This is a genomic window from Mesorhizobium sp. M1A.T.Ca.IN.004.03.1.1, assembly GCF_003997555.1.
In the GTDB taxonomy this organism is placed as follows: Bacteria; Pseudomonadota; Alphaproteobacteria; order Rhizobiales; family Rhizobiaceae; genus Mesorhizobium.
The window spans coordinates 108,897-164,856 of sequence record NZ_RZTV01000002.1 but is presented as its reverse complement, the minus strand read 5'-3'; the positions used below and the strand labels follow the sequence as shown (position 1 = coordinate 164,856).

52 protein-coding genes and 2 pseudogenes (2 of these 54 only partly in view) are annotated in these 55,960 nt (G+C 65.1%); 24 read left to right on the top strand and 30 right to left on the bottom strand.

Going from position 1 to position 55,960, the window contains the following annotated elements:
* On the bottom strand, window positions 1-832 hold the 5' portion of the coding sequence (locus tag EOD29_RS06745) for a LysR substrate-binding domain-containing protein (RefSeq protein ID WP_127246238.1). 83 nt of this gene lie to the left of the window's left edge; the window shows 832 of its 915 coding nt (coding positions 1-832); it begins with the start codon at window positions 830-832; the stop codon falls past the left edge of the window.
* Window positions 833-940: 108 nt separating this feature from the next.
* Here EOD29_RS06745 and EOD29_RS06740 point away from each other — a divergent pair, with 108 nt between their 5' ends.
* Window positions 941-1,831 (top strand): fatty acid desaturase family protein, encoded by an 891-nt coding sequence (locus EOD29_RS06740; RefSeq protein ID WP_067321245.1) that lies wholly within the window; start codon window positions 941-943, stop codon window positions 1,829-1,831.
* Window positions 1,832-1,844: 13 nt separating this feature from the next.
* On the opposite strand, the gene EOD29_RS06735 is transcribed toward EOD29_RS06740, so the two are convergent.
* The 3 genes from EOD29_RS06735 to EOD29_RS06725 form a co-directional block, all read right to left on the bottom strand.
* Window positions 1,845-3,857 (bottom strand): EAL domain-containing protein, encoded by a 2,013-nt coding sequence (locus EOD29_RS06735; RefSeq protein ID WP_245475265.1) that lies wholly within the window; start codon window positions 3,855-3,857, stop codon window positions 1,845-1,847.
* A gap of 194 nt (window positions 3,858-4,051) precedes the next feature.
* On the bottom strand, window positions 4,052-4,690 hold the full coding sequence (locus EOD29_RS06730) for an HD family hydrolase (protein WP_095781517.1): 639 nt from the start codon (window positions 4,688-4,690) through the stop codon (window positions 4,052-4,054).
* Entirely contained in the window at window positions 4,690-5,553 is an 864-nt protein-coding gene (locus EOD29_RS06725; RefSeq protein WP_127246237.1) for a folate-binding protein YgfZ, read from the bottom strand. Before EOD29_RS06725 ends, EOD29_RS06730 begins: the two co-directional genes overlap by 1 nt.
* Before the next feature lie 85 nt (window positions 5,554-5,638).
* Between EOD29_RS06725 and EOD29_RS06720 the strand changes: the two genes are divergently transcribed.
* On the top strand, window positions 5,639-6,970 hold the full coding sequence (locus EOD29_RS06720; RefSeq protein ID WP_127246236.1) for a dihydroorotase: 1,332 nt from the start codon (window positions 5,639-5,641) through the stop codon (window positions 6,968-6,970).
* Between the two features lie 169 nt (window positions 6,971-7,139).
* Here the strand turns inward: EOD29_RS06720 and EOD29_RS06715 are convergent, their stop codons facing one another.
* From EOD29_RS06715 to EOD29_RS06700, 4 genes are all read right to left on the bottom strand, one after another.
* Window positions 7,140-7,934, bottom strand: a complete 795-nt coding sequence (locus tag EOD29_RS06715; protein ID WP_127246235.1) for a hypothetical protein — start codon at window positions 7,932-7,934, stop codon at window positions 7,140-7,142.
* A 150-nt stretch (window positions 7,935-8,084) separates the two neighbouring features.
* Window positions 8,085-8,342 (bottom strand): hypothetical protein, encoded by a 258-nt coding sequence (locus EOD29_RS06710; RefSeq protein ID WP_066997401.1) that lies wholly within the window; start codon window positions 8,340-8,342, stop codon window positions 8,085-8,087.
* Between the two features lie 338 nt (window positions 8,343-8,680).
* Window positions 8,681-9,058, bottom strand: coding sequence for a TIGR02301 family protein (locus EOD29_RS06705; RefSeq protein WP_127246608.1), 378 nt, complete (start codon window positions 9,056-9,058; stop codon window positions 8,681-8,683).
* Window positions 9,059-9,127: 69 nt separating this feature from the next.
* Window positions 9,128-9,556: an NUDIX hydrolase gene (locus EOD29_RS06700; RefSeq protein WP_127215599.1), complete on the bottom strand. Its 429-nt coding sequence runs from the start codon at window positions 9,554-9,556 to the stop codon at window positions 9,128-9,130.
* A 113-nt stretch (window positions 9,557-9,669) separates the two neighbouring features.
* On the opposite strand from EOD29_RS06700, the gene EOD29_RS06695 reads away from it, so the two are divergent.
* Window positions 9,670-10,431 (top strand): SOS response-associated peptidase, encoded by a 762-nt coding sequence (locus EOD29_RS06695; RefSeq protein WP_127246234.1) that lies wholly within the window; start codon window positions 9,670-9,672, stop codon window positions 10,429-10,431.
* A gap of 100 nt (window positions 10,432-10,531) precedes the next feature.
* Here EOD29_RS06695 and EOD29_RS06690 read toward each other — a convergent pair whose 3' ends face one another.
* Window positions 10,532-10,687, bottom strand: a complete 156-nt coding sequence (locus EOD29_RS06690) for a hypothetical protein (RefSeq protein WP_082953737.1) — start codon at window positions 10,685-10,687, stop codon at window positions 10,532-10,534.
* 387 nt (window positions 10,688-11,074) lie between these two features.
* Here EOD29_RS06690 and cysS point away from each other — a divergent pair, with 387 nt between their 5' ends.
* The 9 genes from cysS to EOD29_RS06645 all read left to right on the top strand — a co-directional run bounded on the left by cysS (window position 11,075) and on the right by EOD29_RS06645 (window position 18,931).
* Entirely contained in the window at window positions 11,075-12,526 is a 1,452-nt protein-coding gene (cysS, locus tag EOD29_RS06685) for a cysteine--tRNA ligase (protein WP_127246233.1), read from the top strand.
* Window positions 12,527-12,809: 283 nt separating this feature from the next.
* Window positions 12,810-13,214 carry a DUF559 domain-containing protein gene (locus tag EOD29_RS06680; RefSeq protein ID WP_127246232.1) on the top strand — a complete coding sequence of 135 codons (405 nt, stop codon included), beginning with the start codon at window positions 12,810-12,812 and terminating at the stop codon, window positions 13,212-13,214.
* Complete coding sequence (locus tag EOD29_RS06675) at window positions 13,211-13,597, top strand: VOC family protein (RefSeq protein ID WP_095800105.1); 387 nt, start codon at window positions 13,211-13,213, stop codon at window positions 13,595-13,597. Before EOD29_RS06680 ends, EOD29_RS06675 begins: the two co-directional genes overlap by 4 nt.
* Before the next feature lie 18 nt (window positions 13,598-13,615).
* Entirely contained in the window at window positions 13,616-14,107 is a 492-nt protein-coding gene (locus EOD29_RS06670; protein WP_095823668.1) for a GFA family protein, read from the top strand.
* Window positions 14,104-14,580, top strand: a complete 477-nt coding sequence (locus EOD29_RS06665; protein WP_127246231.1) for a GFA family protein — start codon at window positions 14,104-14,106, stop codon at window positions 14,578-14,580. The genes EOD29_RS06670 and EOD29_RS06665 overlap by 4 nt, the downstream gene beginning before the upstream one ends.
* A complete protein-coding gene (pip, locus tag EOD29_RS06660; RefSeq protein WP_067321175.1) occupies window positions 14,577-15,542 on the top strand; it encodes a prolyl aminopeptidase in 966 nt (321 codons plus the stop codon). Before EOD29_RS06665 ends, pip begins: the two co-directional genes overlap by 4 nt.
* 64 nt (window positions 15,543-15,606) lie before the next feature.
* Window positions 15,607-17,223: a citramalate synthase gene (gene cimA / locus EOD29_RS06655; RefSeq protein ID WP_127246230.1), complete on the top strand. Its 1,617-nt coding sequence runs from the start codon at window positions 15,607-15,609 to the stop codon at window positions 17,221-17,223.
* Window positions 17,224-17,305: 82 nt separating this feature from the next.
* Window positions 17,306-18,235 (top strand): EamA family transporter RarD, encoded by a 930-nt coding sequence (rarD, locus tag EOD29_RS06650; protein WP_127246229.1) that lies wholly within the window; start codon window positions 17,306-17,308, stop codon window positions 18,233-18,235.
* A 9-nt stretch (window positions 18,236-18,244) separates the two neighbouring features.
* Complete coding sequence (locus EOD29_RS06645) at window positions 18,245-18,931, top strand: glutathione S-transferase family protein (protein ID WP_127246228.1); 687 nt, start codon at window positions 18,245-18,247, stop codon at window positions 18,929-18,931.
* A gap of 4 nt (window positions 18,932-18,935) precedes the next feature.
* On the opposite strand, the gene EOD29_RS06640 is transcribed toward EOD29_RS06645, so the two are convergent.
* Together EOD29_RS06640 and EOD29_RS06635 are read right to left on the bottom strand one after the other, a co-directional pair.
* Window positions 18,936-19,244, bottom strand: a complete 309-nt coding sequence (locus tag EOD29_RS06640; protein WP_245466721.1) for a CorA family divalent cation transporter — start codon at window positions 19,242-19,244, stop codon at window positions 18,936-18,938.
* Window positions 19,245-19,285: 41 nt separating this feature from the next.
* A complete protein-coding gene (locus tag EOD29_RS06635; RefSeq protein WP_127246227.1) occupies window positions 19,286-20,638 on the bottom strand; it encodes a hypothetical protein in 1,353 nt (450 codons plus the stop codon).
* 457 nt (window positions 20,639-21,095) lie between these two features.
* Here EOD29_RS06635 and EOD29_RS06630 point away from each other — a divergent pair, with 457 nt between their 5' ends.
* The 3 genes from EOD29_RS06630 to EOD29_RS06620 are packed head-to-tail and all read left to right on the top strand — an operon-like array spanning window position 21,096 to window position 28,920.
* Complete coding sequence (locus EOD29_RS06630) at window positions 21,096-22,574, top strand: efflux RND transporter periplasmic adaptor subunit (RefSeq protein WP_245475263.1); 1,479 nt, start codon at window positions 21,096-21,098, stop codon at window positions 22,572-22,574.
* 29 nt (window positions 22,575-22,603) lie between these two features.
* Entirely contained in the window at window positions 22,604-25,705 is a 3,102-nt protein-coding gene (locus tag EOD29_RS06625; protein ID WP_127246606.1) for a multidrug efflux RND transporter permease subunit, read from the top strand.
* Window positions 25,702-28,920, top strand: a complete 3,219-nt coding sequence (locus EOD29_RS06620; protein WP_127246226.1) for an efflux RND transporter permease subunit — start codon at window positions 25,702-25,704, stop codon at window positions 28,918-28,920. Before EOD29_RS06625 ends, EOD29_RS06620 begins: the two co-directional genes overlap by 4 nt.
* A gap of 302 nt (window positions 28,921-29,222) precedes the next feature.
* Here the strand turns inward: EOD29_RS06620 and EOD29_RS06615 are convergent, their stop codons facing one another.
* Window positions 29,223-29,513, bottom strand: a complete 291-nt coding sequence (locus tag EOD29_RS06615) for a muconolactone Delta-isomerase family protein (protein ID WP_127246225.1) — start codon at window positions 29,511-29,513, stop codon at window positions 29,223-29,225.
* Between the two features lie 116 nt (window positions 29,514-29,629).
* On the opposite strand from EOD29_RS06615, the gene EOD29_RS06610 reads away from it, so the two are divergent.
* Window positions 29,630-30,520 (top strand): LysR substrate-binding domain-containing protein, encoded by an 891-nt coding sequence (locus EOD29_RS06610; protein WP_127246224.1) that lies wholly within the window; start codon window positions 29,630-29,632, stop codon window positions 30,518-30,520.
* Window positions 30,521-30,590: 70 nt separating this feature from the next.
* On the opposite strand, the gene EOD29_RS06605 is transcribed toward EOD29_RS06610, so the two are convergent.
* Window positions 30,591-31,202 carry a TIGR00730 family Rossman fold protein gene (locus tag EOD29_RS06605; RefSeq protein WP_066997348.1) on the bottom strand — a complete coding sequence of 204 codons (612 nt, stop codon included), beginning with the start codon at window positions 31,200-31,202 and terminating at the stop codon, window positions 30,591-30,593.
* Window positions 31,203-31,318: 116 nt separating this feature from the next.
* On the opposite strand from EOD29_RS06605, the gene EOD29_RS06600 reads away from it, so the two are divergent.
* The 4 genes from EOD29_RS06600 to EOD29_RS06585 all read left to right on the top strand — a co-directional run bounded on the left by EOD29_RS06600 (window position 31,319) and on the right by EOD29_RS06585 (window position 35,758).
* Complete coding sequence (locus tag EOD29_RS06600) at window positions 31,319-32,914, top strand: LysM peptidoglycan-binding domain-containing protein (protein ID WP_127215987.1); 1,596 nt, start codon at window positions 31,319-31,321, stop codon at window positions 32,912-32,914.
* A 130-nt stretch (window positions 32,915-33,044) separates the two neighbouring features.
* Complete coding sequence (locus tag EOD29_RS06595) at window positions 33,045-33,392, top strand: metalloregulator ArsR/SmtB family transcription factor (protein WP_067321203.1); 348 nt, start codon at window positions 33,045-33,047, stop codon at window positions 33,390-33,392.
* Between the two features lie 7 nt (window positions 33,393-33,399).
* The gene (locus tag EOD29_RS06590; RefSeq protein ID WP_127246223.1) at window positions 33,400-35,283 is read left to right on the top strand and encodes an ABC transporter ATP-binding protein/permease; all 1,884 of its coding nucleotides are present in this window, start codon (window positions 33,400-33,402) and stop codon (window positions 35,281-35,283) included.
* 133 nt (window positions 35,284-35,416) lie between these two features.
* A complete protein-coding gene (locus EOD29_RS06585; protein WP_127246222.1) occupies window positions 35,417-35,758 on the top strand; it encodes an antibiotic biosynthesis monooxygenase in 342 nt (113 codons plus the stop codon).
* On the opposite strand, the pseudogene EOD29_RS06580 reads toward EOD29_RS06585, so the two are convergent.
* Window positions 35,737-35,964: pseudogene (locus EOD29_RS06580) on the bottom strand (SMP-30/gluconolactonase/LRE family protein); the annotation flags it as partial. The gene EOD29_RS06585 and the pseudogene EOD29_RS06580 overlap by 22 nt on opposite strands.
* Here EOD29_RS06580 and EOD29_RS06575 point away from each other — a divergent pair.
* Window positions 35,861-36,784, top strand: coding sequence for a phosphatidylserine decarboxylase (locus tag EOD29_RS06575; protein ID WP_348630411.1), 924 nt, complete (start codon window positions 35,861-35,863; stop codon window positions 36,782-36,784). The pseudogene EOD29_RS06580 and the gene EOD29_RS06575 sit on opposite strands and share 104 nt — an antisense overlap.
* Window positions 36,785-36,859: 75 nt before the next feature.
* Window positions 36,860-37,603: a phosphatidylcholine/phosphatidylserine synthase gene (locus EOD29_RS06570; RefSeq protein WP_245457363.1), complete on the top strand. Its 744-nt coding sequence runs from the start codon at window positions 36,860-36,862 to the stop codon at window positions 37,601-37,603.
* A 244-nt stretch (window positions 37,604-37,847) separates the two neighbouring features.
* On the opposite strand, the gene EOD29_RS06565 is transcribed toward EOD29_RS06570, so the two are convergent.
* Both EOD29_RS06565 and EOD29_RS06560 read right to left on the bottom strand, forming a co-directional pair.
* Entirely contained in the window at window positions 37,848-40,070 is a 2,223-nt protein-coding gene (locus EOD29_RS06565) for an AMP-binding protein (RefSeq protein WP_127246221.1), read from the bottom strand.
* A gap of 304 nt (window positions 40,071-40,374) precedes the next feature.
* Window positions 40,375-40,782 carry a 4-oxalocrotonate tautomerase family protein gene (locus tag EOD29_RS06560; protein ID WP_067321223.1) on the bottom strand — a complete coding sequence of 136 codons (408 nt, stop codon included), beginning with the start codon at window positions 40,780-40,782 and terminating at the stop codon, window positions 40,375-40,377.
* Window positions 40,783-40,894: 112 nt separating this feature from the next.
* Between EOD29_RS06560 and EOD29_RS06555 the strand changes: the two genes are divergently transcribed.
* Entirely contained in the window at window positions 40,895-41,749 is an 855-nt protein-coding gene (locus EOD29_RS06555) for a LysR substrate-binding domain-containing protein (protein ID WP_127246220.1), read from the top strand.
* Between the two features lie 147 nt (window positions 41,750-41,896).
* Here EOD29_RS06555 and EOD29_RS06550 read toward each other — a convergent pair whose 3' ends face one another.
* The 4 genes from EOD29_RS06550 to EOD29_RS06535 form a co-directional block, all read right to left on the bottom strand.
* A complete protein-coding gene (locus EOD29_RS06550) occupies window positions 41,897-42,796 on the bottom strand; it encodes a DMT family transporter (protein WP_082954141.1) in 900 nt (299 codons plus the stop codon).
* A 55-nt stretch (window positions 42,797-42,851) separates the two neighbouring features.
* Complete coding sequence (locus EOD29_RS06545) at window positions 42,852-43,748, bottom strand: DMT family transporter (RefSeq protein WP_127246219.1); 897 nt, start codon at window positions 43,746-43,748, stop codon at window positions 42,852-42,854.
* A 141-nt stretch (window positions 43,749-43,889) separates the two neighbouring features.
* The gene (locus tag EOD29_RS06540) at window positions 43,890-45,392 is read right to left on the bottom strand and encodes a peptidase S10 (RefSeq protein WP_127246218.1); all 1,503 of its coding nucleotides are present in this window, start codon (window positions 45,390-45,392) and stop codon (window positions 43,890-43,892) included.
* Between the two features lie 119 nt (window positions 45,393-45,511).
* A complete protein-coding gene (locus tag EOD29_RS06535; RefSeq protein ID WP_127246217.1) occupies window positions 45,512-45,988 on the bottom strand; it encodes a VOC family protein in 477 nt (158 codons plus the stop codon).
* Window positions 45,989-46,190: 202 nt separating this feature from the next.
* Between EOD29_RS06535 and EOD29_RS37060 the strand changes: the two are divergent.
* A pseudogene (locus tag EOD29_RS37060) lies at window positions 46,191-46,326 on the top strand (OsmC family peroxiredoxin); the annotation flags it as partial.
* An 88-nt stretch (window positions 46,327-46,414) separates the two neighbouring features.
* On the opposite strand, the gene EOD29_RS06525 reads toward EOD29_RS37060, so the two are convergent.
* From EOD29_RS06525 to EOD29_RS06475, 10 genes are all read right to left on the bottom strand, one after another.
* The gene (locus EOD29_RS06525; RefSeq protein ID WP_067001363.1) at window positions 46,415-46,639 is read right to left on the bottom strand and encodes a hypothetical protein; all 225 of its coding nucleotides are present in this window, start codon (window positions 46,637-46,639) and stop codon (window positions 46,415-46,417) included.
* 130 nt (window positions 46,640-46,769) lie between these two features.
* Window positions 46,770-47,411 (bottom strand): hypothetical protein, encoded by a 642-nt coding sequence (locus EOD29_RS06520; RefSeq protein WP_067330239.1) that lies wholly within the window; start codon window positions 47,409-47,411, stop codon window positions 46,770-46,772.
* 76 nt (window positions 47,412-47,487) lie between these two features.
* A complete protein-coding gene (locus tag EOD29_RS06515) occupies window positions 47,488-48,231 on the bottom strand; it encodes an SDR family NAD(P)-dependent oxidoreductase (protein ID WP_067001369.1) in 744 nt (247 codons plus the stop codon).
* A 27-nt stretch (window positions 48,232-48,258) separates the two neighbouring features.
* Window positions 48,259-49,740, bottom strand: a complete 1,482-nt coding sequence (gene purF / locus EOD29_RS06510; RefSeq protein ID WP_127246216.1) for an amidophosphoribosyltransferase — start codon at window positions 49,738-49,740, stop codon at window positions 48,259-48,261.
* Between the two features lie 129 nt (window positions 49,741-49,869).
* Window positions 49,870-50,550 (bottom strand): CvpA family protein, encoded by a 681-nt coding sequence (locus EOD29_RS06505; RefSeq protein ID WP_095800084.1) that lies wholly within the window; start codon window positions 50,548-50,550, stop codon window positions 49,870-49,872.
* Window positions 50,551-50,577: 27 nt separating this feature from the next.
* Window positions 50,578-51,996: a DNA repair protein RadA gene (gene radA / locus EOD29_RS06500; RefSeq protein WP_095823654.1), complete on the bottom strand. Its 1,419-nt coding sequence runs from the start codon at window positions 51,994-51,996 to the stop codon at window positions 50,578-50,580.
* 230 nt (window positions 51,997-52,226) lie between these two features.
* The gene (locus EOD29_RS06490) at window positions 52,227-53,717 is read right to left on the bottom strand and encodes a replicative DNA helicase (protein WP_127246215.1); all 1,491 of its coding nucleotides are present in this window, start codon (window positions 53,715-53,717) and stop codon (window positions 52,227-52,229) included.
* 269 nt (window positions 53,718-53,986) lie between these two features.
* On the bottom strand, window positions 53,987-54,952 hold the full coding sequence (locus EOD29_RS06485) for a small ribosomal subunit Rsm22 family protein (protein ID WP_127246214.1): 966 nt from the start codon (window positions 54,950-54,952) through the stop codon (window positions 53,987-53,989).
* A gap of 1 nt (window position 54,953) precedes the next feature.
* A complete protein-coding gene (locus EOD29_RS06480) occupies window positions 54,954-55,277 on the bottom strand; it encodes a YnfA family protein (protein ID WP_127246213.1) in 324 nt (107 codons plus the stop codon).
* A gap of 71 nt (window positions 55,278-55,348) precedes the next feature.
* Window positions 55,349-55,960, bottom strand: the 3' end of a protein-coding gene (locus EOD29_RS06475) for a cyclopropane-fatty-acyl-phospholipid synthase family protein (RefSeq protein WP_067330259.1). 672 nt of this gene lie beyond the right edge of the window; the window shows 612 of its 1,284 coding nt (coding positions 673-1,284); its start codon lies beyond the right edge, outside the window — the gene reads right to left on this strand; its stop codon occupies window positions 55,349-55,351.

The window sequence follows — 55,960 nt, the reverse complement described above, 5'->3', positions numbered from 1 at the left end:
TTGCGCTGCGTTCAGGGATCGTCAGGCAATAAGGCTGGCGCAATTCCAGCGCTCGGGCAACCGGCCGGAGCAGCCTGCCGTCTTCCAGCGCCCGGGCGCAGTAGATGCCTTGCGCCAGCGCCACGCCCAATCCCGACATGGCGAGATCGAGTGCGGCCCGCGACGAGTTGGCCGAAAGCCCGCGCTGGGCCGACCGGCCCGGCGCGATGCCCCCCGCCTCGAGCCAGTTGCGCCAGGACGGAAAGGCAGCACCGGTCGGGCCCCAGTCGGTGTGGATCAACGGCAGGCCGGCGAGAGTTTCCGGCTTGGCTGCGCCGGCAAGGCTGGGCGCGCAGACGGGATAGACCGCATCCCGGGCGATCTCCTCGGTCGGATGCTCGCGATAGTGCCGGCCGTAGGATAGCCGGATGTCGACCATCTCATGGTCGAACGGCACAGGGTCGTCCTCGCCTCTCAGCGAAATATCCGCGGCGCCGTGGCTGGCGACAAAGCCGGCGAGGCGTTCGGAAAGCCAGCCCATCGCCATCGAAGGCGGCACCGAGATGACGAGCCTCGGCCGGAACGCATCGCCGCCTACATCCCGCGCGACGCTGCCGATTTCCTGGAAGGCCATGGTAAGCCTCGGCAACATCTCGACGCCGGCTTCGGTGAGCAGGACGCGCCGGTTGACGCGGTGGAACAACTTGCGGCCCATCTGTTCTTCCACGGTGCGGATGAGCTGGCTGACCGCCGCCGCCGAAATCGACAGCTCTTCCGCCGCTGCGGCAAAGCTGCCGCTGCGCGCCGCCGCCTCGAAGGCTTGAAGTCCGCGCAGGGAGGGAAGTGCGACCATGGCGACCCCGAAAAGATAAGCTAAGCTTATCTATTTTGCAGAATTCCTCGTTTTTCGAAAGCTTTCTTTCTGCAGTACGGTAGCCTCATGAGCGCCATCGACCACACCATCGACCACCGCGACGTCATCGCCTCGCTGACCAATGAGGAGCGCAGCCGGCTGACCGGCAAGTCCGATCTGCCGGGCATCATCCAATTCGCCGTCCATCTCGGCGCCATCGTCGCTCTCGGCGCGCTGATCGCGGCCAAGGTGCCGTACTGGCCGGTTCTGATGCTGCCGCAGGGCATCCTGATCGTGTTCCTGTTCACGCTGCTGCATGAGACCGTGCATAGGACGGCCTTCGAAACGCAGTGGCTGAACGATGCCGTCGCGCGGCTCTGCAGCCTGGCGATCGCGCTGCCGGCCGACTGGTTCCGCTATTTCCATTTCGCCCATCATCGCTTCACTCAGGACCCGCAGAACGATCCGGAGCTGGCTTTCCCGAAGCCCGAGACCTTGCGACAGTACATCGTCCATGTGTCTGGCCTGCCGGTGTGGTGGGGTCATTTCAAGACGCTCTACAGAAATGCCAGCGGCCGCTGCCGGGACAGCTATGTGCCGTCGAAAGGCTTGCCGAAAGTCCAGGCCGAAGCGCGGGCGATGATCGCCTTCTACCTCGTCGTGCTGACGCTTGCGATCTCGCTCAAGGCGACAGTGCTCCTCTACATCTGGCTCGTACCGGCGCTGCTCGGGCAGCCCTTTCTCAGGCTTTATCTGTTGGCCGAGCATGGCCGCTGCCCCTTCGTCGCCAATATGCTGGAAAACACCAGGACGACGCTGACCAACTGGCTCGTGCGCAAGCTCGCCTGGAACATGCCCTACCATGCCGAGCACCACGCCTATCCGGGTGTGCCGTTCCATCAATTGCCGGCTTTTCATCGGCTGATCGCGCGGCATCTCAAAGTGGTAGAACCCGGCTATGTGAGCTTCCACGAGAAATATTTCGAGACGCTGCGCTGACCGGTGCCTGGCATCAACCGGATCGGCGAAGCTTTTCCTGCGAGCGCAGCAGGCGGCTCATCTCCGAGGCCCTGGCCGGCGCGCCGATCAGAAAACCTTGCGCCTCGCCGCAGCCGGCCTTGCGCAGCATGTCGAGCTGCGCTTCGGCCTCGACGCCTTCGGCGGTGACGGTGATGCCGAGCTCGGCGCCGAGCCCGATAACCGTGCGCACGATCGCCGCCGTGTCGCGCTTGTCGAGATCGTGGATGAAGGAGCGGTCGATCTTGATCTTGTCGACCGGGAAGCGCCGCAGATAACCGAGCGAAGAATAGCCGGTGCCGAAATCGTCGAGCGCGATGCGCACGCCGAGCCCGCGCAATTGCCCGAGCGTCCTCAGCACGCTGTCGCTCTCGTCCATCATCACCGTTTCGGTGATTTCGAGTTCCAGCCGGCTTGCTGGCAGGCCGGAAAAGGCGAGCGCCGCAATCACGCTGCGGGCGAAGCCGCCGCTCTTGATCTGGGCCGCCGAGACGTTGACCGCCATGCGCACGTCCTGCGGCCAGCCTGCCGCCACGCCGCAGGCCTTGCGCAGCGCCCAGTCGCCGAGCTGCACGATCAGCCCGGTTTCTTCGGCCGCGGCGATGAAGTCTTGCGGCGGCACCAGCCCGCGCGACGGCGAGCGCCAGCGCATCAGCGCTTCGGCGCCGACGATCTCACCGGAGGCGATGTCGAGAATCGGCTGGAAATCCAGTTCGAACTCGCGCCTCGGGAGTGCAGCTTCGAGGTCGGCCTCGAGCGCCAGGCGCTCCCGCACCATGGCATCCATGCCCGGCTCGAAGAAACGGTAGATGTTGCGCCCCTCGCTCTTGCCCCGGTAGAGCGCCATGTCGGCATTGGTGAGCAGCGTATCCGCATCCTGCCCGTCGCTGGGATAAAGCGCGATGCCGAGGCTCACCCCGACATGCATTTCGCGGCCCTTGTCGCGATAAGGCTTGCCGATCACCTCGATAATGCGCTTGGCCAGCTTTTCGGCGTCGACCGCGTTTCTGATATTGGATTGAATGATGGCGAATTCGTCGCCGCCGAAACGCGCCACCACGTCCTTGTCGCTGCGCAGGCAGCGCTGCAGGCGCTCGGCCACCCTTTTCAGCAGCCAGTCGCCTGCCGGATGCCCGAACGTATCGTTGACGGCCTTGAAGCGGTCGAGGTCGAGCGAGAAGATCGCCACCGGCGCGGCCTTGGCCTCGCTCAATGCCTGGTCCAGGCGCTCGCGGAACATCGAGCGGTTGGGCAGGTTGGTCAGCGTGTCGTGATGCGCAAGATGCGTCATGCGCTCTTCGGCGCGGCGACGCTCGGTAACATCGTCGAAGGTCACGACCCAGCCGCCGCCGCTCATCGGCTGCCGAACCACCAGAAAAGTCCTGCCGTCGGCAAGATAGCGGTAAGCCGACTGCATTTTCCCTGCTCGCAGGCAGGCTTCGGTCCTGGTGACTTCGCTGTCGACGTCGATCTTGGTGTAGATGCCGAGTTCCAGCAGTCGTTTGAGCGCGTCGCGGTGTGTCGTTCCAAAAGGGAAATCTGTCGCGGCGACTTTGTAGAGCTCGAGAAAGCGCTGATTGCGCACGATCATCTTGCCGTCGGCGTCATACATCAGCAGGCCTTGCGACATGTTGGCCAAAGCGGCGTCGAAGCGGCGATGCTGCTCCTTCAGTTCCTCTTCGGAGCGCCGCTGCACGGTCACGTCCTCGTAGATCGACACCCAGCCGCCGGAGGCCAGCGGCCGATGCGAGATGACGATGATGCGCCCGTCCGCCAGCGTCTCCTCATAAGTCGAGGGCTTGGCGCCGTCGATATAGGGTTTGCGGACGGCGTAGAGCTGCTCGGCGGTTTGCGAGGCGATGCCGATTTCGACGCTGTGCTGCAAGATGTCGAAGAAGCGAATGCCGGGCTTCGTGACTTTGGCGTCGAGGCGGAAGAGGTCGATGTAGTTTCGGTTGCAGATGATCATGCGCTCGTCGGCGTCGAACATGCACAGGCCATGCGACATGTTCTCGACGGCGGCCGAAAAGCGCTCGTTTTGTGCGCGAAGTTCCTCCGCTATTCGTCGAACCGGGCCAATACCGGTTGCCTTCCGCCTGACTGCGGCCGAACCAGCCTTGACATGAGCAACGGGCATGAACGCGCCTGCCGACCGTGACTGAACAGTTTACTGTCGTGGCCGCCGGTTAATTTAGCGTTCTTTTATTTGACGGAATTGGCAGCGAGAAAAGGCTGGCGTTTAGCTTCCAGCGCCGCGAATCGTTTCAGAAATGCCGCCTGCGCCCAGGTCACCGAGCGTGGAGTGAAGTCGAAATGGTCGGCGGAAAAGCTGCGCGGCCGGCCGAAATACTCCGTCGCCTCCGCGGTCGAGAAGCCGGCAAGCAGCGTCGCTTCGTAATAGGCGGCGATCTGGTCGGCGCGCTTGATGTCCTTGCGCAAGGTGGAACCGAGCTCGGCCGGCAGCGAGAAACGTTGATGGATGGCGCGCTGCAGCCTGAGCTCGCAGTCCTTGTAGGAGCCGCCCATCACCGATTTGAAGGGGGAGATCATGTCGCCGATGACATATTCGGGCGCGTCGTGCAGCAGCGCCGCGAGCCGCGCCTCGGCGGAGGCGGCCGGCACCAGCTCACCATAGAGTGCCTCGACCAGCAGCGAATGCTGAGCCACCGAAAAGGCGTGCTCGCCGCTGGTCTGGCCGTTCCAGCGGGCGACGCGGGCGAGGCCATGCGCGATGTCGGCGATCTCGATGTCGAGCGGCGAGGGGTCGAGCAGGTCGAGCCGCCGGCCGGACAGCATGCGCTGCCAGGCGCGCGGCGGCGCTCCCGCCCTGTCGGCCGCCATCAGGCCTCCTCCGCGCTGACGGTGTCTTGCGGGAAGGAGAATTTCGCCCAGCCCGGGATGGCGAGCGTCACCGGGACGTCGCCGGCCATGATCGGGTCGCGGGCATCGAGCGCTGCCTTGACGCGGTCGATGCGGGCGATGGCGAGGCCGCGTCCGCCGCTTACCGAACCCAGCGTGCCGACCGGCCGGCCGGCGACGGTGAGCTCGGTACCGGTCGCAGGCAGGGAACCCTCGGCTGTGGCGACCAGCACGCGGCGTCGCGCGGTGCCGCGATGCTGCATGCGCGAGACGACTTCCTGGCCGACATAGCAGCCTTTCTTGAAGCCGACGCCGCCGGTCTCGTCGAGCAGAACGTCATGTGGGAAAGCGTCACCGAGCTGGTAGTCGCTGCCGCTTTCGGCGATGCCGTTGGCGATACGCAGGGCCTGCCATGCGCCGGCATCGCCGCTGTCCTGAACTGCGCCCTCATATGTGCGCCTGACCTCCACCTCGCGGAAGCGCGTGTCGGCGAGCGAAGTTGAATTGGCAAGTGAGGCGGTTGAATCATCGCCCCATGCAACCGTGACAAGCGCCTGATCCTGCTTGGCAATCTCGGCCTTTGCCCTCAGCCGGTAAAGCATCAGCCGGCGCACGAAGTCATCGGCTATGTCGGTCCGGCATTCCAGCCGGAAGCCGTTCTCGCCGGCGCGAGAGATGAGAAAATCGAACAGGATCTTGCCTTGCGGCGAAAGCAGCGCGCCGGGCTTTGCCTCGCCGGCGCCAAGCGCATCGAGATCGGTGGTGAGGATGTTTTGCAAAAAATGTTCGGCATCCTGGCCTGACACGGAAATGAGCGCGCGGTCTTTCAGCAGGGCAAAGGGCATGGGCGTGAAGTCGGCCTGATCTTGCAAAAATGATGGTCATTACGTAAGCCGGCCACACTCCCCCCGCAAGAGATTGGACCAGTCCATGGCAACCACCTTCGACCTCATCCTGACAGGCGGCACGGTAGTCAACCATGACGGGGAAGGCCGGCGCGATGTCGGCGTGAAGGCCGGGCGTATTGCCGCGATAGGCGATCTCGGCCAAGCGTCGGCCGGCGAAACGATCGATTGCACGGGCCTGCACATCCTGCCCGGCGTCGTCGACAGCCAGGTGCATTTCCGCGAGCCGGGACTGGAGCACAAGGAAGATCTGGAAACCGGGTCTCGCGCCGCGGTTTTGGGCGGCGTCACCGCGGTCTTCGAGATGCCCAACACCAATCCGCTGACCACCAGCGAGGCGGCCCTTGCCGACAAGGTGCGGCGCGCCACCGGCCGCATGCATTGCGACTTCGCTTTCTGGGTTGGCGGCACGCGCGACAATGCCGGCGATGTCGGCGAGCTCGAGCGGCTGCCAGGAGCTGCCGGCATAAAAGTCTTCATGGGCTCGTCCACCGGCGACCTGCTGGTCGAGGACGACGAAGGCGTCGCCTCCATCCTGCGCAATACCCGCCGCCGCGCCGCTTTCCACTCCGAGGACGAGTTCCGTCTGCGCGAGCGGCTCGGTCTGCGCGTCGAGGGCGATCCCTCGTCGCATCCTGTCTGGCGCGACGAGATCGCGGCGCTTCGCTGCACCGAACGCCTGGTGCGCATCGCGAGACAGACGCGCGCGCGCATCCATGTGCTGCACATCTCGACGGCCGAGGAGATCGTTTTCCTCGAGCGGCATAAGGACGTCGCTACATGCGAGGCGACGCCGCATCACCTGACGCTCTCAGCTGACGACTATGCGCGGCTCGGCACGCTGATCCAGATGAACCCGCCGGTGCGCGCGGCGCGCCACCGCGACGGCGTCTGGCACGGCATCGCGCAAGGGATCGTCGATGTGCTGGGGTCCGACCACGCGCCCCACACGCTGGCCGAGAAGGCCAAGCCTTATCCTGCCTCGCCTTCGGGCATGACGGGCGTGCAGACGCTGGTGCCGATCATGCTCGACCATGTCAACGCCGGCCGGCTCACTTTGCAGCGTTTCGTCGATCTCTCCAGTCACGGTCCGCAGCGCATCTTCGGCATGGCGGGAAAGGGCCGCATCGCCGCCGGCTACGACGCCGATTTCACCGTCGTAGACCTGAAGCGCCGCGAGACCATCACCAACGCGCAGGCTGGCTCCAAGGCGGGCTGGACGCCCTATGACGGCAAAGAGGTCACCGGCTGGCCGGTCGGCACCATCGTGCGCGGCAACCGGGTAATGTGGGACGGCGAGATCGTCACGCCCGGCCAGGGCAGGGCGGTGGAGTTTTCCGAGGCGCTGGCGGCTTAGGCCACGTTGGATTTCTTAAGCGCGCCCTGCATTATGAGTGCCTGCAGCTGCGGGAACTTGCCCTCGTCGATTTTCTTGTCGAAATGCCGACGGTGGGAGCCAATGCGATTCCGGCTCTGCGAGAGGAGGCAGGCCGCAGACCAAAATTGGCAAGGGATGAGCTTCTGGCTCAATCCCCGGCGACGAAGAACAGCCACTGGCCGGCGGGCGTGATGCCGACGCGATAGAAGATATAGGCGCCGAACTGCTTCATGTCGTCATAGTCGCTTGCGGTGACGAGCTTGAACAGCTCGACGCGCTGCCTGGGATCCAGCTTGTCGAGCGGCAGCGCGAAGAAATACGGCCAGACATAGAGCTCCTGCGGCGTGCCGGTGTCGACATGGACATAGCCGGCGCTGAGCACCTCTTCCAAAATGGCGAGAATCTCCTGGCCGTCGCCGTCGCCGGAGAGTCCCTTGAGGAAAGCGACCGGGTCGCCCTCGATGTCGCCGAGCGAAAGCTGCGTCATGGATTCGCCCGAGCCGATCAGCGGCCGAAGTTTCTCGATATCGCCGCTCTTGCAGGCCTCAATGATCAGGCCGTGCATGCGTTTGACCGGTTCGGGAAGCTTGTCGAGGTCGTAGACGACGGGCGGCGGCGGCGAATCCGGGTCGGAGCGCGGGCTGGTGATGCCGCCGCTGCCGGTTGGCGCTTCCGGCGCGCTCTTGTCCGTCTCGTCGGCCGGCTGGCTGTTGTCGGAGGGTTTGGTGCCGGGCGCGGCCGGCATTGGCACGGTGGTCCCCGGAGCGGTCGTTTCGTCACTGGTGGACGGAGTGACCGGCGAAGGCAACTCCTCGCGTTGGATCTCGCTTAGCGCATAGCAAGGCGTGCTGGCGAGGCAGATTGTCAATGGCCCGGCGCAGGAAGCAGTGATCCAGATGCCGAGGGCCAGCCCGCGCGGCCTGCCTGCCAACGAAAATCTCACCCCTTGCCTCTCCATGGTTCCGGGCTCGCTAGGGCAATTCCAGAAAACTGTGCAATGGTTTCCGTCCGGAATTGCGAAATACTAATGGCTAGGCGGCGGGTATGATGCCCAAACGGCGCGTCGCCGTCAAAAGCAGCCAAAGCGGGCGGGCTAGTGCCTGAGCCGTTCCGGCTCGAACGCGCCGGAGATCACCTTTTCGCGCATGCGGTCGAGCAGGGCCAGCGCTGAGGTCTCACCATTGGCGCGCAGCATCTCGCCGAAGGCGGTTTCCAGCGCAGCCTCGGCGATGATTTCGGGCTCGATGCCGGCCGACAATCCTTCCGCCCAGGCTTCGCTGTGGCTCTCCACGGCGGTCAGGCGCTTTTCTTCCCTGACCAACGCGTCGATGTCGCTGACGCCATGTTCCATTGCGATGTCCACCTTTTCAAGCGTCGGTCCGGCAAGGCACCGGGCTTGACTTGCCAGTTCATGCGCTGCTCGTACAAGTGCTTGTAAATACGACATTTCTGCAGTCGCAATCTACATATCGAGCAAGGCTGCGATCAATTCCGACCGAGCTTAGCCGATTAGACCAGCTTGCGGCATTAAAACCTTCAGTTTGAGTTAATTCCGCATTTGTCCACTAACGTTTCATTAACATTGTTGCACAAGCGCAACAGATGATTGCACCAAGGCGCAGCCTGATACAATAAGGCCGGCCACATTGGAGCGATTTGTCGGTGGATAGTCGCGATCGATGCCGGTCCTCAATTCCCGTAGCGGGAAGCGATATCGCGCGACAGCGTCTCGCCTTCCTTCATGTAGCGGGCAATGGCCTCGGTGGCCGAAGGCGTGCACTGCGTGTAGGTGCCGCTGAAGGAGCGGTAGCCGCGATTGAAGGAGGCGATGAAGCGGGCGCGCCGGTTGGGATCGGGATTTTCCGTCTCAAGCAGCTTTTCCATCTCCAGCCGCCACTGGTCGCCTTTCTCGCCGCAGAGATTGCGCAGGAAATGCAGCGAACCCAGCACCTCGGCAAGCCGCATCAGCCCGGGCTCGAACGGCGCCTCGGCCGGCGATGCCGGCTGCACCGTGACGGCCATGCTGATGGCGAGGCTTGCGGCGAGAAAGGGGGAGGCGCGGGTCATCAGGGCCTTGCGATGGAAGAGCAAGGCTTTGTGGCGAAACATTTTGTCGCCTGCAAGGCCATTCTGGGGTCACCGCTCGGCGGCTTGCACAGGGCCAAGCAACTCCTCGGCAACTTCAAACACATCGCCCGCCAGCGGCATCGCCGCCATTTCCGCCAGCGTGTAGAACGCCGCCGTCTCGGCGTCATCGCTCGCTGCCGGCTCGCCGCCGACATAGGCCGCGCCGAACACCGTCAGCAGATAGTCGACCGCGTGGTGCTCAGCGCGGCCGTCGATATGGATGTCGCGCAGCGGGTGGTAATCCTTCGCCTGGAGCCCGGTTTCCTCCTTGAGTTCGCGCGCCGCGGCTTGCGCCAGCGTCTCGCCCGGCTCGACCTTGCCGCCGGGATACGCGTAGAGCCCTTGCGAAGGCGGCCGCGCCCGCTTGACCAGCAGCACCGTCTTGCCGCGCACGACGGCGACGGAGACTGCCGGGATAATCTTGCGAACCTTGTTCATGCGTTGCGAATCGCGCCGGCTGCCAGCTTGGTTGTGGACCGGACAGCTTTAGCGGTTGCGGCGCGGCGGTTCCATCGCCACTTTCATGGCGATCCCGACCGAAGAGCCAATCCATGTGCGGACGCTTTGCCCTGACCGCCTCGCCGGACCAGACCGCCGCCATTCTTGGCCTGGCGGAGCTGGAGGCGTTTCCGGCCCGCTACAATATCGCTCCGACGCAGCCGGTGCTGATGGCGTTCGCCGGTCCGCCAAGAGCGCCAGGCTCGAACCTGCCTGACCGCCAGGCGATGCTGGTGCGCTGGGGGCTGATCCCGACTTGGGTCAAGGATACGAAGGAATTTCCGCTGCTCTTCAACGCGCGCTCGGAAGGCGTGCTGCAAAAGGCATCGTTCAAGACCGCCATGCGCCATCGTCGCACGCTCGTGCCGGCCTCCGGCTTTTATGAATGGCAGCAGTCGGGGAGCGCCAAGAGCCAGCCCTACTGGATCCAGCCGCGGCGGGGCGGGGTGATCGCCTTCGCCGGTCTGATCGAGACCTATGCCGAGCCGGGCGGTTCCGAGATGGACACCGGCGCGATCCTCACCACGCGGGCCAACGCCGGCACCGCCCATATCCACGACCGCGTACCGGTGGTGATCGAGGAACGCGATTTCGCCCGCTGGTTGGATTGCCGCACGCAGGAGCCGCGCGACGTGCTCGACCTCCTCAAGCCCGCCGAGCCCGATTTCTTCGAGGCGATTCCGGTTTCCGACCTCGTCAACAAGGTCGCCAACACCGCGCCGGAGATTCAGGAGAGGGGCATGGTCGGGCCTCACCCCGACAGGGTCAGGCGCCAGAAACCCGGCGCGGACGAAAACCAGATGACCCTGTTTTAGCGAAGGCTGCTAGCGGAGGCCTTCCATCTCCAGGACGAGCATTGGCGTCGCCCTCATTGCCGGCACTCCGATCTTCGGAGACTGCGCCGGTCCTGCCGTTTCAGGCGGCGCGCGGCGAGATGATCTTCTGCGCCGGCTTCTTCTTCTTCGCGGTGTGAAGAAGGGCTGCGACGATGGCCGCAGGGCCGATCGCGCGGTAGTGGCTGGCGAGCGGCTGTTGCGCCGGTCGGCTTTGTTCTTGCTTACTTCGAGGCATTGTTCTCTTCCCTGGTAACGTTTCGTGTCTGGGTTTGGTGGTCGATTCGGACCAAATCGTGACGTTTGGCGGTCTAGTCCGATAATGTTTCATCACTGTGCCGAGATGCTTAATAAAATGTTTCGGCCCGTTTTTACCTGTGATGGAACGACAGCTTTCCCGAGTTGAGCGACTTGACGGCAACACCTGCGGGCGCGATAAAGCCGGCCATGAAAACGTCTTTCGCCATTTGTGGCATTTGCATTATTGGCTAGCCTCCCGCTGGTCCGGACGTTTTCGCCTTATCTTCCCCTAGATTGGACAAACGCCCCGGCCAGCAGGCTGGAGCCCGATTTGCGCCCGCGCGCGGGGAGGCTCCGTCCAACATAAGGGATCGGAAGAGCACGAATGTCTGACGCATCGAAGGGCCTCAGCCTTTACAACACGCTGACGCGGGCGAAGGAGCGTTTCGTTCCGATCGATCCGCAAAACGTGCGCATGTATGTTTGCGGCCCGACGGTCTACGACTTTGCCCATATCGGCAACGCGCGGCCGGCGATCGTCTTCGACGTGCTGTTCCGTTTGCTGCGCCAACTCTATGGCGAAAAGCACGTCACGTATGTGCGCAACATCACGGATGTCGACGACAAGATAAATGCGCGCGCCCTGCGCGATTTCGGCGCCGAGATCGAAGTCGGGACGCTTTCGCTGAACGACGCGATCCGGCGCGTCACCGAAAAGACCGCCGACCAGTACCACAAAGATGTCGCGGCACTCGGCTGTTTGGAGCCGACCCACGAGCCGCGGGCGACCGAATTCGTCGCGCCCCGCGCCGACGGCAAGGCCGACATGCTGTCGCTGATCGCGCAGCTGATCGAGCGCGGCCACGCCTATGTCGCCGGCGGCGAGGTGCTCTTCGACACCGCCTCGATGCCCGATTATGGCGAGCTTTCGAAGCGCAATCTCGACGAGCAGCAGGCCGGCGCCCGCATCGCCGTCGACGCCCACAAGAAGAACCCGGGCGATTTCGTTTTATGGAAACTCTCGACGCCGGAAGAGCCCGGCTGGGAAAGCCCGTGGGGCAGGGGCCGTCCGGGCTGGCACATCGAATGCTCGGCCATGTCGGCCGCCTATCTCGGCGAGGTCTTCGACATCCATGGCGGCGGCCTCGACCTGATCTTCCCGCATCACGAGAATGAGATCGCCCAGTCGCGCTGCGCCCACGGCACAAACGTCATGGCCAATTTCTGGATGCACAACGGCTTCCTTCAGGTCGAGGGCCAGAAAATGTCGAAGAGCCTCGGCAATTTCTATTCGATCCATGAGCTCTTGGAGACCGAGACTTTCGGCGGCAGGAAATGGCCGGGCGAGGTGCTGCGGCTGGCTATGCTGATGACGCATTACCGCGAGCCGATCGACTTTTCCGTGCGCAAGCTGGAGGAGGCGGAAAACACGCTGCGCAAATGGAAGCGTGCGGCCGATCTAGCGCCCGCGGCGGCGGGGGACCTGCCGGCAGACGTGCTTGAGGCGCTGTCCGACGACCTCGCCACCTACGCTGCCTTTCAGCGATTGACGCAGCTTGCCGGCGAGGCGGTGGAGTTCACTGGCGCCGGCGAGAACGCCGCCGCGGCTTCGCTGAAAGCGGCGCTTTCCTTCCTCGGCTTCGACGTCGGCGCAGCGAAGGTGGACGAAACCGTGATCGCTGAGGCGATCGCCAGGCGCCTGAAGTTCATCGCCGACAAGAATTGGGCTGAGGCCGACCGCATCCGCGACGAGCTTCTGGCGCAGGGCGTTCAGCTCAAGGACGGCAAGGATCCTCTCACCGGCCAGCGGGTGACGACCTGGGAGATCAAGCGGTGAGGGTGGCGCAGGGGATCGTTTCAGGACTGGCGGAGGCGCCGGTGACGTCCAATCTCCCCCCTTGCGGGGGAGATGTCCGGCAGGACAGAGGGGGGTGCGAAGGAACTCCAGGGTTTGAGTTTTCCCACTCACACACCCGCTATTCCCTAGGAGGGCAGCACTCTCTCGTTGCTACGTCGGCGGGACAGCACCCCCCTCTGTCCTGCCGGACATCTCCCCCGCAAGGGGGGAGATTAGCTCGGGCGTGCGATTTCGTTAATCCCAAACGTGAGGGCGTGTAGCTATGGGCCACGACCTCGTTCCATCCCGTCAGCGCAATAACGCCAAGTCCATGCGGCGTGCCATGACGGATGCCGAGCTGAAACTTTGGAACGAGTTGCGTGCCCACCGCTTGATGGGCATGAGCTTCCGGCGGCAGGTGCCGATCGGACCTTATATCGTTGATTTCGCGTGCTCGGCCCATCGCCTCATAGTCGAGGTCGATGGCAGCCAGCATGGCGATGCGGAACACTTAAACCGTGACGAGGCAAGAAGTGGCTATCTAGCTGCAAGCGGCTGGACCATCCTGCGCTTCTGGAACGACGACGTGATCCGCGATATCGACAATGTCTGCCAGCACATCGTCATTGCGGCCGGCCTGGCCGGCGCCGAAGTGCCTGAGACCGCAACGCAGGAGCTCGTTCCATGATCGATCATCTCGGCATCAGCGTTTCCGATTTCGAAAAGTCCAAGGCGTTCTACGACAAGGCGATGGCGCCGCTTGGCGCTTCGCTGCTCTACATGGTGCCGGAGGAATATACCGGCGGCGCCAAGGTCGGCGGCTATGGCCGCGACCGGCCGGTGTTCTGGCTGAGCGCGGGCAAGGAGAAGCCGAAGGACCATCAGCATGTCGCCTTCACCGCGCGCAGCCGCGCCGAGGTCGACGCCTTCCATGCCGCGGCCCTTGCGGCCGGCGGCAAGGACAATGGCGGGCCGGGGCTGCGTCCGCATTACCACCCCAATTATTACGGCGCCTTCGTCTTCGATCCCGACGGCAACAATGTCGAGGCGGTCTGCCATGATCCGGAGTGAGCTCGATGGGAGGGATCGATGAGCCTTGATAACCGGCCGGTCTATACGGGCGGGTGCCAGTGCGGCGCCGTGCGTTTCCGCGTTGAGGGCGCCCTGGGCGATGCCTCGGTCTGCCATTGCCGCATGTGCCAGAAGGCGAGCGGCAATTTCTATCTGCCGCTGGTCTCGGTGCGCGGCGCCAGGCTGGACTGGACGCGCGGCGGGCCGAAGCGCTTCCGCTCGTCCAGCGCGGCATGGCGCGGCTTCTGCGCCGAATGCGGCACGCCGCTGACCTTCGAGGCGCCGGACGGCGTGGCGCTGGCGATCGCCGCCTTCGACGACCCGGCCGGCATCGCGCCAACCATCCAGTGGGGCGTCGAAGCGAAGCTTCCCTATGTCGACGGCGTTTCGAAACTGCCCTCCGAGGAGACGATGGGCGATATTTCGTCGGCGCCTTATCTCGCCGAGCTCGTCTCCTATCAACATCCCGATCACGACACGGACCAATGGCCGCCGGAGGAAAAACCATGACCGATGAAATTCGAACCGGCGGCTGCCAGTGCGGCGCCGTGCGCTTCCGCGTCCACGGCAAGCTCGGGCGCCCGTCCATCTGCCATTGCCGCATGTGCCAGAAACAGTTCGGCAATTTCTTTGGCGCCCTGGTGACGGTGCCGAAGGATGGCGTCGAATGGACCCATGAGGAGCCGAGCTATTTCCAGTCCTCGGTCAACATCGATCGCGGCTTCTGCCGCCGCTGCGGCACGCCGCTCACCTACCGCCAGCCGGGCGGGCTGGAGATCGCCATCGGTGCCTTCGACGAGCGTTCGGACCTCGCGCCGCAGATCCAGGTCAACTACGCGGTGCGGCTGCCCTGGGTGGAGAAGATCTTCGAGGCGCCGGTCCACGACGACCCCGACTACTATCGACGGCAGGAGCAGATCATCTCCTTCCAGCATCCCGATCACGAGACGGCCAACTGGCCGCAGCAGGGACTGAAACTATGACGATCCACAGCAGCTCCTTGCGCACGCTCTATCCCGAGATCGAGCCGTTCGAAACAGGCATGCTCGATGTCGGTGATGGCCACACCATCTATTGGGAGCGCTGCGGCACCAAAGGCGCCAAGCCAGCCGTGTTCCTGCATGGCGGCCCTGGAGGCACGATCTCGCCCAAACACCGGCGGCTGTTCGACCCGAAACTCTACGACGTCATCCTGTTCGACCAGCGCGGCTGCGGCAAGTCGACGCCCAACGCCTCGCTGGAAGCCAACACCACCTGGCATCTCGTCACCGACATCGAACGCCTGCGCGAGATGGCGGGCTTCGACAAATGGCTGGTGTTCGGCGGCTCGTGGGGCTCGACGCTGGCGCTCGCCTATGCCGAAACGCATCCCGAGCGCGTCAGCGAGCTCGTCGTGCGCGGCATCTATACGCTCACCCGCGCCGAGCTCGAATGGTACTATCAGTTCGGCGTCTCCGAGATGTTTCCCGACAAGTGGGAGCGTTTTCTCGCGCCGATCCCCGAGGCCGAGCGCGGCGACATGATGGCCGCCTACCGCAAGCGGCTGGTGGGCACCGACCGCAAGGCGAAGGTCGAGGCGGCGCTTGCCTGGAGTCTGTGGGAAGGCGAGACGATCACGCTTTTGCCGGAGCCGGAAACCAGCACGCCTTTCGGCCAGGACGACTATGCCATCGCCTTCGCCCGCATCGAGAACCACTATTTCGTCCATGCCGGCTGGCTGGAAGAAGGACAGCTGCTGCGCGATGCCTGGAAGCTGAAGGATATCCCCGGCACCATCGTCCACGGCCGCTACGACATGCCGTGCCCGGCGCGCTATGCCTGGGCGCTGCACAAGGCCTGGCCGAAGGCGGATTTCCACCTCATCGAAGGCGCCGGCCACTCGTATTCGGAGCCGGGGATTCTGGACCGGCTGATCCGGGCGACGGATAAATACGCCGGCAAATAACCGTGCAGGTTTGTGCTCTACGGCGCCCCCGGCGCGAAGGATCGCGACTTTTCGAGCTACAGCCATGACAAAGCAACGCCTCTACCTCTTCGACACCACGCTGCGCGACGGCCAGCAGACGCCGGGCATCGACTTTTCCGTCGAGGACAAGATCGCGATCGCCAAGCTGCTCGATGAGTTCGGCATCGACTATGTCGAGGGCGGCTATCCCGGCGCCAACCCGACCGACACCGCCTTCTTCCATCAGAAGCGCACGGAACGCGCGAAATTCGTCGCCTTCGGCATGACCAAGCGGGCAGGGGTTTCGGCCTCCAACGATCCGGGGCTGGCGGCGCTGGTGCAGTCGAAGTCGGACGCGATCTGCTTCGTCGCCAAGAGCTGGGATTATCACGTGCGCGTGGCGCTCGGCTGCACCAACGAGGAGAACCTTGAGTCGATAAAGGTCTCGGTCCAGGCGGCGGTCGCCGCCGGCAAGGAGGCGATGGTCGACTGCGAGCATTTCTTCGACGGCTTCAAGGCCAATCCGGATTACGCGCTGGCCTGCGCCAAGACGGCCTATGATGCCGGGGCGCGCTGGGCGGTGCTATGCGACACCAATGGCGGCACGCAGCCTTCGGAAGTGCGGGCCATCGTCGAGAAGGTGATCGCGGGCGGCATCCCTGGCGACCATCTCGGCATTCATGCCCATGACGACACCGGCCAGGCGGTGGCGAATTCCCTTGCCGCCGTCGAGGCCGGTGTGCGCCAGATCCAGGGCGCGCTGAACGGCATCGGCGAGCGCTGCGGCAACGCCAATCTGGTCACAATCATCCCGACGCTCGCGCTCAAGCCGGCCTTCGCCGACCGCTTCGAGACAGGCATTTCGGCCGAAGCACTGACCGGCATTTCGCGGCTCTCGCGCGCTTTCGACGAATTGCTCAACCGCGCGCCGGAAGCTCAGGCGCCCTATGTGGGCTCATCCGCCTTCGCCACCAAGGCCGGCATCCATGCTTCGGCGCTGGCCAAAGAGCCGGCGACCTACGAACATGTGCCGCCGGAAGCCGTCGGCAACCGCCGCCGCGTCATGGTCTCCGACCAGGGCGGCAAGGCCAATTTCCTCGCGGAATTGAAGCGGCGCGGCATCGACGTGCCGAAGGACGACAGCCGGCTCGATGCGCTCATCGCCATCGTCAAGGAGCGCGAGGCCGAAGGCTACGCCTATGAGGGCGCCGACGCCTCCTTCGAGCTCTTGGCCCGCAAGATGCTGCACGGCCTGCCGGAGTTCTTCAACGTCACCTCGTTCCGCTGCATGGTCGAGCGCCGCTTCGATGCCAACGGCAACCTGAAGACCGTGTCCGAGGCGATCGTGAAGGTGATTGTCGACGGCGAGGAGAAGATGTCGGTGGCCGAAGGCCACGGCCCGGTCAACGCGCTCGACATCGCGCTGCGCAAGGATCTCGGCAAGTATCAGAACGAGATCGTCGACCTCGAGCTCGCCGACTTCAAGGTGCGCATTCTCAACGGCGGCACCGAAGCCATCACCCGAGTGCTGATCGAATCGCACGATTCCACCGGCGCCCGCTGGTGGACGGTCGGCGTATCGGAAAACATCATCGACGCCTCCTTCCAGGCGCTGATGGATTCGATCATCTACAAGCTGATGAAGAACCGTGATATGGCTGGCTTAGTCGCGGCGGAGTAGGTTGAACCATCATCAAAAGTCCATTGATCCATCAGAATTTTGCGATGGTCTTGGACGGTCCCCTGGGCCATAGCGTTGGGCCATGGTCACCGCAACAGCCGATCTCGATCAAGACGCCAAGGCCCGCCGCGGCTTCCTTTTGGCCCTCGGCGCCTATTTCCTCTGGGGGCTGTTGCCCTTCTACATGAAAGCGGTGGCGCACCTGCCTCTGATCGAGGTGATCTCGCACCGGATCGTTTGGTCGGTACCGATCGCCGCTGCCGTGCTGGTCTGGGCCGGCCGCACCGCCGACTTTAAGGCCGCGATCCGCTCGCCAAAAAGCCTCGCCATGGCGGCGCTGACGGCGACGCTCATCTCGGTCAACTGGGGCATCTATGTCTGGGCGATCGCAGTCGACCGCACGGTCGAGACGGCGCTCGGCTACTATATCAACCCGCTGGTCAGCGTGGTGGTCGGCGCCGTTCTCCTCGGCGAACGGCTCGACCGGCTGCAGATCGCGGCGGTGGCGCTGGCCGCCATTGCGGTGACCGTGCTTACTGTCGAGGCCGGCAAATTACCCTGGGTATCGCTGGCATTGGCCTTCTCCTTCGCCGCCTACGGCTTCTTCCGCAAGACGCTGCCGATCGGGCCGAGCCAGGGCTTTCTGCTTGAAGTTCTTTTGCTGTCGGTGCCGGCGCTTTGCTACATTGCCTACCTGATCGCCGCGGGACAGGACCATTTCATCTCCAGCACCGGCGCCGACACCGCGCTGCTGATCGGCTGCGGCCCGGTGACCGCGGTGCCGCTTCTGCTCTTTGCCTTCGGCGCCAGGCTTTTGCGCCTCTCCACCATCGGCATCATGCAATACATCGCGCCGACCATGGTGTTCCTGATCGCCGTCTTGATCTTCGATGAGCCATTCGGCAGCACGCAGGCCATAGCTTTCGCCCTTATCTGGACTGCGCTGGCCATGTACAGCTGGTCGATGTTCAGAGGGCGCGAGGTTCGCCAGGCGGGTCCCGCGACGAGGTGAGGGCGGCAAATGTACCAGCTTTATATCGGCAACAAGAACTATTCGTCCTGGTCGCTGCGGCCTTGGCTGCTGATGCGGACCCTCGACATTCGCTTCGAGGAGCGGCTGACGCCGTTCCCGACCGGTTCAAGTTTCAGCCTCTTCCGGTCATTCTCGCCGAATGGCCGCGTGCCCTGCCTGGTCGACGATGGCTGGGCGGTGTGGGACTCGCTCTCGATCGTCGAATATCTGGCAGAGCGGCATCAGGGCGTTTGGCCGGCCGATGCGAAAGCGCGCGCCTGGGCGCGCTCCGCCACCGCCGAAATGCATTCGAGCTTTGCCGCGCTGCGCAATGACTGCCCGATGAGCTGTGGCGTGCGCGTCAAGCTGGCATCGATGTCCGATGCGCTGAAGCACGATCTCTTCCGCCTGGGCGACTTGTGGAACGACGGCCTTGCGCGATTCGGCGGACCGTTCCTTGCCGGAGACCACTTCACCGCGGTCGATGCCTTCTTCGCTCCGGTCGCTTTCCGGGCACAGTCCTATGGACTGGCATTCGAGGGCGCCGCCGCTGCTTATCCCAAGCGGTTGCTCGATCTCGCTGCCATGCGCGAATGGTATGCGGCCGGTCTCGCCGAGACATGGCGCGAGCCGGACCATGAGGCGGAAGTCCGCGCGGCCGGTACGGTCGTCGAGGATCTGCGCGCAAGCGCATAGGACGCTAAACCCGGCCCAGCCGCCGCACGACCATGTAGACGATGCCGGCGACGACGACCGCTATCGCCGTCACCACCCAGAAGCCGAGCGCCGTGTCGACCAGCGGGAGCCCGCCGACATTCATGCCGAACAGGCCGGAGATGATGGTCATCGGCAGCAGCACCGCGGTCATGACGGAGAGGATGTAGAGCAGCTGGTTCGACCGCTCGGTCAGCTTCGCCATCAGTTCGTCCTCCAAAAGCCGGGTTCGCGCCTGCAGCTGCTCGCCGTCGTGATGCAGCGTATGCGCGCGGTGCGAGAGCCTTGCCGCCATGTCGCCGGTCGCTTCCGCTATAAAAACACGACTGAACAGTCCTACTCCTGCTGTCCCGCCAACGCCGCCTGAACGGCCGCCATTCCGGGATCGCGACCCTTGAGCAGATCGTCGATTGACCATGGCGCGGCAATGTCGGGCTCCAGCGTCTTGAGCGCAACCGGCTTGCGGCCCTTGCCTTTGTCGATGGTGGCGACAAGCACGGGCGTCGTGCCCGTGGCGGAACTCGGTTGCGCCATGCCGACGAAACAATCGGCGTAGGCCTTGCAGCCGTTTTGAAGGTCATAGCGCTGCGTCGCGGACTGCAGCATGAGGCCCGAATGCGGCAGCGTCACCTGCTGCTGATCGGCGAAGAACATCATGCGGTCGCCGGGCGCTTCGCCGACCAGTGTGACCCTGTCCCCGCCAGCCTGCTTGAGATAGGCGACGTCGACAATTCCCGCCGAAAAGGTAATCGGGCTTTCCAGCACGAACAGCCGTCCCGGCGGTTTGACGCGGGACGGCCAGGAACTGAGGACATCGCGGGTCAGCATCAAGTTGCCGCCGGTGTTGAAGCGCATGTCGAGGACGAGGTTCTTGCGGCCGAGACGGACCCGGGCGGCTTCGACCTCAGCCAGGAAATCGGCGATCTTCCCGGTCTTGCCGTCGACGTTGCGCCTGATCTCGGCGACGACGCCATCGAGTTCGGGCGCATCGCGCCAGCGGAAAGGCTGTTCCTGATCCTGCAGGGGCCAGGGCGCGCTTCCCTTGGGAAAAATCTTCACCCAGTCGCGGCGCTGCGGCTCCGGGGCGAGCTTGCGGTCGATGATGCGGCCGTCGGGCGCCTGGAAACGAAAGGTCGCGTCGCCGGCGGCATTGGCGAGCCCGAGCGCATGCAGCAGGTCGGGCCGGACGATCGCGTCGGTCGCCTCGATGTCTCGCCATGCCGCCACGCCGCCATGCAGGCTGCGCAGCGCCGAGGAGACTTCAGCAGCCGGATGGCCGTCGATGCCGGCGAGCCGGCTGCCCAGCAGATCGCTGTTTTGCGGGCTGGCCGCTATGACGTAGAAGGCGCCGTCGATGGGCAGCAAAGACATCGCCACACCATTGGCGCGCGGCAACTTGCAGGTCGTGTGACCATTGTCGGCCAGTGCCGCGATCTGGCAGAGATCGACAGCGAAGACGGTCGCGTCGGTCGGACCTGCCGCGGTTTCGAGCGCCTGCAGCCGCGATGCCGCTTCCACGCGGGCGGCGCTGGAAAAAGACTTGTCGACATCGAGAAAGTCATGGCGGAAGACTTTCAGATCCTCGACCTGTGCGTCATGCGAGGTGACCCCGTCCGGACTTTGCGCGGTCGCGTGGCCGAGCGCCAACAGGCTGAGCAGGGGCAAGGCGAGCAGCCGGGCAAAGGTCATGGCTTCCCTCTTCGATCGCGATCCGGCCCGCTGCCGATAAAGCTGAGGAATAGGGCAGCTTCGCACGTCGCTGCGTTCACATCTTTGCGAGCGGGCTGGAGTGGCGTCCCGCTCGGAGGCTGCGGTTCCGCCGGGACAGGAACGGGGCCCGACCGTCAAAAGGCGGTCCGCCGCACGGGCCGGGTTCACCCCTTAAAGCCTTGTCATCATTGGCCGGCGCGGCGCGGTCGATCACTCTCACGCGATTGGGGTAAGCCCCCGAACAGCCCGCCCGAGCATGCATTTGTGGTGTGGTCTTCGACCTAACCCATTCAATTCTTACGGGAATTTAATGTCGCGCACAATTGCATGGCCGGGTTCCGGCGTTATGTTCCCGGCCGGATTGCGTCTTGAGCAGTGACGCTGGCCAAGGACGTGGTCGACCTGGCCGCATGCGGTTCGATGGATAGGTGACAAAGTGGACGACGAAGTCGCCAGCCGGCTACAGCCGCTCCGTGAGCCGATGACGGACATCAAGCCGGTGGTCGTGCGCCGCCGGCGCCGCGGCTGGATGGTCGCGCTGCTGCTGGTCGCGGCTGGAGCGGGCGTCGCCTTCTGGCTCCATCCAGCACCGGTGCAGCAGCAAGGCGCGCGCGGCGGCCAACGATTCCGGGGCGGCGATCTCGGCGCGCAGCCGGTCGCAGTCGCCTCGGTGACGCAGGCCGACATCCCGATCACGCTGGAGGCGCTGGGCACGGTGACCTCGCTGTCGACGGTGACCGTGCGCCCGCAGGTCAGCGGGCAGATCACCGCGATCGCCTTCACCGAAGGGGAAATGGTGAAGAAGGGCGATTTTCTTGCCCAGGTCGACGACCGCACTCTCCAAGCCTCGCTGCATCAATTGCAGGGGCAATTGAAGCACGACCAGGCGCTGCTGACCGATGCCAGGCTCGACCTCGACCGCGATCTGAAGCTGACCTCCAACGCCATCACCCAGCAGGCGGTCGACCTGCAGCGCGCGACCGTGCAATCCGACGAGGGCACGGTCATGTCCGACCAGGCGCAGATCGAGGCCGTCGAGGTCAATATCGCCAACAGCCATATCGTTGCACCTGCCGACGGCCGCATCGGCCTCAGGCTGGTCGATCAGGGCAATTACGTCACGCCTTCCGACAGCACCGGCATTGCGGTGATCACCGAGATGCAGCCGATTTCGGTGCTGTTCTCGCTGCCCGAGGACACCCTCGCCGAAGTGCTGGAACAGACGCATGGCAATGCCGGGCTCAAGGCTACCTTGTTCGACCGCAACGACACCAAGCAGATCGCCGAAGGCACGCTGCAGACGATCGACAACCAGATCGATCCGACCACCGGCACCGTGAAGCTGCGCGCCGTGTTTGCTAACGCCGACGGCGGGGTTTATCCCAACCAGTTCGTCAACGTGCATCTCCTGGTGCGCACCCTGACCGGCGTGACGGTGCTGCCCAACGCCGCCATCCAGCACGGCGCCCCAGGCACTTTCGTCTATCAACTCAACGACGACAGCACTGTCTCGGTGAAGACCGTTTCCCTTGGCCCGGGCGACGCCTCGGTGACGCAATTGCTGTCGGGCCTTCCGCCAGGCGCCAAGGTGGTCGTCGATGGCGTCGACCGGCTGAAGGACGGCGCCAAGGTGACCGTGCCTGACAACAGCGCCGCGCCGACCGCCGGCGCTGGATCTCCCGCGCAGCCGCAAGCGGAGGGTAGGGGCAGCGGGGCCGCCGCGACCAGCAATACGTCTGCCGTCAACCCCGGCAACGCGCCCGCGATCTCGAGCAGCCAGCGCCAAGGTTCGGCAGGCGACGGCGCGGACGCATCGGGCGATGCCAACCGCAAGCACCACCGCCACCATCGTCGCGACGGCAGCGGCAATAGCGGCAGCAGCGGAAATGGTGGCGACACCGGCGAAGCCCAATGAGCACGCCGAGCGGTCTCGTCTCCGGCTGGCTGAACCCGTCGCGGCCGTTCATCCTGCGGCCGGTGGCCACCACGCTGATCATGGCCACCATCCTGGTGGTCGGCATGATCGCCTATCTCTTCCTGCCGCTCTCGGCCTTGCCTGAGGTCGACTACCCGACGATCCAGGTGCAGACCTTCTATCCCGGCGCCAGCCCGGAGGTGATGACGACTTCAGTCACCGCGCCCCTGGAGCGCCAGTTCGGCCAGATGCCGGGGCTGGAGCAGATGTCGTCGGGGAGTTCGGCCGGCGCCTCCGTCATCACGCTGCGCTTCAGCCTCGACCTCAGCCTGGACATTGCCGAGCAGGAGGTCCAGGCGGCGATCAACGCAGCCGGCAACCTTCTGCCCGCCGACCTGCCGGCGCCGCCGATCTACGCCAAGGTGAATCCGGCCGACGCGCCGATCCTGACGCTGGCGATCACCTCGAAGACGCTGCCCCTGACCGAAGTCGAGAACTATGGCGAGACGCGGCTGGCGCAAAAGATCTCGCAGCTCCCGGGCGTCGGGCTGGTCAGCATCTCCGGCGGCGAGCGGCCGGCCGTGCGAATCCGCGTCAAGCTCAAGGCGCTGGCCGCCATGGGGCTCAACATCGACGATCTGCGCACCACCATCGGCACGCTTAACGTCAACACGCCGAAAGGCAGTTTCGACGGGCCGGCGCGTTCCTACACCATCAACGCCAACGACCAGATCAGCGACCCCAAGACCTATGCGGATATGGTCGTCGCTTACCGCAACGGGGCGCCGGTCAGGCTGGGCGAGGTCGCCGATATCATAGAGGGGCCGGAGAACTCGAAGCTGGGCGCTTGGGAAAACCGCTCGCCGGCGATCCTGCTCAACATCCAGCGCCAGCCCGGCGCCAACGTCATCCGCGTCGTCGACTCGGTGAAGGCGCTGCTGCCACAGCTTCGCGCCGGCCTGCCGGCGGCGGTCACCGTCGAGCCGCTGACCGACCGCACGACCACCATCCGTGCCTCAGTCCATGACGTCGAGTTCGAGCTGGCGACGGCGGCGCTTCTGGTCGTGCTCGTCACCTTCCTGTTCCTGCGCAACATTCCGGCGACGATCATTCCGAGCCTGTCGGTGCCGCTGTCGCTGATCGGGACGTTCGCGGTCATGTATCTTTGGGGCTTCAGCCTCGACAATCTGTCGCTGATGGCGCTGACCATCGCCTCCGGCTTCGTCATCGACGACGCCATCGTCATGATCGAAAACATCTCGCGCTTCATCGAGCATGGCGACGATCCGGTCACCGCCGCGCTCGAAGGCTCGGCCCAGATCGGCTTCACCATCATCTCGCTCACCGTCTCGCTGATCGCGGTGCTGATCCCGCTTCTGTTCATGGGCGACGTCGTCGGCCGCCTGTTCCACGAATTCGCCATCACGCTTGCGGTCGCCATCGTCATTTCGGCCATCGTCTCGCTGACTCTGGTGCCGATGATGTGCGCCAGGCTCCTCAAGCCGCCATCCGAACGCAGGCAGGGCGTGCTGGCGCGCGGCGCCGAGGCCGGCTTCGACGCTGTCGCGAATGGCTATGCCGCCGCCTTGCGGTGGGTGCTCGACCGTCAGGCGCTGACGCTGCTGGTCGCCGCAGCCACGCTTGCGCTCACCGTCTATCTCTATGTTGTCATCCCGAAAGGCTTCTTCCCGGTTCAGGACACCGGCGCGATTTCGGCGGTCACCGAGGCCGCGGGCTCGGCCTCCTACGCCGACATGGCAGCGCACCAGCAGGCGCTCGCCGATGTCATCCTGAAGGACCCGGATGTCGCGAGCCTGTCATCCTTCATCGGCGTCGACGGCCAGAACATGACCGCCAACAGCGGCCACATGCTGATCAATCTCAAGCCGCGCGACGAGCGCGCGGCCGATGCCAGCGCGATCATCCGGCGGCTGGCTCGGGAGACCGACGTCGTGACCGGCATCGCGCTGCACATGCAGCCGGTGCAGGACCTGCGCGTGGACTCCACCTCCAGCGCGTCGCAGTACCAATACGTTCTGCAGGATTCGGATCCGGCCGAGCTGGCGACGTGGACATCAAAGCTCACCGATACGCTGGTGGCACTTCCCGAGCTCGCCGACGTAGCCAGCGACAGCCAGCAGAGCGGGCTTGCGGTCGACATCACCATCGACCGAGCCACCGCGGCACGCTTCGGCATTACGCCAGCGACCGTCGACAACGCGCTCTACGATGCCTTCGGCCAGCGCATCATCTCGACGATCTTCACCCAGTCGAACGAATACCGCGTCATCCTTGAAGCCGATGCCTCGGTGGGCCAGACGCCGGCTTCGCTGGGCTCGATCTACCTGCCGTCCTCCGGTTCCGGCCAGGTGCCGCTATCGGCGATCGCCAATATTAGTGTCCGGCAGGCGCCGCTGCTGGTGAACCACCTCGCCCAGTTCCCGGCCACGACCATATCCTTCAATCTCGCGCCCGGCATCTCGCTCGGCGACGCCACCGCGGCGATCAGCAAGGCGGAACATGACATGCAGCCGCCCGCCGGCCTGGTCACCGGCTTCCAAGGCGCCGCGCTTGCCTTGCAAAGCTCGCTCTCCAACGAGCTGCTGCTGGTGCTTGCGGCAGTCGCCACCGTCTATGTCGTGCTTGGCGTGCTCTATGAGAGCTTCATCCACCCGCTGACGATCCTCTCGACGCTGCCCTCGGCAACCGTGGGCGCGCTGGTGGCGCTGATGCTCGCCGGCCACGATCTCGACGTGATCGGCATCATCGGCATCGTGCTCTTGGTCGGCATCGTCAAGAAGAACGCCATCATGATGATCGACTTCGCCCTGCAGGCCGAACGCCTGCAGGGGCTGGACCCGCGCGAGGCGATTTACGAAGCCTGCTTGCTGCGGTTGCGGCCGATCCTGATGACGACGATGGCCGCGCTGTTCGGGGCGCTTCCGCTCCTGCTTGGCGGCCTTGCCGGCTCGGAATTGCACCAGCCGCTCGGCATCACCATCGTTGGCGGGCTGATCGTCAGCCAGGTGCTGACGCTCTTCACCACGCCGGTGATCTACCTTGCCTTCGATAGACTGACGCGGTCGGGGGCACGTGAAGCGAGAGCGCCGGCCGGCGGGCTCACGCCGTGAATCTCTCCGCGCCCTTTATCGCCAGGCCGGTCGCCACGACGCTGCTGGCCATCGGATTGGCGGCGGCGGGCCTGATCGCATACGTCAATCTTCCGGTCGCGCCGCTGCCCAAGGTGGATTTCCCGACCATCTCGGTGCAGGCTTCGATGCCGGGCGCCAGCCCCGACACGATGTCGACCGATGTCGCGGCGCCGCTCGAACGGCATCTCGGCCAGATCGCCGGGGTTTCCGAGATGACGTCGCGCTCCGGCACCGGCTCGACCAATGTTGTGCTGCAATTCGACCTCGATCGGGACATCAACGGCGCCGCGCGCGATGTTCAAGCCGCCATCAACGCCGCGCGCGCCGACCTCCCGTCCGACCTGCGCAGCAACCCGACCTACCGCAAATACAATCCCGCCGACGCACCGGTGATGATCCTGGCGCTGACCTCGCGCACACTCACACCCGGTCAGCTCTACGATGCCGCCGCGACCGTGCTGCAGCAGCGCCTGTCCCAGGTCGAGGGTGTCGGCAATGTCGACCTCGGCGGCTCGTCGCTGCCCGCCGTTCGGGTGGAGCTCAATCCGGGGGCGCTGTTCCATTACGGCATCGGCCTGGAGGATGTGCGCGCCGCACTTGCCTCGGCCAATGCCCGCAGTCCGAAGGGCTTCGAGGAGGACGGCGCGCTCCGCTACCAGCTCTACACCAACGACCAGGCGAGCCATGCCGCCGACTATCGCGACCTGGTGATCGCTTGGCGCAACAGTGCGGCGGTGCGCCTCGCCGACATCGCAGATGTCGAGGACTCGGTCGAGGACGTGCGCAATCTCGGCCTCGCCAATGGCGTGCCGGCCGTGCTTTTGGTGCTCTATCGCGAGCCCAACGCCAACATCATCGACACGGTCGACCGCGTGCGCGCGCTGATCCCGACACTGCAGGCTTCGGTGCCGGCGGATGCGCGCCTCAGCATCGCGTCGGACAGCAGCCTCACCATCCGCGGCTCGCTGCGCGACACCGAGCTGACGCTGGTGCTGGCGGTGCTGCTGGTCGTCTTCGTGGTGTTCTGCTTTTTGCGCGACTGGCGCGCGGCGCTGATCCCGAGCGTGGCGCTGGTCGTCTCGATCCTCGGCACCTTCGGAGCGATGTACCTGCTCGGCTACACGCTCGACAATCTGTCCTTGATGGCGCTCACCATCGCCACCGGCTTCGTCGTCGATGACGCCATCGTGGTGCTGGAAAACATCATGCGCCACATCGAGGACGGCATGCCGCGCGGCCGGGCGGCGCTGGTCGGCGCTCAAGAGGTCGGCTTCACCGTGCTGTCGATGAGCGCTTCTCTCGTCGCCGTGTTCCTGCCGATTCTGTTGATGGGCGGCATACTCGGCCGCCTGTTCCAGGAATTCGCCATGACCTTGTCGCTGGCGATCGCCATTTCGCTGGTGCTGTCGCTGACGGTGACCCCGATGATGTGCGCGCATTTTTTGCGCGCGGGTGCAGTCCGATCGGAGCGCCGTTCCATCCTCGCACGCTTCGGCGAAAGCGTCTTCGAGCGCGTCCGCGCCGGCTACGGCCGCTCGCTCGCCTGGTCGCTCGACAATGCCGAGGCGATGCTCATCATCCTGATCGCGGCCGTCGCGCTCAATGTCTACCTCTATACGATCGTGCCCAAGGGCTTCTTCCCGCAGCAGGACACCGGCGAGCTGATCGGCGGCCTGCGCGCCGACCAGGCCATTTCCTTCCAACTGATGCGGCAGAAATTCGAGCGGCTGGAGACGATCCTGAAGAGCGACCCGGCGGTGGCGAACGTCGTCGGTTACATCGGCGGCCGCCAGACCAACTCCGGCTTCGTCTATGTCAACCTGAAGCCGAAGGGCGATCGTGCGCCGCTGCAAGCGGTGCTGGGGCGGCTGCGCGCGCAGCTCAGGCAATTGCCCGGCGCGCAGCTCTTCCTCAACCCGCGCCAGGAGATCAGGGTCGGCGGCCGCCAGAGCCTCGCCACCTATCAATACACACTGCAGGCCGATACGACCGCGGATCTCGACGAATGGGCGCCGAAACTCGTCGAATTGCTGAAACAGGCGCGGGAGCTAACCGACGTCACTTCGGATCGCGACGAGGCCGGGCTCGAAACCAACATCACCGTCGACCGCGAGAGCGCGGCCCGGCTCGGCCTGACGCCGGCGAGCATCGACAACACGCTTTACGACGCCTTCGGCCAGCGCCAGGTGTCGACCATCTTCAACGCCCGCAACCAATATCACGTGGTGATGGAAGTCGCGCCGCGCTATCTGCAGGATCCGAGCGCGCTCAACGGCATCTATGTCAGCACCTCGGGCGCGGCGGCGAGCGGCACGCAGAAGACCAACGCGCTGGCCGGCAGCCTGTCGGGCTCGCTGCAGAATCAGGCGACCAATGCGATCGCCGTCACCGGCCACGGCAGCGCCTCGAGCGGCGCCGCCGTCAGCACCTCGGCCGAGACCATGGTGCCGCTCGCCGCCTTCAGCACCTACGGTCCGGCGACCACGCCGCTTTCGGTCAACCACCAGGGCCACTTCGTCGCCACGACGATCTCGTTCAACCTTGCCGATGGCGCCACGCTCGGCGACGCCTCGGCGGCAATCGACCGCGCCATGGCGGAGCTGAAAATGCCGGTGTCGATCCACGGCTCGCTTGCCGGCACGGCACTCGCCTTCCGCTCCAACCTGCTCAACGAGCTTCTGCTGATCGCTGCCGCGCTCGCCACGATCTATGTCGTGCTCGGCGTGCTCTACGAAAGCTACGTGCACCCGATCACCATCCTGTCGACGCTGCCTTCGGCCGGCATTGGCGCGCTGCTCGCGCTCATCGTCACCGGCATGGAATTCGACGTGATCTCGCTGATCGGCATCATCCTGTTGATCGGCATCGTCAAGAAGAACGCCATCATGATGATCGACATGGCCTTGCAGGCCGAGCGCCAGGAAGGGCTTGCGCCGCGAGAAGCCATCCACAAGGCGAGCCTCCAGCGCTTCCGGCCGATCATGATGACGACCTTTGCGGCTTTGCTCGGCGCATTGCCGTTGGCGCTCGAGACCGGCACTGGGGCGGAGCTGCGCCAGCCGCTCGGCATCGCGATCAACGGCGGCCTCATCGTCTCGCAGCTTCTCACGCTCTACACCACGCCGGTCGTCTATCTCTATCTCGACCGGCTCAGCGCCCGCAGACCGACGCTGCGAGTGGCGCCGGCGGAGTGATCGGGCACCGCGACCTTGGACCGTTCGACCGCGCGAAGCGAAACAGTTCGGCCCATGAGGCGGCGCGCCTTCATATCGCTCGACGCCACCCAACGCGCTTGATCGTGAGATCTGTGCTGTCGCTTCGTGAACTGGCACGATGCTTCATCATCGGATGCGCCCTCGAAGGGCGCGACCAATTCCTGCTCACCCGGCCCATTGCCCGAGCGCTACACCGGGGCGTCGCGAGCGGGCCTTTTGCGTCGCATCTTTGGTCTATAGGTGCTGCCGGGTGAGCGGCAGCACCTCTCTTCATGCCGGTCTCAGCGCTTCGGGCCGAAGCCGGGATAGGGATTGAGCGGCACGATCGCCGCGATGTCCATCATTCCGGCCTCGACCATCGGCAGGGTGGCGAGATGGCCGCGCACCTCTTTGTCGTCGGCAGCCTCGAACATCATGCCGCTGCCGGGGATGTCACCGCGGTTCCAGACCTGGCGCACGGCGCCTTGCGCATAGAGCGTGCGCCGCTGCTCGGCTTCGCCCGGAAGCAGCGGCGCGAAATCGCTATCGCTGAACTTTTCGGTGTTGCGGGTGAGAAGGGCAAAGAACTGCATGGCGGTCTCCTTTGTGGCCGGTTGATGCGGAAGATATCGCGCCGGCTGGTCAGACTGTCCAAGACTGATTAAGTTAAAGATCAGACCTTGAAGGACTTAAATCATAGAGACGCAGAATGCTCGACCTGCGGCAGATCCGCTATTTCGTCGCCGTCGCCGAGGCCGGCAATGTCGGCCGCGCCGCCGAGCAGTTGCATATCTCGCAGTCCCCCTTGAGCCGGCAGATCATGCACCTCGAGGAGCAACTCGGCGTCACGCTTTTCGAGCGATCGAAGCAGCGCGTCCGTCTCAACGCCGAGGGCAGGGCTTTCCTTGCCGAGGCGCGCGCTCTGCTCGTCAATGCCGCGCGGCTGGAGGAGCTCGGCCGCAAGCTTGCAAGCGGCGCGACCGGCAGCCTCGCCATCGGCTACGTCGAGGGGGCGGTGCATGCCGGGCTGATCGCCGCGATGCTCAGGGAATTCCGCCGCGAGCGGCCGGATTTTCATCTGCAACTGAGAAGCCGCCGCACGGCCGCGCAGTTCGAGGATCTGCGCCAGCGCGTGCTCGACCTCGGATTCGTCTACGCGCCGGCGCCGCAAGGCGATCCGGATATCGAGAGCATGCTGGTGCGGCGCGAACCGCTGGTGCTGGCGATCCCCGAAGGCGATCCGCTTGTCGATGCGAGCGACATCAGGCCCCGCCATCTTGACGCCCGCGTCTGGATCACCGTCGTGCGCCAACCCGATGACACCAACCGCGCGCAGTTCCTGGCGGCCTGCATGGAGGCCGGTTTCGTGCCCGACGTCGCCTACGAGACGGCCGATCCCTTGACCTCGCTCGGCCTGGTCAGCGCCGGGCTGGGCCTAGCGACGGTACAGGAAAGCCTGCAAAGCGCTGCGCCGGCCGGCATCGTCTTTCGCGACCTGCCATGGTTCAAGCGCAGCGTTGAAATCCATCTCGCCTGGCGGCGCAATGACCGGAGGGCGGTGATTGAGGATTTGAGGAGGACGGTGAACGGTGAATGGTGAATAGCGAATGGTTGCTATCTGGCGGTGGACAAATTTCGGCTCACGCGATCCGCACTATTCACCATTCACCTTACATTTTGTCGATCACCGCCTGCACACCTTCCGTCGGCGCGTCGACCGACGAGCCCGCCACCATGATGGCGGCGACGATGGCCTCGGGGTCGTTGACCACCAGCGGCTTCACCCTATGTGCGGTGTGGATGAAGCCTTCGCCCGACATGTGCTCGATGAGCGCCAGCATCGGGTCCCAGAAGGCCTTGATGTTGGCGAACACGATCGGCTTGCGGTGATGGCCGAGTTGCGCCCAGGTCATGATCTCGACGATCTCCTCGACCGTGCCGATGCCGCCCGGCAGCGCCACGAAGGCGTCGGATTTCTCGAACATCCTGTGCTTGCGCTCGTGCATGTTGTCGGTGATCACCAGCTCGTCGAGCTTGTCGAGAGCGGTCTCGGTCGCCTCCTTGTTGATCAGGAAGCGCGGGATGATGCCGGTCACCTTGCCGCCGGCCTTGAGTGCCCCGTCTGCGACGGCGCCCATGATTCCCTTGGTGCCGCCGCCATAGATCAGGCGCAGGCCGGACTTCGCCAGCGAGCGGCCGAGCAGGTGGCCGGCCTTGACATAGGCCTCGTCGCGGCCCGGAGACGAACCGCAATAGACGCAGACGGATCGAATCGTGTTCATGTCATGATTGGTGATAGGGACGGTTGGCGCGGTCAAGCCCAAGGACGGGCTTTTTCTTGTGAGCTTGGTGAAAACACGCTAGACCGGCGTTAGGTGGCTAAGGGGCAGAAAAGATTATGGCTATCAATTCTTCCAAGGCGTTTTTGTTCGCGGCGGGCGGCGTTGCCGTCGTCGCGGCGGTCGCCTACGGGTCGGGCGCGCTCGACCCATACATCAACAAGCAGAATCCGCCGCAGGTCGCGTCGCTGCCGCAGGCAGGCACGAAGCCGGCCGAATCCTCAAGCACCTCCACCGAGGCGCGCGTACCGCAGGCGCAAGCCCCGGCCAATACAATGGCGCCGGCCAACAACACGATGGCGCCGGCCAACAAGATGGCGCCCGCCAACAATGCAATGGCGCCTGCCAACAACGCGACGGCCCCGGCGGAATCCGCCCCGGCCGCTCAGGCGCCGGCCGCCGCAGGACCCACACTGCCAACCTTCGATGTCGTGCGCGTCGAAGGCAATGGCTCGATTGTCGTCGCCGGCAGCGCGGCGCCCAATGCCAAGGTCGAGGTCCTGAACGGCGGCACGGTGCTCGGCTCGACCGATGCCGGTCCCGATGGTGCCTTCGCCATTGTGCTCGACGATCCGCTGAAGCCCGGCGACTACACGATCACGCTGCGCTCGACCGCTGGCGGCGTCGCCGTCGCCTCGGCGCAGACCGCCGTCGTCTCGGTGCCGCAGAGCCCGACCGGCCAGGTGCTGGCGATGGTCGAGGAGCCGGGCAAGCCGTCCGAATTGCTGACCATTCCGCAGCCCGCGGCCAAGCCAGCGGCACCTGCCGCCACCGGTCAGGCAGCCGACCCGGACGCGCAGGCCCCGGCCGCAACCGCGCCGGCGGCGTCTGCCCCGGCGGCGGCGCCGGCTGCAACGGCACCGGCAGCTACGGATCAGGCTTCGGCTCCCGCGACCCAGAACGCCGCCGCAGACGAACCGAAGATCGCCGTCGAGGCGGTTGAGATCGACGGCGGCAAGATCTTCGTCGCGGGCAGGGCCGATCCCGGCCGCAAGGTGCGCGCCTATGCCGACGATGTACTGCTTGGCGAGGCGAAAACTTCGCCTGACGGCCATTTCCTGATCGAGGCGGCGCGCGACATTCCGGTCGGCAACCACACCATTCATGTCGACGGCCTGGCCGACGACGGCGTCAAGGTCGTCGCCCGCGCCGCTGTCCCGTTCGAACGCGAGCCCGGCGAGTCGATTGCCGCCGTCGCGCCCAACCAGACCAAGCCCGCCGACAGCAAGCTCGCCCAGGGTGCGGGGTCCCAGCCCGCGGAGGCGAAGTCCGGGGCGGCCAATCCCGCCGAGACGACGGCGCCGGCCACCGCTACCGAAGAAGCGGGCAAGCCCGCCGCGACCGCCGACACGTCGGCCGAGGTCGCCGAAGCGAATCCTGCGGCCGACGTGCCTGAAACCATGGCGCCGAAGCTCGAACACGTCGATGGAGCCGTCATCATCCGCCGCAACGATACGCTCTGGCGCATCTCGCGGCGCGTCTATGGCCATGGCGTGCGCTACTCGACCATCTATCTCGCCAACCAGGATCAGATCCGCAATCCCGACCGCATCTGGCCCGGTCAGGTCTTCAAGGTCCCCGGCAAGTCGAAGGAAGGCGAGCCGGCCGACATGAAGGCCATGGGTGACCAGATGACGGCGCCAAAGACGGAGTAAGAGCGCAATCCCCCTCGTGGGGATGCCCGGCAGGGCAGAGGGGCGCTGCCCCGCCGGCGTTCGACACTCCACCTGCTGCCCATCCGCCTGGCTTGCCCTCTCATCCTCCATCGTTTATCGGCGATGAACGATGACCGAATCCCTATCCGTCAACCGCGCCCTCAATAGCCGAGCCCTCGACAGCCGCGGCATCGCCACGCGGTTCGCGGCGCTGTCGCATCCGGCACGCATTGAGATCCTGAAGCATCTCTCGGCCAGTAGCTGCTGCTCCTGCCGCGAGGTGGTCGATCATCTCGATCTCGCCCAGTCGACCGTTTCGCAGCATCTGAAGATCCTGGTCGAAGCAGGGCTCGTCCGCTTCGAGGCGGATCGCCAGCGTTCACGCTACGCGGTGGACCGCGCTACGCTCGCCGAGGTCTCGGCGTCGCTCGCGGCCCTGGTCGATTCCTGCTGCGGCGAAAGCATGAAAGAAAGCTAAGAACAAAATGGCCGACAAGACCGTCTCCGCCGAAACCGGCACCCTCACCACTCTGCGCAATCTGTGGCCCTATATGTGGCCGGCCGACCGTGCCGACTTGAGAGCTCGCGTCACCTGGGCGACGCTGCTTCTCGTCGTCGCCAAGGTCACCCTGGTCGCCGGTCCCTATTTCTTCAAATGGGCAACAGATGCGCTCGCCCACGCCTCGAAGACGCCGCCGCCGCTGCCCGCCTTCATGCTCGCGCCAGTGATGCTGGTCATCGCCTATAATGTGCTGAGGCTGGTCCAGCTCGGCTTCAACCAGCTGCGCGACGCGCTGTTTGCCCGCGTCGGCCAATATGCGGTGCGCCAGCTTGCTTTCCGCACCTTCGTCCACATGCATCAGCTGTCGCTGCGCTTCCATCTTGAGCGCCGCACCGGGGGTCTGTCGCGCATCATCGAGCGCGGCACCAAGGGCATCGAGACGATCGTGCGCTTCGTCATGCTGAACACGGCGCCGACCATTCTCGAATTCGCGCTGACGGCCGGCATTTTCGCCTACACCTATGGCTGGAAATACGTCGCCGTGGTCGCGGTCACCGTGTGGATCTATGTCTGGTTCACGGTCAAGGCCAGCGATTGGCGCATCTCGATCCGCCGCGACATGAACGAAAGCGACACCGACGCCAATACCAAGGCGATCGACTCGCTCTTGAATTTCGAGACGGTCAAATATTTCACCAATGAGCGCATGGAAGCCGAGCGCTTCGACCGCTCGATGGCGCGTTATGAAATTGCCGCCACCAAGACCTGGACCTCGCTCGGCTGGCTTAACTTCGGCCAGGGTCTTATCTTCGGCCTCGGCACGGTCATCGTCATGTGCATGTCGGCGCTCGAGGTGCAGGCCGGCACGCAGTCGGTCGGCGATTTCGTCTTCATCAACGCCATGCTGATGCAGCTTTCGGTGCCGCTCAACTTCATCGGCTTCATCTATCGCGAAATCCGCCAGGGTTTGACCGATATCGAGCACATGTTCGACCTGCTCGACGTGCCCCAGGAGATCGTCGACAAGCCGGACGCCGGGCCGTTGAAGGTGAGTGCCGGCAAGGTCGAGTTCCGCGACGTGCACTTCTCCTATGATTCAAACCGCAAGATCCTGAAGGGCGTCTCCTTCGAGGTGCCGGCCGGCAAGACGGTCGCCATCGTCGGCCCCTCCGGCGCAGGCAAGTCGACCATCTCCAGGCTTCTGTTCCGCTTCTATGACGTGCAGCGCGGCCAGGTGCTGATCGACGGCCAGGACATCCGCGACGTCACCCAGGAGAGCCTGCGCGCGGTGCTCGGCATGGTGCCGCAGGACACGGTGCTCTTCAACGACACCATCGCCTACAACATCCGCTATGGCCGCATCGGCGCCAGCGAGGAGGAGGTGCGCAAGGCCGCCGAACTCGCCCAGATCGGGCCGTTCATCGAAAAACTCCCCGACGGCTACCGCTCGATGGTCGGCGAGCGCGGGCTGAAATTGTCGGGCGGCGAGAAGCAGCGGGTCGCGATCGCCCGCACGATCCTGAAGGCCCCGCCGATCCTGATGCTGGACGAGGCGACCTCGGCGCTGGACACCCAGACCGAGCAGGAGATCCAGGCGGCGCTGGACCTCGTCAGCAAGGGCCGCACCACCCTTGTGATTGCCCACCGGCTGTCGACGGTGATCTCGGCCGACGAGATCATCGTGCTGAAGGACGGCCAGATCGCCGAGCGCGGCACCCACGCCGCACTCTTGCGCCAGCAGGGCCTCTACGCCTCGATGTGGGACCGCCAGCGCGAAGCCACCGAAGCCGAGGAGCGCCTGCGCATTGCGCGTGAAAGCGACGAGTTCGGCGTGATCGTACGGAGAAGGACGTCGGAGGTGAGCTAGCGCCTCTTCCTTCTCCCACAAGGGGAGAAGGAGAAGTCGGCGCAAAATCCCCTTGACCTCAACCTAGCTTGAGCTTGCAAACCGGCTCCGAACCCCTGCGAAGCAAGCCTTCCAAGAACGGAGACCGATCGAAATGGGTAATAAAGATCAACGCGCTGGCAGCGTGTTCCGGGTCGACAAATTCGTCGTGCCGGCGGAAGCGCGCGACGAGATCCTCGGCAAGGTCAGGATGACGCACGAATTGCTGCGCCAGCAGGACGGCTTCGTGCAGGACTTCCTGCTCGAGCAGTTCTCCGGCCCCGGCGAATTCAACATCGTCACCATGGTCGAATGGGAAAGCCAGGCCGCGGTCGACAACGTCGTGCCGATCGTCAAGGCCGCGCACGAGAGCATCGCCTTCAGCCCTCAGGCAACGATCGCCCGCCTCGGGGTCAAAGCGGATATCGCGCACTATCAGCGCGTGCCGGAGGCGTAAGACGGCCAGCCCGCGCCGGGTGCAGGCGCGACGACGCCCAGCAACTGGCCGGTGCGGGCGTCGCCGACCATGTTCTCGAAGCCGCGCCATTCGGCGGCGGTGATGTACAGCGTCCTGCCGTCGGCACCGCCCAACATGCAGGCAAAGCAGCCCCGATCGACCTCGACCTTGTCGATTTTCGCGCCGCCCTCGCGCACCCTGACACAGGCCGGCGCTAAAATCACGGCTATGAGTCCCTCGCTATTCGCCTCTCCCATTGTTGCGTTGCGGGGAGGGGGGCTTTCCGCTATTCAGACCGGACCTGAAACAGCGACCGCCCCAAGCCCTATGACGCTTCTCGATACGATCAAGAATACGTTCGTTCCGATCCATCGCGAGGGCTATCCCTTTATCGCCGCCTTCGGCGCGGCAACGCTGTTCCTCGGCTATTTCTCCTCGATCCTGTTCTGGCTCGGGCTGATCCTCACCGGCTGGTGCATCTATTTTTACCGTGACCCAGAGCGCGTCACGCCGGTCGACGACCGGCTGGTGGTCAGCCCGGCCGACGGCGTGGTTTCGGCGGTCGGGCCTGCCGTGCCGCCGCGCGAGCTTGGTCTGGGTACGGGCGAAATGACCCGTATCTCGGTGTTCATGAATGTCTTTTCCTGCCATATCAACCGCGCGCCGGTGCGTGGCAGGATCACGCGGATCGAGCATCGTCCCGGCAAATTCCTCAATGCCGAGCTCGACAAGGCAAGCTCCGAGAACGAGCGCAACGGCCTGGTCATTGACAGCCCCAACGGCACCATCGCCGCCGTGCAGATCGCCGGCCTTGTGGCGCGCCGCATCGTCTGCTGGGCCGAGCAGGGCGGCTCGATCGGCATCGGCGAGCGTTTTGGCCTGATCCGCTTCGGCTCCCGCGTCGACGTCTTCCTGCCGTCGAACGCCGTGCCGCGCGTCGCCGTCGGCCAGACGGCGGTAGGCGGCGAGACGGTGCTTGCCGAGTTCGGCGGCGCGGCGGTCGCCCCGCTGGTCAGGATTTCCTGAGCGGTGGGCGCGCCTTTCAAGAAGTTCGAGGCACACGCCAGCGGCGGCCCGCGCATCCGCGAGATCCCGATGCGCATGGTGCTGCCCAATCTGGTGACCGTTCTTGCGATCTGCGCCGGCCTTTCCGGCATCCGCTTCGCCTTCGAGGACCGCTTCGAGCCGGCGGTGGTCATGGTGCTGCTCGCCGCTTTCCTCGACGGCATCGACGGCCGCTTGGCGCGCATGCTGAAGGCGACCTCGAAGTTCGGCGCGCAGATGGATTCGCTGGCCGATATCGTCAATTTCGGCGTCGCGCCGGCGCTGGTGCTCTATGCCTTCCTGCTCGACCGCGCCGGCTCGCCGGGCTGGATCGCGGCGCTCCTGTTCACCATCGCCTGCGGCATGCGGCTCGCTCGCTTCAATGTGCTGGCCGACGACACCGATCAGCCGGCCTGGCAAACCGAGTATTTCGTCGGCGTCCCGGCGCCGGCGGGCGCGGTGCTGGTCATGCTGCCCTGTTATCTCTACTTCCTGCGGCTCGGCCTGGAACCGACCCGGCCGGCGGCCTTCGTCGCCACCGGCTTCACCGTGCTCGTCGCCTTCCTTTTGGTCAGCCGGCTGCCGGTCTATTCGGGCAAGAGCGTCAAGGTGCCGGGAGACAGAGTGCTTCCGGTCATCCTCGGCGTCGTGCTCTACATCCTGCTGTTGATGGCCTATCCCTGGTACACGCTGACGGCATCGGTCGCCGGCTACCTCGTCTTCCTGCCGTTCTCGGTGCGGGCCTATTCGAAGCGGGCCATGCGCGAAGGCGAGAAGGTGCCGCCTTCCGATATCGGGTAAGCACTGCGCCCTATCTCCCCCGTTGTGGGGGAAATAGCCATTTCAACATCTTAGCGAAGCTAAGTGTTAGAAATCGCAAGAGAGGGGAAAGCGCCTAACATGAGAAGTTGGCGCTCTACAAGAAGCAGCCTCCGCGCCCTACGAGACCCCCTTCTCCGGTATTTTCCAAGCACTTGCTCGGGGACAAGCCCGCTCGCGAATGCAGGAAAATGCTTTCTCCCCCACAAGGGGGGAAATAACCGCGCTAGGCCGCTACCCCCAATCCCAGCCGGTCGATCGCCAGCTTCCGCGCCGACACGTAATCCGTCTTGCCGGAACCCAGCACCGGGATTTCTTCCACCTTGATGATGTCATTGGGCACCATCAACTCGGCCGCGCCCGCCTTCTTGCCGAACTGGCGCAGCTCTTCGGCATTGGCATCGTCGGCCGTGGTGACCAGCACGATGCGCTCGCCGCGCCTCTTATCGGGCACCGCCACCGCGGCATGGCGCTGTTCCGGCCATAGCGACTGCACCAGCATCTCGACCGCGCCCAGCGACACCATCTCGCCGGCGATCTTGGCAAAGCGTTTTGCCCGCCCTCGGATGGTGATGAAGCCGTCGCGGTCGACCGAGACGATGTCGCCGGTGTCGTGCCAGCCCTCGAGCGGCTGCAACTCGCCGGGGCGGTCGGCGGTCATGTAGCCCATCATCATGTTCGGCCCGTCGAGCCAAAGCCGGCCGCCCTCGCTGATGCCCTCGACCGGCTCAAGCTTCATACGGATCGCCGGCAGCAGCCGGCCGACCGTGCCGTCGCGATTGTGGATGGCGGTGTTCACCGCCACCACTGGCGCCGCCTCGGTCAGCCCAAAACCTTCGATGATCGATGCCTGGAAACGGTCACGGTAGGTGCGCCTTGTCTCGGGCTTTACCGCTTCAGCGCCGGCAACAACGAAACGCAGGCTGGAGAAATCGCCGTCCTTGGCAGTGCGGGCATAGTTGGCGAGGAAAGTGTCGGTGCCGAACATGACGGTCGGCTTCACCTTGCGCGCGATCTCCGGAATGATCTTGTAGTGCAGCGGCGAGGGATAGAGGAACAGTTTCACGCCGGTTACCAGCGGCAGGATAGTGCCGCCAGTCAGCCCGAACGAATGGAAGACGGGCAGCACGTTGAGCAGGATATCGGCCGGCGAGATCGTGATGCGCGCCTCGGCCTGCATGGCGTTGGCGAGAAGGTTGCGGTGCGACAGCACCACCGCCTTCGGCGTTCCTTCCGAGCCCGAGGTGAACAGGATCACCGCTGGTTTCGGCGCTTGCTGCCGCTGCAGCGGAAAACGCCAGAAAAGCGCCGCCGCGACCTTGTCGAGCAAGGTCACGCTCTCGCGCACATCCTCCAGCCACAGCATCTTGGCGCCGCCCGCCTCGACGGCGGCGACGATGTCGTCGATGGCGGCCTTCTCGATGAACGCGCGAGAGGAGACCACTGTGCGAATGACCGCCGTGCGGATCGCGGCGGTGACGCTCGCCGGGCCGGCGGTGTAGTTGATCATCGCCGCGACGCGGGCCGCCGAGATAAGCCCGACAAAGGAGAGCACAATGCCATTGGCATTGGGCAGGAGCAGGCCGACCGCTTCGCCGGGCGCCGTCACCGCCTCGAAGCGGCGGCCGAGCACGCGCGCGCCGATGAACATCTTGCGATAGCTGAGCGCGCCCGAAATCACGTCCTCGATGATCGGATGCGAGGCACCGACGCGATCCGCCGCGTCGCGCATGGCCAGGAACAGGCCGCGGTCGAGATTGCTGCCGTAGAGCCGCGCCTCGGCAAACCGGTCGAACAGGGCGTTGGTGTTCGACGCCATGTCGGGGTTGCGAGCCACCAGCTCGGCCACGGTCATCGGTTCCAGCACGCTGAGCGACAGGCGCGGGAACCAGTGACGCGGCGCCTTGTCGGCCGGCGTCAGCGACATCGGCAGGTCGCGCGCACCGGCGACGAAGATCGGCACGATGCGGGCGTCGGCCTGCATGGCGATGCGGGTGATGGCGCGGAACAGCCGGAACGACTTGACGTCCGGCTCGACGTCGTCGGGCAGATAGACCGCAAGCCGGCCCTTGCCCTTCAGCACGCGCACCAGCCGCCGGCTGACGAAGAGATGTTCGGCATTGAAGGCGATGGTGCGGGCAAGCTCGCGCCACGGCTCCAGCCAGGGCGAGCGGGCCGAGGCCTCGTCCAGAATGTGCAGCGTGTCGTCAGGCAAGAGCGACAGCATCAGAGCCGGCTCGATGCGCGATTGGTGCGAAACGACATAGATCACCGGCGTGCGGGCATTGCGGGCAATGCGGATGCGGTCGTCGGCAATACGGTAGGCGAGCTTGAACGGCACGTAGAGCAACGCCTGGGTAAAGCGCAGATCGAGCCGGAACCTTTCGATCACGCCAATCAGCAGCCAGGCAAAGACAAGACCGGCAAGCAGCGCCAATGTCAGGATCATGCCGCTCTCTCCCAACGTCCTCCACGGTGCGGCTCTTGCGCGGCCGCTTCGGTGGCAGAAGGTAGCGGAAGTGGGGGCAAGGTCAATGTGGGGCTGGTAGGGCGCTCCCTTCTCCCCTTGCGGGAGAAGGTGGCCGAGCGAAGCCCGGACGGATGAGGGTATTGGACGGATCGCTTCGCTGGATATGTAAGTGCCTGAAAGCAATCGATTCTTCCAGGCCGTGCTTCTTCCAACACCTCTCATCCGTCTCGACGCTGCGCGCCGACCCACCGTCTCGCACAGGGGAGCGGGGAAAGGCGTGCCGCTACGCCACCTTCAGTCTCCCGCTGATGAAGCGGAACTCCTGGCTCTTGCCGCCAAAGCCGTAGGCCGCCGCCGGAACCTCATGCACCAGCGCGTAGCTTTCCTCATGGACGCCGCCGAGCAGGCGGCCGAAGGCGTCGAAAATCGCCTTGAGATACGCTTCGAGCTCGAGCTTGGTGTTGGTGCCGTCCACCACCTTGATGTCGAGCCAGAAGGTGCTCGTGCCATGCTCGGCCAGCGACTTGCCGCCGGCGAACCAGTGCTGCGGATCGACGTAGCTGATCGCAACCGCGGTGATGGTCGGGTCCTTGCGCAGTTGCGTGGCCGTAATCTCGGTGATCTCTTTCGCGATCGCGGCGGAACCCTTTGCGTCGGGCTCGCCGGTGACGCTGACATTGATGATCGGCATTTTTCTCTCCTTCGCTCTGACGGCTTCGCGCCGCCGATGAAGGGACCATGCCACTAGCCATGCGTCAAAAAAATCGAATTTTTTTTGACAATTACTTCGATAATATCGAATTATGGAAACTCTCGATCCCGACCTGCTCAAAACCTTCCTGGCCTTCGTCGATGGTGGCTCCCTGGCCAGGGCGGCGTCCGCTGTTGGCCGCTCCCCATCCGCCGTCACGGCGCAGATGCAGCGGCTGGAGGAGGTCGTCGGCGAGCCGCTGCTTGCACCCCAGGGACGTGGGCGCGGGCTGACGCCTGCCGGCGAGGACCTTGTCGGCCATGCCAGGCGCATCCTTGCCGTCCACACCGAGGCCTGGCTGGCGCTGAAAGGCGCGCGCGTCGGCGGTCGCATCGCCATCGGAACCACGCAGGACTTTGCCGATCATGGCCTGCCGGAGCTGTTGCGCGCCTTCGCCGCCAGCCATCCGCGCGTCAGGATCGAGCTGCGCGTCGGCCGCTCCCTGGAGCTCGGGTCCGCGCTGCAGGCGGGCCAGCTCGATCTCGCGATCACCATGCGCCATGCGCGATCCCCGGATGAAGCGTTCCTGATCAGCGAGCCGATGCTGTGGCTCTGCTCGGACAAAGGGCTGGCGACGCGGCAAGAGGTGGTGCCGCTGGCGCTGCTCGATCCCTATTGCGGCTTCAGGGAGGCTGCTCTCAATGCACTCGACGCCGCCGGCTGCCGCTACCGCATCGCTGCCGGCAGCTCCAGCCTTGCCGGCCTGCGCAGCGCGGTCAATGCCGGCATCGCGCTGACGCCGCGCACCCGGCGTCTTGCCCATTCCGGTATCGTGGAAGCGTCCCCTGATCTCGACCTGCCACCGCTGCCAATGGCCGGCTTCGCCATCCGGCTCGGCCGCGAGGCGGCTCGTCCGGCGCGGGATCTCGCGGAGCTTCTGGGCAACGGCCTGGCGCTGCCGCCCTGAACGGCAAGGACGCCCAAAGAAAAAGCCGACCTTTTTGCGGGTCGGCTTCTAGTCGGACGGGTCGAGGGGTTTGGGGGGACTTGGGGGGTGACCCGTCGACCTAACAATGCCTGAGTCGGGTGATGGTTCCGTGACCGCGAAAAAAATTTACGAACGCGTCGATTTGGCTCTCGACCAGTCGCGTGCGGCGTGCGCGAAAACCGCGCAAAGCACGATCGCGCCGCCGACGATGCTGGCCAGCGGTGGGAATTCGCCGAGGAACAGCAAGGCGAACAGGATGGCGAACGGCACTTCGGCCGAGCCGAGCAGGCCGGATTCGGCGGCGGGGATAAGCCGCGAACCTTCGGTCCACAGGATCGAGGCCAGCGCGAAGGAGCAGCCGAAGGTGGCAAGCAGCACCATATCGCGGGTCGAAACGGCAACCGGGTCGGTGACGAACCAGCCGAGGACGAAGAGCAGGAAGGCCGACACCGCGCCGGCCCAGACGACGGGCGAGTCGCGAAAGGCGCGCACCATGATCATGTAGAGCGCGCTGCCGGTGGTCATCAAAAGCGCCAGCCCGTCGCCGAACAGGTGGCCGCTGCCAAAGCCGCCGCCCACCATGACGGCGACGCCGCATAGCGACACGGCCGCCGCCAGCATCGTCTGCAGCCGGAATTTTTCCCGCACCAGCAGCAAGGCAAGCAGTGCGGCTATGAAGGGTGAGGTGGCGTAGATCACCGCGACATTGGCGACATAGGTGTATTTGAACGCCGCGATGAAGGCGATGCTGGCGGCAGCCCCCTCGACCGCAAGCAGCCAGCCGCGCCAGCCGAGCCTGAGGCTCTCGCGCCCGCCCGAGCGGCGGCGGCGCCACAGCACGTAAAGAGCAATCAGGATCGAGCCGAAGAAGCCGCGCCAGCAGGTGATGGTCAGCGGATCGGCATGGATCGACTTGGTCAGCACGCCGGTGAGCGCGAAGGCGACGGCCGAGGCCGAGACTAGCACCACGCCCAGCATGCGCTCGGCTGTGGCGTCGGCGGTGCCCTTGGCAAGCTTTTCAGGCATGTCGACCGTATCCGTCATGGTACCAGACTATGCCGCTCCTGCTGACAGCCTTCTGTCATGAGTCCTCGACCCGTTTGCGGAAATGCTCGTTGCCGACGATCAGCAGGCCGGCGCCGATGATCAAAGCCGCGCCCGTGAAAACTTCGGTTCTCGGCACGTCGCCCCAGATGGCGAAGCCCAGCGCAAACGCCCACACCAGCGACGTGTATTCGAATGGCGCCACGATCGACACCGGCGCCCGTTTCATGCCCTCGAACAGCATGTATTGCGCGACGCCGCCGAGCGCGCCAACGCTCATGAGAAGCATGAGTTGCGGCGCGTCGGGCATGCGCCACCAGATCAGCGCCGGCACTGCCGAAAAAAGCAGGAAGTAGAAATTGTTGAGCACCAGCTGGATCGTCGTGCGCTCCTGCATCGCGGTCTTGCGCAAGAGCACCACGGCGATGCCCCACAAAAGCGCTGCCGCCAGCACAAGCAGCACCGGCACGGAGAAGCCGAGACGCGCCGGGTCGCAGGCGATGAAGACGCCAACGAATCCGACGAACACCGCCGCCCAGCGCAAGAGCGGCACGGTCTCGCCCAGCATCACCACTGAAAGCACGGTGACGATGATCGGCGCGGCGTAGTAGATGGTGGTGAGCTCGGCGAGCTGCAGCGAGCGTGCCGCGTTGTAGTAGCAGAGCCAGGCCGCGAGCGTGAACGCGCTGCGCACCAGCATCGGCCGCACGATGGGCGAGTTTGCGGTGTCGGCGAACAGCGTCCGTCCGCCGATCGCGCCGCAGGCGGCAAGGACGGTGACCGAGCGGAAGAACATGATCTGCCACACCGTCATGCCGGCCACCAACAGCTTGATCGAGGCGTCCTGCGCCGAAAACAGGAAATAGGCGGCCGCGGTGAACAGGATGCCGGCCAGCACCCTTTCGCGGCTTTCGAGGACGACGACATCGGCCATGCGGTATCGATTTGCCAGCGTGGAGGCGGCTCCGCCCCATCGGATCCACTTCTGCCAGCTATACGGGCGAAAGCTTCTACGGCGCTGTTCCAGCGCGGCGCTTGCGTTGGGGCAGAGCCCTCGTGGCCGATCGAGAAGCGCTTACTGCGTCGCCTGGTAGAGCTCGGAGGCTGCCTCGTTCAGCGCGCGCCTTCCGTCGGGCCTGAGGTACATCATGTGGCCGCCCTCCACGACATCGAGCCGGATCGGTTTGGCGTCGGCGAGTGAGGGAAGCTGGTTCACCAGATAGCGCGAAGCGAGATAGGGCGTCACCAGGTCGGTATAGCCGTTGATTATGACGACGCCGAGCGAGGGGTTGAGCGAACGCGCCCGCTGCAGGTCGTTCATCGCCCCGGCATAGCCTTGCCCCGAGGTGCCGTACTCCCATTTGCGACTGATCTCGCCGCTGAGCAGCCGGTAGCTGACATCCGTGCGATAATTCAGTTCGTTACGGGCGTAAGCGACAAAGGCCGAGGTCAGCACCGGCACACTGCGGTCAAGCACCGGATCCGGGCCTTCTATGCGGGCGCTGCCCGGCGAGATATCGGCGGTGCTGATCGTGGCATCGTAAGGGCTGAGCACCTTGCCCTTGGCGCGCTGGAACTCGCGGGTGAACAGGCCGGTAGGGACACGGGCGAAATTGCGCTCGACGAGATCGAGCGGCAGGCCGGTGATTTCCGCCACGCGCCCGCTGGCGAGCTTGCCGCCTTGCTCCAGCCCGCTGGCGAGAGCCGTCAGATAGTCGCCAAGCGCATAGCGTTCGACCTCGGCCAGCCTGTCGCGCAGCGCCTCGCCGCTGACGCCGTCGGCGCGAAGCCGCACCGCCGCCAGCGAAGGCAGTTCGAGCGCCCAGTGCAATTGATCGAATTGGTCCGGCCGCACCAGCATGAACTCCAGCGCCGGCGAGATCAGCACGATGCCGGAGGGGCTCAAGCCGACATCCTCCTGCAGCGTCCTGGCGAGCAGCGCGGCGCGAAAGCCGCCATAGCTTTCGCCGGCGAGGAAGAGCGGTGAAGCGGTGCGGCCGTTCTGCGCCAGATAGAGCCGTATGAAAGCGCCGACCGAGCTGGCGTCCTGGTCGACGCCCCAGAACCCTTTGGTGTCCTGGCCCGGCGCTTCGCGGCTGTAGCCGGTGCCGACCGGATCGACGAAGACGAGATCGGTCATGTCGAGCCAACTGTCCGGATTGTCGATGAGCCTTTGTGGCGGCGGCAGGAATTGGCCGTCGGCAGCGGTCGCAACGATGCGCGGGCCAATCGCGCCGAGATGCAGGTAGGCGGAGGCCGCGCCCGGCCCGCCGTTGAAGACGAAGGTGATCGGCCGCTCTTTGGCCGGGGCAGGCGACTGCTGCGTGTAGGCGACGTAGAAGATCTCGGCCGTGACCTCGCCCTTGCCGGAAAGCAGCGACAGCGTGCCGGCCTTGGCCTGGTAGTCGAGCTTGCGCCCGCCAAGGGTGATCGAATGCTCGGTGACCTGCGGCGGCGGCAAAAGCGACAACACGCCGCCGGCCGGCGCCGGCCGTTCAGGTGTTTCGGCGCCGACTGGCTGCGCAAAGGCTGTGAGCGCCAGGAGGATGAAGGGCAGGAGCTTCAACTTGGACCGCATGCGACCTCCGCGGGAACGACCCCCGCAAAGGTATGGCCGGGGCGGCCGAAGTCAAAGGGGATAGGCTTGGCGCTGCGTTGGAACTTCGATCTCTCCCGTCGCGGGGGAGATTGGCAGCTTCACCCCCCAAACGCTCGCTCCAGCGCCGCGACATCGATCTTCACCATGCCCAGCATCGCCTCGGTGGCGCGTTTGGCGCGTTCGCGGTCGGGATGTGCGGCCATGTCGCCGAGGATTTTTGGCACGATCTGCCAGGACAGGCCCCAGCGGTCCTTCAGCCAGCCGCATTGCTCGGGCTTGCCGCCATTGCCGAGAAAGGCGTTCCAGATGCGGTCGATCTCGGCCTGGTTATCGAGCTCGACGAGGATCGAGAAGGAATGGTTGAACGGATCGAGCGGACCGGCTTCGAGCGCGACGAAATTCTGGTCGTCGAGCACGAATTCGATGATCTTGACGCTGCCGGCGGGGCCGCTCGGATTGTCCGCCGGCACATCGGTCGTGCGGCCGATCGCTGAATTGGGAATGGTGGCGATATAGAATTCCACCGCTTGCCGCGCGTCCTTTTCGAACCACAGATGCGAGGTCACCTTGGCCATGCTGGATCTCCTTCCTGTCTGGCAACGGCCCAAGGCCGATCGAGTTTCGCTCGACCCGACAGGGTATCTCGCTTTCGAGTTTGGAAATCGGCGACGGTGTCGTCCGATGCCCGGCGGGGCAGAGGCGCGCTGTCCCGCCAGCATCTCCGTGCTGTCAAGGCACCGAAAACTGCGGAAGGGATGCAAATGGACGCCAACGCATCTGCAGGCACCGCTGAAGGAGGCTCGACCAGGTCAAGGCGCTGATCACACTCGGGGCCAGAGGCAGGCTCGACGGTCAGTTGATCGCCTGCAAGGTGGAGGCGCTTGCGGTGGCGGAACTCCATTCGGCGACAGGAGCCGGCGCGCCACGCGCGACGACCCCTTCCGGCCGCTTCCCGGCCACTTCCTCCTCACAAGGGCTCACAAGGGGGAGATCAGCTGGCGCTACTGTGCCGATGGCACTTCCGCATCCCCTTCGTCGGTGAAAGGCGAGGCGCTCGGCACGCACTGCACGGCCCAACCCTGCGGCGTCGGTTGCTTCTGATATTCGGCAATCGCGTTGGTGCACTGTTCGCGGGTGTCGAAGGTGCTGGGCAGCACCGCCATGCCGCCCTGCGGGCCGGCGATCACAAGATACCAGACCAACGCTACGCTGGGGGTGGCAGCCATGGGAATTCCTCTTTGCTGGATGTCGGAGTCGGGTCGATGCTAGCAACTCCCAGCAAATGGCGAAAGCAGGGCGGCGGCATACGCTCCCCCGCCCTGGTCACAGACCCGTGAACGACCGCTGGCCGGACGCTTATTCGACAGCGAAGCAGTAGAACAGGCCGTCGCCGCCCGTGCCTCTCAGCGCCTCCTGGCTGCAGCCGCCGCGCGAAGCATGTGAGGAATTCCACGACTTCGCCGCGGCCGATTCGTCGAGGCCGACTCGGTCGTGATGGCCCGTCATGGCTGCCCCTTCCGCGCCGCTCATCGTCCAGTCGCCGCAGGTCTGGTCGGCGATCTTGGTGCCATCGGGCTTGGAGCCGGTCAGCACGTCGTGGCGGTTGGGCTTGTCGCCGCGGCCGTTGACGACTTCGCCCTTCTCGGTAAGCGCCGTCTGCTTGCTGATGGCGTTGGCGTCGCTGTGCAGCGAGGCGACGTCGTCGGCGATCTTCTCGCCCTTGGCATTGAACCAGGGACCCTTGCCGATGCGGTCGCGCGCATCCTCGGCGCTGGAGGAGAGATAGGCGTGCCAGGTCTTGCCGGTGACGCCGGCCGCTTCTGCCAGCGAGGCGCAATGCGCGTCCGCACCCTTGAGGCCGCCGAGATCGGCGCCCTTGCCGGAGCCGACGCTGGTGACGAAGAAGCTCATCTTGGCGTCTTGCGACAGGGCCGCGCCTGCCGTGGCGGCGAGTGCGGCGGTAATGGCGGTGGCGGCAACGAGAAGAAGTCTGCGCATGTCGGTCCTCCGGTTTCGAATGTTCTACATTCGAAGAACGTAGCGGGAGGCCTGTTTCATCCGCCTTGAGGCAGGTTTATTCCGGTTGCCGATAGGCGACGAAACGGTTGTGCCTGGCCTGGAAGATCAGCCCGGTTTCCTTCAAGTCCGGGCTTGCCAGCGGCACGATGCGTTTGGCGATCTCGGACGGATGCGGCAGCGTCTCGGGATCCTCGCCCGGCATGGCCTGAGCGCGCATTGCGGTGCGGGTGGCGCCCGGATCGGCGGCGTTGACCCGAAGCGGCAGGCTCTCGGTCTCATGCGCCCAGGAGCGCATCATCGTCTCCACCGCGGCCTTGGAAGCCGCGTAGGGCGCCCAGAAGGCGCGCGCCGAGTGCGCCGCGTTGGAGGACATGATGATCGCGCGTCCGGCGTCGGAGAGCCGAAGCAACGGATCGACCGAACGGATCAGGCGCCAGGTCGCGGTGACGTTGACGGTCATTACCTTATCGAAGGTTTTTGCTTCGACATGGCCGATCGGCGAGATCACCCCGAGTATACCGGCATTGGCGACCAGGATGTCGAGCTTTCCCCAGCGCTCGTGGATCGCGCCGCCCAGCCGGTCGATGCCCGCCATGTCGGCGAGGTCGAGCGGCACCAGCGTGGCCTGTCCGCGGCCGTCGGCCTTGATCGCATCGTCAAGCTCTTCCAGCCCGCCGACGGTGCGGGCGACCGCGACGACATGCGCGCCGGCGGCAGCCAGTTCCCTGGCGATGAAGTAACCGATGCCGCGCGAGGCGCCTGTGACGACCGCGACGCGGCCGGAAAGGTCGAGGGTCATGTGAAGGATTCCGTGGGGTGGACCGGCTTACGACCCGCCGATCGCCAGCAGCGACAGCGTGCGCACGTTGTCGTGGCCTTCGAAGTCGAGCAGGCGGGTAGGGTACTGGCCAGTGAAGCAGGCGTCGCAGAATTGCGGCTGGTCGTTGTCGCGGCGCGCCTCGCCGACGGCGCGGTAGAGCCCGTCGATCGACAAAAACCCGAGCGAATCGACGCGGATGAACTCGGCCATCTCCTCGACCGACATGCGCGATGCCAGAAGCTTCGATTTCTCCGGCGTGTCGACGCCGTAGAAGCACGATGCGCTGGTCGGCGGCGATGCGATGCGCATATGCACTTCCTTCGCGCCGGCGTCACGCACCATCTGCACGATCTTTTGGCTGGTGGTGCCGCGCACGATGGAATCGTCGACCAGCACCACGCGCTTGCCCTCGATCATGCGGCGGTTGGCGTTGTGCTTGAGCTTCACGCCCATGTGGCGGATGGAATCGCCCGGCTGGATGAAGGTGCGGCCGACATAGTGGTTGCGGATGATGCCAAGCTCGAAGGGAATGCCCGCGGCCTGGCTGAAGCCGATCGCGGCCGGCGTACCGGAATCCGGCACCGGCACGACGATGTCGGCCTCGACCGGGTTTTCCTGCGCAAGCTCGGCGCCGATGCGCTTGCGGACCTCATAGACGTTGCGGCCCTCGACCGAGGAATCCGGCCGCGCGAAATAGACATATTCGAAGATGCAGAAGCGAGTCTTCTGCGGCTCGAATGGGAACAGGCTCTCGATGCCCTTGGAGGTGATGACCACCATCTCGCCCGGCTTGATGTCGCGCACGAAACGAGCGCCGATGATGTCGAGGGCGCAGGTTTCCGAAGCGAGTATCCAGGCGCCGTCGAGGTCGCCGAGCACCAGCGGACGGATGCCGAGCGGATCGCGGCAGCCGATCATCTTCTTGGCCGTCATCGCGACCAGCGAGAAGGCGCCCTCGACCTGACGAACGGCGTCGATGAAACGCGAGTTCAAATCGCGCTCCTTGCTGGTGGCGACCAGATGCAGCAGCGTCTCGGTGTCGGAGGTGGAGGAGAAGATCGAGCCCTGTTTCTGCAATGCGCGCTGGACGGTGAGCGCATTGGTGAGGTTGCCGTTATGGGCGACGGCAAGGCCGCCTTCGGCCAACTCGGCGAAGAAGGGCTGGATGTTGCGCAGGCCCGCGCCGCCGGTGGTGGCGTAGCGGGTGTGGCCGATGGCGCGGTTGCCCTGCAGGCGATCGATGACGTTCTGTTTGGTGAAGGTGTCGCCGATCAGCCCGACATGACGCTCGACATGGAACTGGGTGCCGTCATAGGAAACGATGCCGGCGGCTTCCTGACCGCGATGCTGGAGCGCGTGAAGCCCGAGTGTGACGATGGCTGCCGCGTCCTGCCGGCCGAAAATGCCGAACACGCCGCATTCGTCATGGAAATGGTCATCGGCCTCGGCGGAAAGGACTTTGCCTGCGTCTGCCGTTGAGTCTGCCATCTGGGGCTCAAGCTCCGCTAAAACCGCCATATAAGGCGATCGCTCATCGAACGCAACGCATGCGATGCCGCATCCATAACATGCCCCAGGCCAGTGCCGGAACTGGCCTGGTTTCAGTTTGCCGGCGCCTCAGTTTGCCGGCGCCGGGGTGGCGGGAGCCGGGGCGGGGGCTGGAGCCGGCTCATTGTCGGCCGGCGCTGCGCCTTCGCTGTCGTCGGGCGCCGTCGCGCTGTCGTCGCCGGTCGCCGGCGGTTCGGCCGCGGGCTGGTCGGTGGTCGCCGGCGCGCCGGCCTGGGGCGTGCCCTTACGCGTGTATTTGTTGACCAGCTCTTCCGTGTTCTCGGGCAGCACGCTTTCGAGCTTGGCGCCGATCGTCTCGAGCAGCGGCCGCGACTTGGCGTTGGCAACCCAGGCGGGCGCCTTGGCGCCGGCCAGCCAGTTGAAGAACAATAGCGCCACCGCGACGACGAGGATGCCGCGCGCCGCGCCGTAGAGGAAACCGAGCGTGCGATCGAGCGCGCCGATGCGCGAATCGATAATCCAGTCGGCGATCTTCATGGTGATCACCGAGACGACGATCAGCGCGATGACAAAGACGATGCCGGCCGCCGCGGCCATGGCGATCTTGTCGTTGTCGACATAGGGCTGAACGTAGGGCAGGACCGGCTTGTAGAAGAAGAAGGCCGCCGCCGCCGCCGCTGCCCACGACACCACCGACAATACTTCGCGGGAAAAGCCGCGCACCATGGCAAGCATCGCTGAGACCAGGGTGAAGCCGACGAGAATTCCGTCAAGCAGCGTAATCGGCATGTCTTTCGCCCCACATCATGAGCTGCATCACTCCCCCTCGTCGGCGCGACTGCGCCGTGAGCCGGCTATGCGCGCCACCAGGTCGGCAAGCTCGGTGGGTTGGAAAGCGCCGGCCGCGATTCCCCCGGCCCCATTACCGCCAACGACTTCCTCGCTGCCGAGCGGCAGCACCGCGCTTCCGAAACCCAGCTTTTCGGCCTCTTTAAGGCGCTGCTGCGCATGCGCAACCGGCCTTACCGCGCCCGAAAGGCTGATTTCGCCGAAATAGACGCAATCGGCGGGAAGGGCAAGACCGGTGAGCGACGAAACCAATGCTGCGGCGACCGCGAGATCGGCCGCCGGTTCCGAGATGCGGTAGCCGCCGGCGACATTGAGATAGACGTCGTGCTGGCCGAAACGGACACCGCAATGCGCTTCCAGCACCGCCAGCACCATGGAGAGCCGCGCGCCGTCCCAGCCGACGACGGCGCGGCGCGGCGTGCCGAGCGAAGAGGGCGCCACCAGCGCCTGGATCTCGACCAGCACCGGCCTTGTGCCTTCCATGCCGGCGAAGACGGCGGCGCCGGGCGATTTCGCATGCCGCTCGCCAAGGAACAGCTCGGACGGATTGGCGACCTCGCGCAGGCCCTTGTCCGACATCTCGAAGACGCCGATCTCGTCGGTCGGCCCAAAGCGGTTCTTCACCGTGCGCAGGATGCGGAAGTGGTGGTTGCCTTCGCCCTCGAAATAGAGCACGCCGTCGACCATGTGCTCGACGACGCGAGGGCCGGCGATCTGGCCTTCCTTGGTGACATGGCCGACGAGCACGATCGCGGCGCCGGTGGATTTCGCATAGCGGATCATCGCCTGGGCGGCCGCGCGCACCTGGGTGACCGTGCCGGGCGCCGAATCGGCAAGATCGGTCCACAGCGTCTGGATGGAATCGAGGATCACCAGATCCGGCCGCTTGCCGTCGGCGATTGTCGCGAGGATGTCCTCGACATTGGTCTCGGCGGCGAGTTCGACCGGCGTCGAGGCGACACCGAGGCGCTGAGCACGCAGCCTGATCTGCGCGACCGCTTCCTCACCTGAAACATAGACGATGCGGTGGCCTTTTGAGGCCAAAGCGGCTGCGGCCTGCGTCAGCAGCGTCGACTTGCCGATGCCGGGATCGCCGCCGACCAGAAGGGCGGAGCCGCGCACGAAGCCGCCGCCGGTGGCGCGGTCGAGTTCGCCGATGCCGGAAACGATGCGCGGCGCGTCCTCGATGTCGCCGGAGAGGCTGGTGAGCACCACGGCGCGGCCCTTGCGCACATTGCGGGTGTTGGCCGGCCCCGAGCCGATGCCGCCCGCGGTGCCTTCCTCGACCAGCGTGTTCCACTCGCCGCAGGCGTCGCATTTACCGGCCCAGCGCTGATGCACCGAGCCGCAATTCTGACAGATGAACTGAACGCGCGATTTGGCCATTAGCGTTGGGCCGATCGCAAATTTTCGAAGGCCGGCGTTCCCGCCCACCCCCCTCTGGCCTGCCGGCCCTCTCCCCCGCAAGGGGGGAGATCAGCAGCTTGGCCGCCGGCGCTCTTCTTGCAACGGCGGTGATTGGCGAAGGTCGTGGCAACAGCCAATCTCTCCCCTTGCGGGGGAGATGTCCGGCAGGACAGAGGGGGGTGTGACGGAGCGCTGACGTGGGCCAAAAACTACTCAAACCTCTCCGGCAAATGATGCTCCTCGGCCAGGTCCGAGAACCGCGTGAATTCGCCATGGAAGGCGAGGCTGACGGTGCCGGTCGGTCCGTGACGCTGCTTGGCCACGATGCACTCGGCCTTGCCGCGCGCCTCGTTCATCTCGTTTTCCCACTTGATGTATTCGTCGGTGCCGAGCTTCGGCTCGCGGTTCTTGAGGTAGTATTCCTCGCGGTAGACGAACAGCACCACGTCGGCGTCCTGCTCGATCGAACCGGATTCACGCAGGTCCGAGAGCTGCGGGCGCTTGTCGTCGCGGCTTTCGACCTGACGCGACAGCTGCGACAGCGCGATGATCGGCACGCCGAGCTCCTTGGCTAGAGCCTTCAGGCCCGTGGTGATTTCGGTGATTTCCTGCACGCGGTTCTGCGAGGCGCGCGCGCTCGAGCCCTGCATCAGCTGGATATAGTCGATGACGATGAGGTCGAGGCCGCGCTGGCGTTTCAGCCGCCGCGCCCGCGCGGAGAGCTGCGCGATCGAGATGCCGCCGGTCTGGTCGATGAACAGCGGGATCTTCTGCATCGTCTGCGAGCAGGCGACCAGCTTCTCGAAATCCATCTCGGAGATCTCGCCGCGGCGGATCTTCGATGACGAGATTTCGGTCTGCTCGGAGATGATGCGGGTGGCGAGCTGTTCCGACGACATTTCGAGCGAGAAGAAGCCGACCACGCCGCCATTGGCCGCCTTGAAGGTGCCGTCGGCCTGCTGCGCCGGTTGATAGGCCTCGGCGATATTGAAGGCGATGTTGGTGGCCAGAGAGGTCTTGCCCATGCCGGGGCGCCCGGCAAGCACGATCAAGTCGGAAGGCTGCAGGCCGCCCATGCGGCGGTCGAGGTCGCGCAGCCCCGTGGCGATGCCTGACAGATGGCCGTCGCGCATATAGGCGGCGTTGGCCATGTCGACGGCGGTTTTGACCGCGTCGTTGAAGCTCTCGAAGCCGCCGTCGTAGCGGCCGGTCTCCGCGAGCTCGAACAGGCGCCGCTCGGCGTCCTCGATCTGCTCCGACGGCGACATGTCGACCGGCGCGTCATAGGCGATGTTGACCATGTCTTCGCCGACGGTGATCAGCGCCCGGCGGGTGGCGAGGTCGTAGATGGCGCGTCCGTAATCGGCGGCGTTGACGACGGTGACCGCCTCGACGGCGAGCCGCACGACATACTGCGCCACGGTCATGTCGCCGACCTTCTCTTCCGCCGGCAGGAAGGTCTTCAGCGTGATCGGCGTTGCGATCTTGCCCATGCGGATGAGCTCGGCCGCGACCTCGAAGATCTTGCGGTGCAGCGGCTCATAGAAATGCGCGGCCTTGAGGAAATCCGAGACGCGGTAGAAGGCGTCGTTGTTGACCAGAATTGCGCCAAGCAGCGCCTGCTCGGCCTCGATGTTGTTCGGTGCCTCGCGGTAGAGCGGTTGCTCCGCCACGCCGAGCTTGCGCGCTGCTTCAGCCATGATGTCCCCGATTTCGATCCCGCTTCCTCGATATCAGAACTGGAAAAATCGGTGCTGACTTATCTGCAACAGTGAGGTTCCAACCGGCTTCGATGCTCGCGATTCACAACCGAAATTTTTCCGTGGAAAGAATCGTCATTGACTCGAATCGAAGTGCGCAACCCTAGCGGGCCTCGAACGAGAACAAAACAGGAAAATGCGATGCCGGCTATGTCAGTCGTGGCAAGCTTGTCTGCGCCGTGTCGCCTCGCCCCTGAATCACAAGCGGCTCAGCCAAGCGTGTCGCCCCAGTCCGCCCGCCTCGCCGCCTTGAAGACATCGCCGTCGCGCTTGCTGGAGAGGCGCTCGCCGGCATGGCCGTTGGGCTGGCAGAGCTTGAGCACGACTTTGCCCGAACCGCCCTTTGGCGGCGCGATCACCCGTGACGCGCGCGCCGGCGCCGGCAGACGTGAGGCGGCGAGGTAGATGAACTTCTCGTCCTCCCACGGCACGTCGGCGTCCTTGGCGAGCCGATGCAGCCGCGAACGCGCGACGCGGCGCGAGAAATGGCACCAGTCTGGCGGAGCGAGCGGGCAGGGCGCCTCGTGCGGGCAGGGCGCCGAGACATGCGCGCCAGCTTCGATGAGCTGCCGGCGCGCGGCAAGGATACGCTGCCAGCCGGCCGGCGTGCCGGGCTCGACGATCAGCAGCGTGTCGGCCGTCAATCGCCAGAGCCGGTCGACGAGTTTTGGCAGCGAGGCCGGCGCGATCTCGTCGAGCACATAGGCGACGCTGATCAAGTCCGCCGGGTCGAAACCGTCGAGATCGATGGTGGCGTCGCCGGCTACCCAGCTCGCGCGGGCAGCGATCGCGCCGGCGGCCAGCGACTGGCCGACCTTGCGCACCGCCGCGCTTGCCTCGACCAGAACCGCCCGTTCGAGCTCCGGCCAGGTATCGGCCGTGGCCCAAAGCATGGTGCCAGGACCGGCGCCGATATCGAGCAGGCTTTTCGGCTGGAAATCCGGACGGGCGTCCGCCAGCGCGTCCAGGCAAGCGCGAACGGCGGCATAGGTGGCGGGCAGCCTGGTCGCCAGGTAAGCCTTCACCGCCATGTCTTCGCCCATATGCAGGCGGCCGTCACGCAACTCAGCGCGATAGCGTTCCGAAAGCGTTCTCGCGGCCTGTTTCAGCGCCGGCAGCGGTACTTTTTCGAGCAGGCTGTCGACGCCTTGCCGGAGCGCGGTGGGCAGTTCCAATTCAGGCTCCTCTTGGCGCGAGCAGGATCACCGAGGCGCCGACGATCGAGAGCGCGGCGCCGGCGAGGTCGAAACGGTCGGGGCGCACGCCTTCGGCTAGCCAAAGCCAGCCGAGCGAAGCGCCAATGTAGATGCCGCCATAGGCGGCGTAAGCGCGACCGGCGGCGCTCGTGTCGACCAGCGCCAAAAGGAAGCCGAACAATGCCAGCGACGCCAGACCTGGCACCAGCCAGAGCGGCGACTTCCCCAGCCGCCACCAGGCCCAGAAGCAAAAGCAGCCGGCGATCTCGGCAAGTGCCGCCGCGATGTAGATTAGGTAGTTCATGAAAAAGGCCTCGCGAACGAGACCTTTTTCGTGGCGTCAGGCCGCAATGGCAAGCGGCAATCGCCGCCGTTCTATTCCACCTTCTTGCGGCGGGTCGGCTTGACGGCGGGCGTCGCCGGCTCCTGATGGCCGAGGTCGCGCAATTCCAGCGCCTTCTCGCATTTGGCCATATAGTCGCGCGTCATCGGCAGCGTGTCGTTCTTCTTGGCGATCTGGAACTGGAAGATCACCAGGTCCTGCCAGCGGAAGGCGGCTTCCGAGGCCGCGAGGTAGAACTCCCACATGCGGCAGAAGCGCTCGTCATAGATAGCCTTCGCCTTGTCGCGGTTGGCGGCAAAGCGCTGGCCCCAATGCTTCAGCGTGTCGGCGTAGTGAAGCCTGAGAATCTCGATGTCCGTGACGATAAGGCCTGATTTCTCAATCGCGGGCAGCACTTCCGACATCGACGGGACGTAGCCGCCTGGGAAGATGTATTTGCGGATGAAGGCGCTGGTCGCCCACGGCACGCCGGACCGGCCGATGGTGTGGAGCAGCATCACGCCGTCGGGCTTGAGCAGCGTCGCCGCCTTGTCGAAGAAAGTCCGGTAGTGGTTGACGCCGACATGCTCGAACATGCCGACCGAGACGATGCGGTCGAAGCGTTCGTTGAGCGCGCGATAATCCTTGAGGTCGAAATGCGCGCG

Bases quoted from the DNA above. Each gene is read 5' to 3' on its own strand.
- EOD29_RS06585 (WP_127246222.1), top strand. From the start codon at position 35,417: ATGGGTAATAAAGATCAACGCGCTGGCAGCGTGTTCCGGGTCGACAAA.
- EOD29_RS06550 (WP_082954141.1), bottom strand. From the start codon at position 42,796: ATGCCTGAAAAGCTTGCCAAGGGCACCGCCGACGCCACAGCCGAGCGC.
- EOD29_RS06600 (WP_127215987.1), top strand. From the start codon at position 31,319: ATGGCTATCAATTCTTCCAAGGCGTTTTTGTTCGCGGCGGGCGGCGTT.
- EOD29_RS06570 (WP_245457363.1), top strand. From the start codon at position 36,860: ATGGTGCTGCCCAATCTGGTGACCGTTCTTGCGATCTGCGCCGGCCTT.
- EOD29_RS06710 (WP_066997401.1), bottom strand. From the start codon at position 8,342: ATGGAACATGGCGTCAGCGACATCGACGCGTTGGTCAGGGAAGAAAAG.
- EOD29_RS06665 (WP_127246231.1), top strand. From the start codon at position 14,104: ATGACCGATGAAATTCGAACCGGCGGCTGCCAGTGCGGCGCCGTGCGC.
- EOD29_RS06520 (WP_067330239.1), bottom strand. From the start codon at position 47,411: ATGCGCAGACTTCTTCTCGTTGCCGCCACCGCCATTACCGCCGCACTC.
- EOD29_RS06695 (WP_127246234.1), top strand. From the start codon at position 9,670: ATGTGCGGACGCTTTGCCCTGACCGCCTCGCCGGACCAGACCGCCGCC.
- EOD29_RS06700 (WP_127215599.1), bottom strand. From the start codon at position 9,556: ATGAACAAGGTTCGCAAGATTATCCCGGCAGTCTCCGTCGCCGTCGTG.
- EOD29_RS06490 (WP_127246215.1), bottom strand. From the start codon at position 53,717: ATGGCTGAAGCAGCGCGCAAGCTCGGCGTGGCGGAGCAACCGCTCTAC.
- EOD29_RS06540 (WP_127246218.1), bottom strand. From the start codon at position 45,392: ATGCGGTCCAAGTTGAAGCTCCTGCCCTTCATCCTCCTGGCGCTCACA.
- pip (WP_067321175.1), top strand. From the start codon at position 14,577: ATGACGATCCACAGCAGCTCCTTGCGCACGCTCTATCCCGAGATCGAG.
- EOD29_RS06680 (WP_127246232.1), top strand. From the start codon at position 12,810: ATGGGCCACGACCTCGTTCCATCCCGTCAGCGCAATAACGCCAAGTCC.
- radA (WP_095823654.1), bottom strand. From the start codon at position 51,996: ATGGCCAAATCGCGCGTTCAGTTCATCTGTCAGAATTGCGGCTCGGTG.
- EOD29_RS06670 (WP_095823668.1), top strand. From the start codon at position 13,616: ATGAGCCTTGATAACCGGCCGGTCTATACGGGCGGGTGCCAGTGCGGC.
- EOD29_RS06505 (WP_095800084.1), bottom strand. From the start codon at position 50,550: ATGCCGATTACGCTGCTTGACGGAATTCTCGTCGGCTTCACCCTGGTC.
- EOD29_RS06605 (WP_066997348.1), bottom strand. From the start codon at position 31,202: ATGAACACGATTCGATCCGTCTGCGTCTATTGCGGTTCGTCTCCGGGC.
- EOD29_RS06735 (WP_245475265.1), bottom strand. From the start codon at position 3,857: ATGTCGCATGGCCTGTGCATGTTCGACGCCGACGAGCGCATGATCATC.
- cysS (WP_127246233.1), top strand. From the start codon at position 11,075: ATGTCTGACGCATCGAAGGGCCTCAGCCTTTACAACACGCTGACGCGG.
- EOD29_RS06595 (WP_067321203.1), top strand. From the start codon at position 33,045: ATGACCGAATCCCTATCCGTCAACCGCGCCCTCAATAGCCGAGCCCTC.
- EOD29_RS06720 (WP_127246236.1), top strand. From the start codon at position 5,639: ATGGCAACCACCTTCGACCTCATCCTGACAGGCGGCACGGTAGTCAAC.
- EOD29_RS06515 (WP_067001369.1), bottom strand. From the start codon at position 48,231: ATGACCCTCGACCTTTCCGGCCGCGTCGCGGTCGTCACAGGCGCCTCG.
- EOD29_RS06555 (WP_127246220.1), top strand. From the start codon at position 40,895: ATGGAAACTCTCGATCCCGACCTGCTCAAAACCTTCCTGGCCTTCGTC.
- EOD29_RS06590 (WP_127246223.1), top strand. From the start codon at position 33,400: ATGGCCGACAAGACCGTCTCCGCCGAAACCGGCACCCTCACCACTCTG.
- EOD29_RS06565 (WP_127246221.1), bottom strand. From the start codon at position 40,070: ATGATCCTGACATTGGCGCTGCTTGCCGGTCTTGTCTTTGCCTGGCTG.
- EOD29_RS06705 (WP_127246608.1), bottom strand. From the start codon at position 9,058: ATGACCCGCGCCTCCCCCTTTCTCGCCGCAAGCCTCGCCATCAGCATG.
- purF (WP_127246216.1), bottom strand. From the start codon at position 49,740: ATGGCAGACTCAACGGCAGACGCAGGCAAAGTCCTTTCCGCCGAGGCC.
- EOD29_RS06545 (WP_127246219.1), bottom strand. From the start codon at position 43,748: ATGGCCGATGTCGTCGTCCTCGAAAGCCGCGAAAGGGTGCTGGCCGGC.
- EOD29_RS06535 (WP_127246217.1), bottom strand. From the start codon at position 45,988: ATGGCCAAGGTGACCTCGCATCTGTGGTTCGAAAAGGACGCGCGGCAA.
- rarD (WP_127246229.1), top strand. From the start codon at position 17,306: ATGGTCACCGCAACAGCCGATCTCGATCAAGACGCCAAGGCCCGCCGC.
- EOD29_RS06560 (WP_067321223.1), bottom strand. From the start codon at position 40,782: ATGCCGATCATCAATGTCAGCGTCACCGGCGAGCCCGACGCAAAGGGT.
- EOD29_RS06480 (WP_127246213.1), bottom strand. From the start codon at position 55,277: ATGAACTACCTAATCTACATCGCGGCGGCACTTGCCGAGATCGCCGGC.
- EOD29_RS06675 (WP_095800105.1), top strand. From the start codon at position 13,211: ATGATCGATCATCTCGGCATCAGCGTTTCCGATTTCGAAAAGTCCAAG.
- EOD29_RS06610 (WP_127246224.1), top strand. From the start codon at position 29,630: ATGCTCGACCTGCGGCAGATCCGCTATTTCGTCGCCGTCGCCGAGGCC.
- EOD29_RS06645 (WP_127246228.1), top strand. From the start codon at position 18,245: ATGTACCAGCTTTATATCGGCAACAAGAACTATTCGTCCTGGTCGCTG.
- cimA (WP_127246230.1), top strand. From the start codon at position 15,607: ATGACAAAGCAACGCCTCTACCTCTTCGACACCACGCTGCGCGACGGC.
- EOD29_RS06575 (WP_348630411.1), top strand. From the start codon at position 35,861: ATGTACAGCGTCCTGCCGTCGGCACCGCCCAACATGCAGGCAAAGCAG.
- EOD29_RS06525 (WP_067001363.1), bottom strand. From the start codon at position 46,639: ATGGCTGCCACCCCCAGCGTAGCGTTGGTCTGGTATCTTGTGATCGCC.
- EOD29_RS06615 (WP_127246225.1), bottom strand. From the start codon at position 29,513: ATGCAGTTCTTTGCCCTTCTCACCCGCAACACCGAAAAGTTCAGCGAT.
- EOD29_RS06635 (WP_127246227.1), bottom strand. From the start codon at position 20,638: ATGACCTTTGCCCGGCTGCTCGCCTTGCCCCTGCTCAGCCTGTTGGCG.
- EOD29_RS06640 (WP_245466721.1), bottom strand. From the start codon at position 19,244: ATGGCGGCAAGGCTCTCGCACCGCGCGCATACGCTGCATCACGACGGC.
- EOD29_RS06730 (WP_095781517.1), bottom strand. From the start codon at position 4,690: ATGGCGGCCGACAGGGCGGGAGCGCCGCCGCGCGCCTGGCAGCGCATG.
- EOD29_RS06690 (WP_082953737.1), bottom strand. From the start codon at position 10,687: ATGCCTCGAAGTAAGCAAGAACAAAGCCGACCGGCGCAACAGCCGCTC.
- EOD29_RS06725 (WP_127246237.1), bottom strand. From the start codon at position 5,553: ATGCCCTTTGCCCTGCTGAAAGACCGCGCGCTCATTTCCGTGTCAGGC.